Origin of the sequence: Mesorhizobium sp. B2-3-12 (assembly GCF_006442205.1) — a bacterium.
Lineage (GTDB): Bacteria > Pseudomonadota > Alphaproteobacteria > Rhizobiales > Rhizobiaceae > Mesorhizobium.
In genome coordinates this window covers 1,012,787-1,066,578 of the sequence record NZ_VFVR01000001.1, presented here as the reverse complement: position 1 = coordinate 1,066,578, position 53,792 = coordinate 1,012,787, and the positions used below count along the sequence as shown (strand labels likewise).

Here is a 53,792-nt window from a genome sequence, read left to right as displayed (position 1 = left end):
CCATCATCAGCAAGGATCTGAACAGCGTCATAAAGACGTGGAACCTGGCGGCTGAACGCATGTTCGGCTACAGCGCCGAGGAAGCGGTCGGTCAGTCCATCCTCATGCTCATTCCCGATCATCTCAAGAGCGAGGAGACCGAGATCATCGCCAAGGTCCGCAGCGGCGACCGCGTGGCGAGCTACGAGACGGTGCGAAGGCGCAAGGACGGCGCGCTGATTTCCGTCTCGCTGACGGTCTCGCCGATCAGGAACGCCCATGGCGAGATCATCGGCGCCTCCAAGATCGCCCGCGACATCTCCGCCGCCAAGGAGAGCGAGCGCCGGATCAGGCTGCTGATGCGCGAGGTCAACCATCGCGTCAAGAACCAGTTCGCCGTCATCCTGTCGATGGTCAGGGAGACCAGCAAGCGTTCGAACGATCCCAAGGAATTCGAGGAACTCATCCGCGCCCGCATCATGGCGCTGTCGCGCTCGCATGATCTGCTGGTCACCACGGAATGGGCGGGGGCGAGCCTGTTCGACCTGATCCAGGAACATCTCAAGCCCTTTGGCCGCGAGGAGCAGATCCTGCTCTCCGGGCCGGTGCTGACGCTGCAGTCGAACGCGGTGCAGAATCTCGGCATGGCCTTCCATGAACTTGGCACGAATTCCTCCAAATATGGCGCGCTCGGCAGCGATAGCGGGCGGGTGGAGATCACCTGGACCATCGGCTCGGCGCGCGAGTTTCAGTTGATCTGGAAAGAGACATCGACGCCGCATCCCGGCGACAGGCGCGACGAGACCACGCGCAAGGGGTTCGGCACCGTCGTGCTGCAGCGCGTGACGCCGCAGTCGCTGGGCGGCTCGGCCACGCTGGAGCGGTCGCCCGGCCATCTGGAATGGCGGCTGAACGCGCCCTTGGCATCCATCATCGTGCCGCAGACCGGCAGCGAGGCCGACGACGTTTCGCCGGGTTTCGGCATACAGAAAACGACTGGGGCGTAAGCCTCCTGGGGCGACCGAAACAGCGCCTAGAGGATGTTGGTCGTCACCTCGACGATGATCGCGGCACCTTCCAGTCCACCGTTGGGGACATGCACGACACGCGAGACCCGCAGGTCCTGGGGGCTTCCGTCGACCGACAGAGAAACACTTTCGCCAATGCGCGGCACCGCCTGGAAGGTGACGTTGGTGGCGTCCGGCCGGTTGTCGATGGATATGCGGCAGTTGACGGTCATGGAATGTCTCCTGTGTCTGGCGGTGCCCCGGTCGTCAACGCGGGGTCGCCGAAATGGTTTCAGGAGGGCGGGTCACGCCGGGGAGCCAGCCGGCTCGCCAAGCGGCGGAGCGTCTAGTCCCTGGCTCTCTGAACGAAATAGCTGGTGGTGGCCGCATCGCTGCCGACGCCACGCGTGACTTGGACCACGGCATATCCTTCAGGCGGGATCGATCCGGTCGCCGTCCGGTCGACCTGCTTGCATCGGCCGACCATTTCGCCGTTCGGCCACGGTGCCAATCTGGCCTGGAGGGCCGCCTGGCATTCCTCGATCGAGGCATAGACGACCGGGCGCGAATCCATGGGCCGACACTGGGATGCGTTGCATGAAAGCATGACCATTACCGCCGCGGTTGCCGGATCCATGAAACTCTCCTGTTGGCCGATAGTGAACGTGCAAGGGGCCGCAAGGTTTCATGCCGGGACCGAACGCGATGGTATCCATGACTGGTTGGTTCCCGCTCATGGGCTCGAACCACGATTCACGCCTTCAAAGGGCGCTGTCCTACCATTAGACGAAGCGGGAAAGCCGGCACCTTATGGCGCCCAGGCAGCTTGCGGTCAATTCGGGAAATTGTTGACCGGCTCTTCGCAGCGATAGACCGGGCAGTCGCCGTCGCGGGACGGAATGTAGGCCGACATCGGCACTTCGGGCCAGTCGCACTCATTGCCGAACTGCCTGACATAGCGGTCATAGGTGTTGGGGCCGGTGGTCAGCACCACGGCGCGACGGCCCTGAATCATGGCGTGGATCTCGGCGCAGCCCATGGCGCGGCTGTCGGGCCGGGCGTCGGCCAGGCCGGTCGCCGCCAGCACGGTGCCCACGGTCATCAGCACGGTCAGGGGACGAGCGGACATGACGGTTCTCTTCGATTGCGCACCAAGCCGGTCCGGATTCTTCCTGAACGGCCGCTTGCATTGTGGCACACAACCCTTTTGAAGTCCGTTGGTTCCGCGACGCTGGCGGAGCGCAACCAAATCGGGCGTCGCGCATTGCTGGGCATGGATGGTAGGAAGCCTTACGAAACACCACAATGGTGGCCCGGCAGCGAGGGCCGCGAGGCGATGTGCTGTTCGTTCTGCGGCGGCCGCGACCATCGCTTCGAGGATTGTCCGCAAAGACCCGATCCTTTCCGGCCCGATCAACCCGACGGCGAGGCTACGCCGCGCACATCAGGCCGCTGAGCGGCGGTGCTAACCGGCACCAGCCTCGCCGAAGAAATCGATCAGCGCGCCAGCCGTTTGCCCCGGCGCTTCCTCGGGGAAGAAATGGCCGCCCGCCATAGCGCGGCCACGCACGTCGTCGGCCCAGCTTCGCCATAGCGCCAGCGGTCCGCCTTCATCGGCATACCATTCGGCGAGCGCGCCTTGCCCGCTCCACAGTGCCAGCACCGGGCAGGCGATGCGCCGGCCGGCGGTCTTGTCGGCTTGGTCGTGCTCGCGGTCGATCGTCGCGGCCGCCCGGTATTCCTCGCAGATCGCGTGGATATGGGCGGGGTCGCGCAAGGCATCGACATAGGCCTGGCGGATGCCGGCTGGGAAGACATCGGGCGCCGAACCCCAACCGCCCAGCGCATTGTCGACGATGGCTTCGGCGGCGCCCGCCAGGATCGTTTCCGGCAAGGGCTCGGGCTGCGCCAGCAGCGACCACGGCCAGTAGCCAAGGGCCAGCCGGTCGTCGGCCCGGTCCCAGGCGTCCGCCGTCGGCACGATGTCGAGCACGGCGAGTTTCGCGACGCGGCCGGGATGGTCGAGCGCCATGCGGTAGGCGACACGGCCGCCCCGGTCATGGCCGGCGACCATGAAGCTGGTGAGGCCGAGCCCGGCCATCATCGCCACCAGGTCGGAGGCCATGGCCCGCTTGGCATAGGGCGCATGATCGGCGCTCGATGGCGGACAGGTGCTGCGGCCGTAGCCGCGCAGGTCGGCGCAGATGACGGTGAAACGATCGGCGAGCGCCGGCGCGATGTCGCGCCACATGAGATGGGTTTGCGGAAAGCCGTGCAGCAGCAGCACCGGGGGTCCCTCACCGGCGCGGCGCACGAAGATGCCGGCCTCGCCGAGGTCGACGTCGATAGGCTGGATATGCTCGAACATGGCTGGCCTCCGGCACGGGCAACGGCTGGAGAACGGGGTTGGTTGCAGTTCTTTTGCGCAAGCGCCGGCCTTCGCGCCGGCCCACGGCGATCCTGGGGAACCACGGGTCCACCGCCTACGTTGGAAAGTCTCTCATCGTCAAAGGGACATCATGGAACAGCTCGTCGAGGAATTCGGCCATCCCACCTACACCTCGTTTCCGGTCGTCGCGGCGCGGCTGTTGCTGGCGACGCTTTACGGGGCGGCCATCGGCTTCGAGCGCGAATGGCGCAATCGGCCGGCCGGGCTGCGCACGCATATCCTGATCTGCGTCGCCGCCGCCACCTTCGGCATACTGACGATCGAGATCATCCATGCGCCGATGTTCGCGCAGGATTCCGTCAAGGTCGATCCGATCCGCGTCGTCGAGGCGGTGACGGCGGGCGTTGCCTTCCTCGCCGCCGGCTCGATCCTGTTTTCGCGCGGCGAGGTTCATGGGCTGACGACCGGCGCCGGGATGTGGCTGGCGGGCGCGATCGGCGTCGCCTGCGGCCTTGGCCTTTGGCAGGTGGCCGGGTTCGCCACGCTGATCGTGCTTGTCGTGGCGGGGCTTCTGCACCGGCTCGAACCCAGGGCCGGCCTTGCGGGGGAGGACGAGAAGAAAGCCGCTCCGGCCGCCGCGGCCCGGCCCCGCGAGTAAGCCTCTCGACAAACCCAGGCCAAACCCATCGCCAACCTTTTGGGCTCACGGGCGTTGTCCTCGTGAAGGGAAGGCCGCCGCGGGCGGCTTCAACGAAGGAGGCCGAGATGAACCCTCTCGCCATTGCATCATGCGCCGCGATGCTGGCCCTGGCTGTGCCGGCGGCGGCACAGACGGGTCAGCAGTCGCCGAACCAGCAGGCCGACAAGTGCCGGGCACAAACCGATCAGGGCGCCAAGCAGCCGTCCGGCGGCGGCGACCTCAGCGAAAAGCTCAGCGATTGCGGCGGCGTGCTGAAGCCGCCGGCCACCGGCGACCAGGGCATGGCCGCGCCGGCCCCCGACGAAGGCAAGACGCCGGTCATCAAGCCGGGCGAAGTGCCGGCTCAGCCGCCCAAGAAATAGAGACGGTCAGGCGACATTGTCGCTGCGTCAGCGGAACCTCGAAGATCAGGAAACGTTTCTGCCAACGAACTGGATCTGAAAGGATGGGGCCGTGAAAGATATTGCCAGTACCGCGACGTTGCTTGCCTCTATTGCCATCGTGATCGTCCTGATGCTGATGGCACCGAGGAATTTTGGCTTCGAGGCCTCGCATCCGATCGTGGACAGCGATCTGCCCACGCAATGATCGAAGCGGCGTCACGACGAAAAGCAGGCGAGTTTCGCCTGCTTTTCGTTTGGTATGGCTGACAGCTGTTAGCGCACCAGCAGGCCGGCGTGATCGCAGAGCGCGGTGAAGGCCTCCTGCGCCTGGGCCGCGCCTTCATTGTTTTGCAGCGCCGCCTCAACCTTTTCGCGCGCGGTCTGGTAGAAAGGGCCACGCTTGGCCTGCGGCCAGTCGATCAGGATTTCGCTGGCGTCCTGAAGCGTGGCCACCTCACGGATCGTGTCCGAGCCATGCGGCTTGACCCGCAGCGGTGTCGACAGCATCAGATCGCCCATGTCGTGTCCCGCTATTGGAGGATGCGCGCTTCGCGCGCGGCGTCGATCATCGCCCGCATCGCCTTTTCCGCCGGCGTCCAGCCATCCAGCGCATCGCGGCAGGAGCGCAGGGCCGCGCGGTATTGCCGGCCATGGCCGGCGGGCCAGTCGCCGAGGCATTCGAGACCCTCCCAGGCGCTGCGCACCACGCGCTCCCGCTCGGGGGCGAATTTCAGGCGGATCGGTCGGGGAAACATCTTGTCGTTCACGGTCGTCTCCAAGAATCATGCGTGTCGAGATGGTGACATGCACAGAGGAAGCGCCTGACAACGTGGCCCACAGGGCAGGGTTCCCAGCCGGCGAGATCAATTTTCAATCTTGTTTTCAGTCGTGCGCGACGGCGTCGGACAGCGGTCTTGGCGCGGCCGGATCGGTGCCTTCGGCCCGCGGCCGATCATGCTCGAACTGTTCGGCATCAGGCAAGGCATGGAGCCAGGTTTCGCGCCGCCCGATCCACAATTCGTAGCGCGGCGTCAGATCCGTCGGTGCGATGTCGAGGCTGCCGAGCATCACCTCGACCTCATCCTCGCCGACCCAGGCGACGCGGCTGCCGCAAGTCGGGCAAAAGCTGCGCGTGCCGTAGCTGGCGACCTCGCCCGTCGTCTCGAAGACACCGCGCGGCCAGATGGCAAAGGCCGAATAGACCGAACCGCCCGCCTTGCGGCAGTCCTTGCAATGGCAGAGGCCGACCCGCGTCGGCTGGCCGGTGACGACAAAATGCACGCCGCCGCACAGGCAGCTGCCGGTCCTGCGTGTTGTCTCGGACATGGTCGAGGCCCTCCGTTCGCCAGTTCGGCTCCGCCATTGCCATGGCGTCACCAGTTTGGCATGCCGCGGGCCGGGCGGGACAGGTGCTCGTCTGCCATTTCGTTGGCCAGGATGAGAAACCGGGAAAAAGACATCCTGTTCACCGTACCGCCGGGCCCGGTTGACGCGGCCCGCAGCATCACCCTTCAACGCCCATCCCAGCGAAATGGTTGCCGCGCGGCCCGTCTACCCGCGCGCGGCCATGTGGTTGTCGAGCTTCTTGCGCGACGGGCCGTAGCGCTTGATGATGGTCTGCGCCTCGCTTTGCGGAATGCCGTATTTGCGCGCGAAGGCGGCGACCTCGTAGGTCTCCTCGCTCGAGACCAGCTTGCGGTCCTGTTTGGTCTTGGATTTGTCGTCGGGCATATCGGGCCTCTCTTTCAGCCGCATGGTCGCGTGCCTGTCCGGCACGCGATGCCGCGATCAGACATAACAACGATCGACGCTGCTGGTTCCATGGCATGCCCCGACAGGCCCGACAAGGCCGGCCGCCGATCAGGCCGACGGCTGGACCGGCTCGGCGCTATCGGTGTCGCCGCATTCGGCGCAAGGCGCGCTGGCGCCGGGACAGCCACGGTGATGCGTGCCCGCAGGGCAGCAAAGCCCGTTGGAACTTGTCCAGCGCGGGCATTGGAAAACCTGCCCGGTGCCGCCGCAACCGCTGCATTCCAGTACCGGTGACCGGACGAGATAGGATCTCGTCCCCAACCTGACGCTTGCGCCCATTCCTGCCTACCCATCACCAGACACAGCTGTGCATTAGCCCCGGCTAACAATACCACGCCTGAGGTTACCGACAAGTTTCGCGATCATGAGGATTTCTAAAGGTGGTTGCCGGGAAAGCGCGATCTCCCGGACCAGCTCCAGTTGCGGCGCGCCGACGGTCAAGGCCTTGGCCATGTCTTGTCCCAGCTTCGAGCGGTGGGAAAGAATTTTCGCCCGACATGTCGGATCGGCGCTGGGCGGCGCGTCCTTGGGGCAGATGAAGCTGGAGAACAAGCATGACGTCGCAAATCGCACAATCGCCGTGGCAGACCGCGGCCCTTCTCATTGCCCGCCTGATCTTCGCCGGCGTGTTCCTGATGGCGGTAACCTTCAAGTTCATGGGCATGGAGGCCACGGCCGGCTATATCGCGGCCGCCGGCTTTCCTTTTCCGTTTTTCCTCGCCTGGTGCGCGGCGATCCTGGAAGTCGCGCTGGTGCTGTGTTTGCTGAGCGGCGCCTTCTTCTCGCAGGCCGCCCTGGTCGCGGCCGCCTATGTGCTGTTCCTGGCCCTTGCCTTCCACGGCCCCAGCCACTGGGCCGGCAACCAGGCCGAGTTCGGCTTCTTCATCGACCATTTTTCCTTCATTGCCGGATTGCTGTTCGCCGCCGTGCACGGGCCGGGAAAGATACTGGCGCTGAACCTGGGATGGCCGGGCAGGGCGTAAGGAGCCCGCCCGGGGCAGGGCTTGAGTAGCCCGCCCGGGGCAGGGCGTAAGCCGCCCGCCCGGGGGCAGGGCTTGAGTAGCCCGCCCGGGGCAGCGTCTCACATCTGGTCGTTGTAGGGCTCCTTCATCTGGCCGACCATGCGGGCCAGCTTCGAGAAGGACGGCATGTCGGCTTCCGGCTGGCACTGGTTGGCGAGTTCCAGCAGCCGGATCGGAAAATTGACGGCGTCGCGGTTCGACGCCGACATGCCATCCGATCGCTCCTCACCGGTTTCCGAGGCCTCGGCCTTGCGCAGCGCAATGTCGATCTCTTCCGATGTCAGCACGCCCTTTTTGACTAGGACGTGGTTGATCGAGGCGACGGCCATCAGCAGGCCTTCGAGTTGCAGGTTGGCGACGTTCATGGATTGCTCCCTCGGTTGATCGCAGTGGAAACGCGTCAGCGGCGTTTCCGATCCCAGGAGGCCATTCGGCCGACCGCGCCTATTCTTGCGTCAGGCGCTCGCCATATTCGCGCCATAGCGCCCTGACCTCCGGGCCGCCTAGGCGCGGGATCGACGGATCGCCGCAGTCTATGGCCGCGGCGCTGATGTCGTAATTGGGGTAGGCGCTGGCGACGAAGCGGATCGCCTCGCCAAGCGAGTGCACCCGGATGACGGGGTCCGCCTGGCCCTGGCCAGTGCTGCGCACACCGGAAATCGTGGCCGGAGCATGCCGCATCCTGAAGACGGATGCCATGGCTGGTCTGTCCATCGTCCTCTCCAAAAGGCCGTGCGACGGGAATCATTCCATGAGCTGCCGCCGATGATTTCACAGGAGCAGGCTCCTGAAAAGCCGGATGATTGTGGAGGGCGGGGATGGTGCTCCTTGGCGAAATGTGAATTTTTTCCTATAAGATCGTTGACTGGGTGAGGGCAACGATGCTATAAATCCATCCATGGTGCTGATTTGCGCCACCAACCCGCCGCCAGGCGGGTTTTTGTTTTTTGGCGCCATCCCTGTGGGGCGTCATTGGTTGTTGCCAATCTTGAATGCTGGCGGGACAGCGCCCCCCTGGCCTGCCGGCCATCTCCCCTTTTGGGGGAGATTTGCAGCTTTGGCGCTCCGCCACTCCAGCAGACGTTGGAAATTGGCGAAAGCCGGCGAGTGCTTAATCTCCCCCCAAGAGGGGGAGATGTCCGGCAGGACAGAGGGGGGGGGCCGTAGAGCGCTGCCGCCGCGAGATGCGAGAAATCCCATGCCCCGTTATGCCACCATCATCACCAGGGATGACGGCCGCGAGATCGTCAGCGCCGTCGGCGAATTCGAGGGCGCGGCGCCGGTCGCGCGCCTTGGGCGCGTCGAGCTGGTCGCGCCCGCCGTGCTGATCGGCATGGTGCGGGACGAGGCGGGCTGCTTCAGCTTTCCGCAGGCTGGTATCGGCGGACAGCTCATCGGCCTCGCCATGGCCCGGCTCAAGGCTGCCAGGCCTGTTGCTGTGGCAAAGCCCATACGGGCCGCGACGCCGAAGCGCGGCGGGAAGGCCAGGAAGAAATCCGCCCGCTCGAAAAAGCCGGCCAGGCGGGCCAGGCAGGCAGCGCCGAAGGCCGCCGCCGGTGATGTCAATGCCGGTGATACCAATGCCGGGGCACGGAGCCATGACTGACGAAACCGGGCCGGCGCGCCGCAAGGCAAGGCCGCCGAGGCGCAAAGCCGCCGCCAGCCCCGCGCCGCCGCGCAAACCCCGCGCGCGGACGAAGAAGACGCTGGGCGACGATTTCCTCGCCGCCGTCCGCGCCGACTTTCGCGCGCACGGCGCCGGCGTGCTGGCCGAGGTGCGGGCCGACAAGCCGGACCAGTATCTGAAGATCGTGCTTTCGGTGCTGCCCAAGGACATCGATGCCGCCATCAACCAACTGGACACGCTTTCGGACATTTTGTTCGAGGCGATCGTGCTGAAATTCAGGTCCGTCCCGGAGGACTGAAGCCGGGCCTTGCCCGGCCTCGAGAACCGGCACTTGACGGCTCGATCGAACCAAGGCCCGCCCTGGCTCACGCCGGGGCGGGCTTTTTTTCGTTTTCGGGCCGCTCATGGTTTTCACGCAAACGAGGCCCTGCTCCCCCATCAGGCCAGGATGTTGACGGCGCGGGCCGCGACCAGCGCGATCGTCAGCAGCGAGATCATCGCCTCCGCCATCGTCAAAAGCTTGGCGCGCCGGGAAAGCGGCAAGGTGTCGGTCGGTGAAAATGCCGTCGCGTTGGTGAAGGCGAGGAAGAAGTAGTCGACGAAGCCAGGCAGCCAGTCGCGGATCTCACGGTCGTTCAAGGTCATTTGCGGGAACAGGAAATCGGAATGAGCGCGGTTGACGAGGCCGCAGGTCGGCGGCCCGCCGCGGTCGGTGCTCCAGAACCACAGGGCAAAGACGATGACATTGATGACCCAGATGTTGAGCGCGTCGATCAGCAGCGTCTGGCCGCTGGAGCCGGCATGGCCCGCCAGCAATGCGCGCACGAGGAACACCAGCGAACCGCAATTCATGACGCTGACGACGCCGGTCATCACCAGGGCCGTCCTGCGGATCATGACGCGAAACCGGCCGACCAGGTACCAGTGCTCCTCCTCGACCGCTTTCTGAGTGGCGACCTGCGTCCAGGCGGTGGCCACGGACAGCGGCACGAGCAGGGCGGCCTCCAGCGCCGGCGCCAGCCAGCGGGGGCCGAACGAGAGATCGTTGATCACCAGAAGCTGCAGGCAGATGATGACGAGGACCGCCGCGCGCGCCAGCCAGAAGTCGAGCGCGCGGTGATGAATGATGGCATGCTGGTGACGCATCGAATGTCCGGGATGTTGAGGCTGGATCAGCAATGCGGGCTATTCTGCCCGGGAAGAGCGGCGAGGCGCCGAATTTCCCGCTCAATCTTGGTGTTGCAATGGCCGGCAAGTATACTTTTTTGTAAGCTTTGACGTTGGGGCTGTTCGGCAAACCGGGTGGTGTGGTTTAAGCGCCGCATGACGGGAATTGACGACTCCATGGATGGTTGGGCGCCGGCAGGATTGCCTGCCGTGGGTCTGGATTCGGCGTCGGTCTGGTCCGCCCTGCTACGTCGCCCCTGGCATGTGTTGGCGATTTTGTGCCTGGTGCAGACCCTGTGCTGGACCGTGGTGCCGGCACTCATCGATCCCGCGCCGCCCGGCGATGTCGTGGAAGGCTTCATGTGGGGCCGCGAATGGGTGCTTTTGACCTACAAGCACCCGCAGCTCCCCGGCTGGCTGCTCGAGGCCAGCCATCTCCTGACCGGATCGTTCCGCTGGCCTCAGTATCTGCTGGCGCAACTGACGATCTCGACCACTTTCGTCCTGGTCTATCTGCTGGCCCGCGACATGCTCGGGCAGCGCCGCGCGCTGGCCGCCGTGCTTTTGATGCCGTCGGTCTATTTCTTCGGCTGGCCGACGCCGCAATTCAATCACGATTATGCGCAGATGCCGTTCTGGGCGGCGATCTGCTGGCTGCTGTGGCGCGCCGGTCGCGGCGGCGGGCCGGGCTGGTGGTTGGCGCTCGGACTGGTGTCCGGCGCCGGGCTCTACGCCAAGTTCTCCACCGGCCTGCTGCTTGCCTTCGGCGCTCTCTGGCTGCTGTACGATCCACGTGCGCGCAGCCGGCTGGCGACACCCTGGCCGTGGCTCGGCCTGGCGGTTTTTCTCGCCGTCGCCGCGCCGCTGGCCGTTGCACTCTACCGTATGGATTTCCTGCCCTTCACCTATTTCGCCGGCCGCGACGCATGGGTGAGCGAACACCGTGCGCGGCTCTACTATGTTGGGGTCCAACTGGCCGGGCTTTCCGGCTTTCTCCTGGTCCTGGCGCTATCGGGGCTGTTGCGGCGCTCACCTGTCCCGCAAGCGCCCGTCGAGCGCCGCACGCTCGTCTATCTCTGCTGGATGGGGCTTGGGCCGGCGGCGCTGATCATGGTCGCCTCGTTGTTCACCGGCACCGGCGAGGCCTGGGGAGCGCCGATGTACAATCTCGTCGGCGTCGTCGCGCTCGCCTTTCTCGGTCACCGGCTCGGCGCCGTCGAGATGCAAAGGTTGGCGATCTGCGCCTTGATCTGCATCGGGACCATGTCGGGCGCTTATGCCGCCATCCGCTGGACGGACTGCAATGTGCGCGGGCGGATGGACGCCGTCTGCTGGCCAGCGCGGCCGATTTCGGACGAGGCCGAGGCAATCTGGCACGCGGCGGCGCCGGGCCGGCTCGACATCGTCGGTGGCGACACCAATCTTGCCATGCTGGCGGGCCTCAACGCCTATGACAAGCCGTCTATCTTCACCGATCTCGATATGCGATTCGCGCCCTGGGTCACGAGGCAGCGGCTGCGCGACCATGGCATGCTGATGGTTTGGCCGGGCCGTAACGTGCCGTCACTGCTGCGGCCATGGCTGGACAACATCCCGGTCAAGACCGTTCTCTTCAACTGGTCGCGCGAGGCGCCGCCGGTGGCAATCAGCTTTGCGGCCATTCCGCCCGGTATCCAATATCTGCCGGTTGCCGCCAGCAGTCGGACCAGGCATCCGCGCGTCTGAGCGGCGTCACGCAATCCCGTTGCCTCCGGGGCGCCTTTCACGGGTCCAACCCAATGGCCATTCTTCAGACTGGACGAAGCGGGCGACGATGCCCATTTATGGGCTATCCAAATTGTTGCCGCGCAATTCCCCAGGGGAAAGCTGCCATACTTTGTCCGGAATTGCCTTTTGAGGAGACGTTACATGGCGACTTCCAGTGAACGCGCAGTGCTTGCCGGCGGCTGCTTCTGGGGCATGCAGGATCTGGTCCGGCGCATGCCGGGCGTCCTCGCCACGCGTGTCGGCTACAGCGGCGGCGACGTGCCGAACGCCACCTATCGCAATCATGGCACGCATGCCGAAGCCATCGAGATCAGCTTCGATCCGGCGAAAATCAGCTTCCGCCAGCTTTTGGAATTCTTCTTCCAGATCCACGATCCGACGACGCGCAACCGCCAAGGCAATGATGTCGGGATGAGCTATCGCTCGGCGATCTACTACACAAGCGAGGAGCAGAAGCGCGTGGCGGAGGACACCATCGCCGATGTCGATGCTTCCGGCCTGTGGCCCGGCAAGGTTGTCACCGAGCTCGCACCGGTCGGAGCGTTCTGGGAGGCCGAGCCCGAGCATCAGGACTATCTGGAGAAATATCCCAACGGCTACACCTGCCATTTCGTCAGGCCGGGCTGGAAGCTGCCGGTTCGTGAAAAGGCTGTTTCGTAAGTTCACGTGTCGATTTTTGGCGGCGGGCTGATATAACGCCCGCCAATTGCCATAAGACCATGGGAATAGCGGCTGTTGACCACTGCCCGGTGGTTGACAGCCGGTCGTGTTGTTGACCAACTATGCGGGTTGATTTGAGTTTCAGGGGGTGAGCATGCGGAAGATCTACGAAAAGCCTGTTCTGGTGAAACGGGAAAGACTCTCCAGTGTCGCCGCGGCCGGGACGCTCTCTCCCAAGCCGGGCTGACCGACTGGCCTTTTGGTCCTGCCAGGACGGGTGCGTGAGGGCGCGTGGCGGCAAGCGATGTCTTGCTTCGCCAGGCCTGAGAGATGATGTCTTCCCAGCCTGAGGCCCGTGTCGGCCAACTCAATGCCGTTTTCATAATGGACGTTTCTGCCTACACTGGGCCGCTGCTGTCCGGCTGGATCGAGGCGGGCAACCGTATCGGCGCGATCATCGTGCCTGGTTTTCAGCGCAGAGGCTTCAGCATCGGCAATTTTCGGCGCAGGCTGAAGCGCTGGTCTCTCCTCAGGCGCTATCTTGGCAACACGCCGGTCAAGGTGATCGAATTCGGCCGGCCTTACGAGTGGAACGAGCTCGCCCGGCAATTGCCCGGCATCGCCGCGGATGTGCTGATCTGCTACGCTTTCCCGACCTTGATCCCACAGCAGGTGCTCGGCCTCTTTCCCAAGGGTGGGCTCAATTTTCATCCGGCGCTGCTACCCAATTACCGGGGTCCGCATCCTCTCCATCGCCTGGTCGCGGACGGCCAGCATGCCGTCCATGGCGGGGTGACATTGCACAAGATGACCGCTAATTTCGACGACGGCGACATCCTCGGGCAGGTGCCGTTCTCCGAAGTGGACTGGGCATCGCGGCGCGATATGGTCGACAGCGTGGCGACCGCGATGCGCGGGTTGGTGCGCGGGGTGGCGCCAGCCTATTGCAGGGGTCTGGTGTCTGGGCTGCCTCAGCCAGCCGGTGATTTCGTCTGGGCGCGACTTGAGCGGCACCACACGATGATCTCATCCGACATGTCGATCGAGCACGTTGCCCGGCTGTGGCATGTCCTGGGTGCCAATCCCGGTATCTATCTGGATGTCGCCGGCCGCAGTGTCAGGCTGGCCTTCGAGGTCAATCGACTTGGCCCGCCAACTGGAAAGGGTCCGGTAAGGCGATGGGGCAGGATCGAGTTCGATCTCGCCGATGGCCGGGTCCGGTACCTCATCCATGGTCGCCTGCTCAAGCGGCTGATGAAAATGCACGCGGTGTTCGCGCGCTCGCAAGGTGGAAAACCGCGCCCTGACATAAGGGTCTTTGGCGCGGTGGATAGCCAATCGCCGCGCGAGGTGTCGCCGGACGGCCCCTAGACCAAATGCACATGAAAACCGCGGACCTGCGTCCGCGGTTTCCATGCCGCGATCGAAAACTACTTGCCGCAGTTGTTGTCGTTCACGGTGGGGGCGGTGGCGTTGCCATTGGCATCCATCTGCGCGCCCTGGGGATTGGTCGGGCAATTCCGGTCCGCATTGGAATTCATGTCGCCCGGCGTGGTGGTCGTGCTGTTGGTTGCGCCCGAATCGATCGTATTGGGCGAGGCCGGCGTGCTTGGGTCCACCGTGACCGACTTGCCGCTGCCGCTGGACCCATCCGCGCCGGCCGCACTGTTGCTTTGCGCCATGGCGGATGTTGCCAGGGCAATGGTGAAGGCCGAAGCCGTGAGGATTTTCATGAACATGGTCTGTCTCCATTTCTGTAAACTGGTCGCCTGGATCGGTGCCCGGTTCCGCCGAAACGATGAACCGCCGATCTCTCTGGTTTGACGCAAATCCCGACGGAAAACCGCTTCACACTTTTCCTGGAATCGCGTCCGGCGACTGTTGGGACAACCTCTCGGCGCGGTGAAGGTTCCAGACAAATTCCGCGCCGCAATGCCCGACCGCCTTCGCGCTGGCGCAATGCTTTTGGCGCGACCTGCCGAAAAACCGCTTCCCCAACCGATCGAATGGTGCTTTAACGCGGCCATCCACAGGGGTGCTCCGTACGGTCGGGGCTGAGACGGGGGCGGCAAGCCCACAGACCCTAGAAGCTGATCTGGGTAATACCAGCGGAGCGAGGCGGGCGATGTTTTCAGGCGCACAGGTTTCCCTATATCCCATGGCCGACGATTTCGTCGGCGTCATCCTGGGCGCGCTCGGCGCGCTCGATCCATGGCGCGACAGGCTCAGGATCGAGACCGACGACATCTCGACCTTGCTTGTCGGCCCTCCCGAGGTGTTGTTCCCGGCGCTGCGCGACCTTTTCGTGGCCGCCTCCCGCGGCGGCAAGCATTGCGTGCTGTCGGCCACCATTTCGCGTGGCTGCCCGGGTGAGCCGGACGATCCGATCTGCCGTTCCGACGCGACAGGCGGACCTGCCGGGCCACTTGGTCCGCGCAAGCAAGCCGCCATCACCGCCGTGCGCGGCGCGCCCGCCACTGGCCAGCCGGCGGCGGCGCAGTTCTCTCTCTATGTGATGGGCACGGACGACCACATGGACGAGATCTATGGCTGTATCGATTTCCTGAAGCAGTCCGGCGTCTACCATCGCTCCAAGAATTTCTGCACCAAGCTGCGCGGCGATGCCGGCGCGATCTTCTCGGCACTCGATGAAGCCTTCTGCCGCTTCGGGCCAGGCGCAGGCCACGTAACCTTCGACGTCACGGTCTCGGCCAACAGTCCCACCGCTGTCTGATCCGCTCGCGCTGGTGCGCGACGGCCGTCAAGGGTCTCACCTCTCGTGGCTTCATCGTCATTCAACCGCCGGCGCCACTTTGCGGGTTTCTTCGCCAAGGCGGCACCGGCCGTGATGTCGGTGGGGTTGCTGCTCGTGGCGTGGGAACTGTACGCGAATTATTCCGGTATCAAGCCGACCATTCTTCCTGCACCTTCGCGCGTCTTCGAACAGGCGATCCTCAACCGCGAGGCGCTGGTCGACAACGCCATCCCCACCATCCGGGCGACGCTGATCGGCTTTGCCTTTTCTCTTGGCGCCGCCTTCGCGCTGTCGATGCTGGTCGACTTCTTCCAGCCTTTGCGGCGCGCGCTGTTTCCCGTCTTCATCGTCAGCCAGACCTTGCCGCTGGTGGCGATCGCGCCCTTGGTGGTGCTGTGGTTCGGTTTCGGGCTTACGCCCAAGATCGTGCTGGTGGCACTGGTCACCTTCTTCCCGATGCTGGTGGCCCTGGTGCAGGGCTACGAGGCGACCGAGGCCGAGATCGGACAGATGCTGCGCGCCATGGGCGCGGGGCGCTGGCGGGTCTTCATGCTGGCTCGGTTGCCTTCGGCACTGCCCTATTTCTTCGCTGGCCTCAGGATTTCCATCACCTATGCCGTCGTCGGCGCCATCTTCGCCGAATATGCGGGCGCGGCCAAAGGGCTGGGCATCTATATGCTCAACGCCAAGAACAATTTCCGTCCCGACCTGGTGCTGGCCGCCGTCGGTGTCAGCGCCGCACTTACTCTCGTCCTGTTCGGACTGACGGTGCTGCTGCAGCGTCTTGCCATGCCCTGGGAACGAGCCGCTGGCAGGCAAGCCGCGGGAAAAGGGCCGCAGGCATGAGCCGGCTCGGATTGCGGCGTGTGCGCAAGGCGTTTGGCGGGCTCGACGTGCTCGCCGACATTTCGCTCAGCGTGGATGCCGGCGAGTTCGTCTCGATCCTTGGGCCATCGGGCGCCGGCAAATCGACGCTGTTCCAGCTTTTGACCGGCGCCGAGCACGGCGAGGGGGAGATGATCTTCGACGGCGCGCCGCTGGACGATCATGGCCGGCATTTCGCCTTCATGCCGCAGCGCGACGCGCTGATGCCGTGGCGGCGCATCCTCGACAACACGACGCTCGGGCTCGAAGTGCAAGGCGTCGGCCGCAAGGCGGCACGGGCGCGGGTCGCGCCGCTGTTTGCCGAGTTCGGGCTTGCCGGCTTCGAGCGGCATTTTCCGGCGCAGCTTTCAGCCGGCATGCGCCAGCGCGCGGCGCTGCTGCGCACCGTGGTGCAGGAGCGCGACATGCTTTTGCTCGACGAGCCGTTCGGCGCGCTCGATGCGCTGACCCGCGCGGCCATGCAGCGCTGGCTCGAACAGATGTGGCGGCATCATCGCTGGACGGCATTGCTGATTACCCATGATGTGCGCGAAGCCGTGTTCCTGTCCGACCGCATCTATGTGTTTTCCGCGCGGCCGGCGCGTGTGGTGCGCGAGATCAAGGTGCCGCTGCCGCGCCCGCGCGATCGGACCGGCACCGCGACCAGGCAGGCCGGGGCCCTCGAGGCCGAGATCCTCGATATCCTGCTCAACCTCCAGCCCTCCAGAGGACATGACCATGACTGACTTGACGCGCAGGCAAGCTCTGCTGCTCACTCTTGCCGGTAGCATACCGCTGATCACAGGATCGAGCCGCTCCTTCGCGGCAACGCGGAAGGTCACCGTCGCCCTCGACTGGACGGTCAATACCAACCACATCGGGCTGTTCGTCGCCCGAGATAAGGGATTTTATCGCGAGGCCGGCCTCGAGGTCGACATCCTGCCTTACAGCGATACCGGCGCCGGTACGCTTGTCGCCAACCGCGTCGCCGATTTCGGCATCAACGGCACCATCAGCCTCTTCACCCAGAAGACCGCTGGCGCCGACTTGAAGGCCGTCTATGCCGTGGTGCGGTCAGAGACGGGCCGGCTGGTGTTCAATGCGGCGCGCGGCGAGATCAAAAGCCCTAGGGATCTGGATGGCCTGACCTATGGCGGGTTCGGCAGTGCCTGGGAGAACGCGCTGATTTCGACCATCATTCGCCACGATGGCGGCAAGGGCAATTTCGAGACGGTGACGCTTGGCACGTCCGCCTACGAGGCGCTGGCCAACGGTTCGGTCGACTTCACGCTCGAAGTGTCGACCTGGGAGGGCGTCGAAGCCGAACTCAAAGGCGTCAAGCAGCGCGGCTTCGTCTATGCCGACCACGGCGTGCCGGACGAGCACACGACGCTCATCTCTTCGAGCGAAGCCTATCTCCAGGCAAATCCCGAACTGGCATCGTCCTTCGTCCAGGCAACGCGGCTCGGCTACCAATTCGCGGTCGATCATCCAGATGACGCCGCCACGCTGCTGATCGCCGCCAACAAGGATGCCTTGACCAATCCGGCCTTGATTCACGCCTCGCTGAAAGCACTGATCGGAGGCCACTATCTGCGCGGACAAGATGGCGCCATCGGCACCATGGATCTGGCCAAGATGGAAGCCATCGGCTCCTACCTCTTCGCCGCCGGCATCCTGCATGACGCCGACGGCAAGATTGTCTCGCACCGTCCTGAATTCGCGGGCTATTTCAGCAATGGATATCTCAACTAGGCACCGATGCGGAACCGCGAACAGGATCGTCCGATGCCGGCGGCGGCTACGGCCCTTGGTTTCCGGCAATTTCGATCTGGTTTAGGACCGATGTGATCTTCTCGGTTAACGGCACGGCAATGGTTCCGTGCCAAGGTCACCTCGAGGGACCACCGGGATGCTTGCCTTGCTCATGTCAAAAAGTGAAGCGCTTTCGCGTGCGGCCGATAACAGGTTTTTGTCCGCTGCCCGCAAGCGCGAGATCCTGGTCGACCTTCGCGAAGGCTTCTTTCGTCTCTGCGCCCTGGCGTGCGCGGGGCTGTTCGTCTATCGCGGCGTTTCTCAACTCTTGGAGGATCCGACCCGGCTCAATGCCGCGCTGGTGGCGATTTCCGAGATACTCACCTTCACCTGGCTGCTTCTGTCGCGTCGTCCTGTGGAGCGTGACTGGAATCCGCTTACGGTTATTGTCTCGGTGACGGCCAGTTTTGGCGTTGCGTTGATCAGCCTCCAGCCAGGCATTGCACTTATCCCCCTCTACGTCGCCGCGCCGTTACAGATCATCGCACTGCTGTTCGTTATCTGGGGCAAGATCTCGCTGGGGCGCTCCTTCGCCATCCTGCCCGCCAATCGGGGCGTGATGACGGGCGGCGCCTACCGGCTGGTGCGGCACCCCATCTATGCCGGCTATCTCGCCGGCCATGTGCTCTACCTCCTGTCGGCCTTTTCCTTCCACAATCTCGCGGTCTATGCGGTGATCACCTATCTGCAGCTTTACCGCATCTTGCGCGAAGAGGCGCTTTTGGCGGCCGCGCCGGAGTATCGCGCCTACATGGAACGCGTGCGCTACAGACTGTTTTACCGGCTATTCTGAGCTCAACATCACCAAGGCGCCGCTGCTAATGCCACTTGCCCGTGATTGGTCGACAGCGCTTACCAGTCGGACGTCATGGCGTTTCCGACATCATTTGAGATACGGGTATCTTGCTGGAGCCGCCTGTCAGCAATGACGCGAATCCGGCAAGTTTCGCCATCGGGCAAAAAAACCGTTTTTCTCCTCTAAGTGACTAATATGTCGATAATGCAGGATGTTGTCGAAAAATATTTTTTACAAACATATTTTATATTTAAGACTGTTATCATTTCCTGGTTTCTACAATAAATACCATTACTTTCACTGTCACATCCCGGTTTGAAACTGAAACTCACTTGTTGCGTAGTTGAGTCTGCAATCGGCGCGTGCCGACTGCCTTAGCGCAACTACAACAGGAGAGTGTTATGGCTTTTTCAATCAAAACAGTCGCCAGTGTGTTGGCAGGTAGTGCAATGGTCTTGGTTCTTTCCGGACCGGCAAACACAGCGGGCCTTGGTGTCGGTGTCGGCGCCTCGGTTGGCGGTAGCGGCGGCGTCAATGCCGGTGTCGGCGCATCGGTCGGCGGCGGTGGCGGCATCAACGCCGGCGCCGGTGCGTCGGTGGGCGGCAGCGGCGGCGTCAATGCCGGAGCGGGCGCCCGTGTCGGTGGCTCGAGCGGCGTCAGCGCCGGGCTCGGCGCTTCGGTCGGCGGCAGCAACGGCGTCAATGCCGGTGCGGGCGCCAATGTCGGCGGTTCGGGCGGCATCAATGCCGGGCTTGGCGCCAATGTTGGGGGGGCAGGCGGCATCAACGCGGGGCTGGGCGCCAATGTCGGCGGCACAGGCGGTATTGGCGTCGGTGTCGGTGTGGGCATCGGTGGCGGAACCAATCCCAGCAACCCATCGAATCCGAGCAACCCCTCGAACCCCAGCCATCCGAACGTGCCGGGTGTGGTGGCCCAGATGTCGGGCAGCCAGCTGTCGAGGATGAAGAAGCGCTGCGTCGACGTGCTCGGCAGCGAAGGAAGCTATGATCGCGACCTGCGGCAGCTCTGCCTGCTGATCGCCCGCCGCTGAGGCTGAAGGAGGTTGCGGAACCAGCCGTGAGGCTTTGGCCGCACTCTCCTGGCCTCCGGCCGGTCGGAAAGCCCGCCGTCCAGGCGGGCTTTCTGCTTTGCCGGCTGGCTGTTCCGTAGGCGCAATGGCCGGCGGAACGCCAGCCTTCCTAAAACGTTCATACGTTGCAACATCCGAATGGCGCGATGTTGAAACAGCGCGAAAGCGCGCATTCAGGAGCAGGGAAAGCCATGGGTCTCGGCACGATACTTATCATTATTCTAATCCTCGCGTTGCTCGGCGGCTTCAGCGGTCTCGGCGGCGGCCCGTTCTACGGAACCGGTTATTATGGTGGTGGCGGTCTCGGCCTCGTGTTGATCATCGTCATCATCCTTGTCGTCCTGGGACGCATTTAGCGGCTCGATCACGGTGGCAATCGCAATCGCGTGACCGTGCTCATCCCGTCGAGCACCGGATTGTGATGCAGGCAAGCCGGCTTGTGATCCGACACATGAGCGGACTCAACGTATGGTGATTGCGGTCCACACCCCCCGTGGAAACAAGAGGAGAGGGTCCCACCCCTTCATCCTCCTCCAAGGCCCGCCCCGGTTTCCGGAGCGGGCTTTCTTTTTTCGTTAAAAGCGATGGCTTCGACGTAGCTCGCCGTCGGCGGGTACCGAGGGCTTGCCGTGACATCTCCCACACGGATCGTTGACAGAATTCGCATATCAGGATATTGAACAGGATTATACAGGTTCACTGAACAGGTACGCATATGAAGCGGCGCGCGGTTCAACTGTCTCCCGGCACGGGCAAGCCCGAGCAGATCGCGACCGTCCTCGAACATGAGATCCGCTCCGGCCTTCTCGGTTTCGGCGACAGGCTGCAAAGCGAAAATGAACTCGTCCAGCGTTTCTCCGTCAGCCGCAACACCGTCCGCAAGGGGCTCGAGGAACTCTCCAGTCGCGGGCTGATCACAACCAAGGTCGGCATCGGCTCCTTCGTCACTTTCGATGGCAAGCCGGTCGATGACGCCATCGGCTGGTCGCGGGCGCTCGCCAATGCCGGCGCCAATGCAGAGACGCGGACACTACGGCTGGAGGTCATCGAGGATCCCGGGCTGGCGACCTTGCTGGATGTCGAAAGCCCGTTCTTTATCGCCGTCGACCGGGTGCGCACCAATGCCAATGACGGTCATGCGATCTCCATCGAGCGCAGCCGCCTGCCGCTGTCGCCGGAGTTGGAGGATGTGCCATTGCGTGGTTTGCGCGAAGGGTCGCTGCATCAGACGCTGCGCGGCGCCGGCCTCATTCCGGACCATGGCGAGGAGTGGGTCGACATCGAGATGCTGAACGCCGATGACGCCGCCATTCTGGGCTGTCCGCAGGGCACGCCGTTCCTGCGCGGCCGCCGACTGACGCGTGCGGCCGATGAGCGGCCGATCGAATATGTCACCAGCCTGCTCAACCCCGCGCATTTCGCGCTGCATATGAGGTTCTGAGCGATGCCGGACATTGAGTTTGAGATGGACCGCGCGATGGGCGCACTCGTCGGCGGGGCGCTGGGCGATGCGCTCGGCATGCCGACGCAGCTTCTGTCGCCGGCCCGCATTGCCGAACTCCATGGCCATGTCGAGGATTTCGTCGCGCCTTTCGCCGGCCATCCGGTGTCGAAGGGGCTGCTGGCCGGCACAATCACCGACGATACCGAACAGGCATTGCTGCTTGGCCGCATCCTGATTGAATCCGGCGACAGCTTCGACCATGCGCGCTGGGTGAACGCGCTGCTCGACTGGGAGCGTGAGGTCAAGGCGCGCGGCAGCTACGATCTCCTGGGGCCATCGACCAAGCGTGCCATCGACGCCATCAACAATGGTGTGCCGGCACAAGAGGCGGGCCGTAGCGGCGACACCAATGGCGCCGCCATGCGCATCGCGCCGGTCGGCATCATGATGCCGCTACAGCCGCTGGACGCGTTCGTGGCCAAGGTGGCCGAAACCTGCCGGGCGACCCACAACACCTCGATCGCGATCGCCTCCGCCGCCGCGGTCGCGGCCGCCGTCAGCCGTGGCGTTGCCGGCGGCGATTGGCATGCGGCGTCCGATAGCGCGGTCGCGGCGGCGCGTCGAGGGGCGACACACGGAAACTGGGTGACCGGCGGCGACATCGCCGCGCGCATCGTCTGGGCGCGGGATCTGGTTCGCGGCAAGGTGAAGAGGGACGCGATCCGGTTGATTACCGATCTGGTCGGCACCGGTGTCGCCAGCCAGGAATCGGTGCCGGCTGCCTTTGCCGTGCTGGAAGTCGCGGACGGCGATCCATGGCAGGCGGCAATCATCAGTGCCAATCTCGGCGGCGACACCGACACGATCGGCGCCATCGCCGCCGGAATGGCCGGCGCTTCCTCAGGCTTTTCGCGTCTGCCGCAGGATCGTGTCGCCGGCCTCAGGGGTATCGACATGGCGCAGGTTCGGGGGCTGGCCACCGATCTTGTCGCGGCGCGGATGTCGAACGGTCGCGTCGGCAAGGCCGGGTCCGGCAAGGACGCGGCATGAGTGGGCGTCTCGTCCATGTCGGCAGCGCGGTGGTCGACTATGTCTACCGCATCGACGCCTTGCCGGCGTCCGGCACCGAGAAAACGGCGTCTGGGTATGCGCAGCTTGCCGGCGGCGGCTTCAACATGATGGTCGCCGCGGCCCGCACCGGTATGAAGGTGGTGTTTGGCGGCCAGCTCGGCAGCGGCCCGAATGGCGACTTCCTGCGTGCCGCCTTCGCCGCCGAGGGCATCGAGGTGTTGACGCCGCCGTCGCCCCTGATGGACAGCGGCAATTGCGTCGCCATGATCTCGAGCGACGCGGAACGCACTTTCGTGTCCTGGCCAGGCGCCGAGAGCGTTCTCAGCCCCGACATGATGGCGCCGGTGGTGATCGGCCCTGATGACTGGGTGTTCACGTCGGGCTACACGCTGAGCTATCCCGGGAGCCGCGATGCACTGACCGGATGGATCGAGGCGCTGCCGGCGGACATTCCCTTTGTCTTCGATCCGACGCCGGTCATAGCGGATATTCCACGTGCCATTCTCGATCGTGTGCTTGCCCGCACGACATGGCTGAGCTGCAACACGACGGAAGCGGCCGGGATTGCCGGCCCCGGCGAGGCAGAGGCGCTCGCCGCTCGGCTTCTGACGGATCATTGCCCGAGCGCCGATGGCGTCGTTATCCGGGCGGGCGCGGACGGATGCCTCGTCCGGCTGGCAGACGGCACGGCACAGACGGTTGCCGGCTTCAAGGTGACGGCCATCGATACCAATGGCGCGGGCGACACGCATATCGGCGCCTTCGTCAGCGCGTTGGCCCGTGGCGCGCCTCCCTTCGAGGCGGCGACCCATGCCAATGTGGCGGCCGCCATTTCGGTCACCCGCCACGGCGGTTCGTCGGCTCCGACCGACGAGGAAATCCAGACTTTCCTGGACCAGGCCGCTTCGACCGGCGCGCCAGGCCAGACACGGAAGGCCCATCAGACAGCCTGACAAGCCCGGGAAGCGGGCAAACACAGAGAGGAACGAACCATGCGCATGCCTGACTTGACTGCTCTCTTGACGGCGACCGCCGTCTTCACCTCCGCACTCGCCTTCACCGCCCAAGCCGGTGAGGTGCACGTGCTCAACTGGAAAGGCTATGGCGCCGACGAGCCGTGGGCCGTCGAAGCTTTCGAAAAGGCGACCGGCAACAAGGTCGTCAACGACTTCTTCAATTCCGAACAGGAAATGCTGACCAAGATCCGGACCAATCCCGGCCTCTACGACGTCGTCATGATCAACGCCGCCTTCAACGACCAGGCGATGGCGGAAAAGCTGATCCAGCCGATCGATACCTCCAAGCTGGCGAACTATGCCGACATCAGCAAGGACAAGGCCGGATCGCCGATGCTTGACCATGACGGCAAGGTCTACGGCGTGCCGTGGGTGTGGGGCCTGACCGCGCTCGCCATCAACGAAAAATCCTTCGACAAACCGCCGACATCGATCGCCGAGATGTGGGATCCCGCGCATAAGGGCCGCGTCGTCATCCGTGACGATGCCGTCGAGGCGGTTCAGTTCGGCGCCATCGCCACCGGCCAGAACATCAACGACATCAAGGATATGGACGCGGTGAAAACCAAGCTCACATCGTTGATGCCGCAGATCAAGACCTTCTGGAGTTCGGAGAACGACTGGAACCAGATGGTCGCCTCCAACCAGATCGACATCGGCACCTATTGGAGCGGCTCGGCCGACCGCGCCAAGACCCATTTCAAGCTGCCGGTCTCGCTGGTCATCCCGCAGGAGGGCGCCGTCGCTTGGCTCGATGCCTTCTCCATTCCCGTCGGCTCCAAGAACGTCGCTGGTGCGGAGGCCTTCATCAACTACATGATCGATCCGAAATTCTACGTCGAGTGGGTCACCAAGGTCGGCGCGCCGGTGTCAGCCAACACCAAGGCGGTCGAAGCGCTGCCCGAGGATGCCTTCAACCGCAAGGTCATGGGTGATCCCGAGGTGGCCAAGCGCATCCAGTTCCAGGCGCCGATCACCGACGCGCAGCGCGAGGCCTATCTGGCGCTCTGGCAGCAACTCAAGGTCGACGTGAAGTAAGTTCATGTCCCGGCCAGCCGGCGGTTCGCCGGCTGCCGACTGGTCTTCAATCCCGGGGAGGAGGGGTAGCATGGCGGCACAGGGTGCGGTCGCGGCGCGTAGCGGGTTGAGATCGGCTTTGCCGCTTTTGGCGCCGGCCTATCTCTGGCTGACGGTGGCGATCTTCCTGCCGCTCTCGGCCATGGTCTTTTTCTCCTTCATGACCGACCTGCCGCTGACGGGAAAGCCGTGGGCCTTCACGCTGGGCAATTACGCCGCCTTCTTTTCGCAGAGCCTCTATCTGACCCTGCTGCTGGCTTCGCTGCGCCTTGGCCTCGAAGTGACGCTGTGGTGCATCGTCATCGGCTACCCGGCAGCCTATGTGCTGGCCAAGGTGCTGAAGGGCCGCAGCCGCGAGGCGATCTTCCTGCTGGTCATCCTGCCGTTCTGGTCGAATGGGCTGGTGCGCATCTTCTCCTGGGCGATGGTTCTGCGCGAGGGCGGCATCCTCGACACGGCCCTCAACGCCGTGCTGCCGTTCAAGATCAACATCGATCTCATGTATTCCTATCCGGCGGTCATCATCGGGCTGGTGCATTCCTACGTGCCTTACATGGTGCTGACCTGCTATCTCACTTTGCAGGCCATCGACGACTCGCTGATCGAGGCCGGGCGTTCGCTCGGCGCTTCGCGGCTGCAGGTGCTGAAGCGGGTGATCATTCCGCTGTCGCTGCCGGGGCTGGTGGCGGGCGCCGCGCTGATCTTCGTGCCGGTCGTCGGCTCGTTCATGGAGCCACGCATTCTCGGCGGCCGCACCGGCACGTTCTATGGCACGGTGATCGAGGATCAGTTCGTCGCCGTGTTCAACTGGCCGCTCGGGGCAGCACTGTCCTTCATCCTGCTCGCCGTCGTGCTGGTCATCCTGGCGGTCGCTTCGCCGGTGCTGCGGAGGGCGGCGTGATGGCTACGACACGCTTCCTGGAATGGCTCGGCCGGATCTACATCGGGCTGCTGCTCGCCTTCCTCTATCTGCCCATCATCATCATGGCGCTGATGTCGTTCAACGTCTCGCCCTTCTACCAATTGCCTTTCGATTGGACCACCGAGTGGTACGCCTCGCTGTGGCAGAACGACCAGCTGATCGCGGCGACCTGGAACAGCATCGAGATCGCGGTCATCACCACGATCATTTCATCCGTGCTCGGCTCGGCGGCGTCGCTGGCGCTCTTTCGTTACGAGTTTCGTGGCAAGAAATTCCTGCAGGCGCTGCTGTTTCCGCCGATCGCGATCCCGTGGCTGATCACCGGCACGGCGATGCTGATCTTCTTCTTCGGCGTCGGCATCGGGCGCGGCCTGTTCGCCATCCTGCTCGGGCATGTCGCGCTGGCGCTGCCCTATGTCATCGTCGTCGTCTCGGCGCGGCTGCACACCTTTGCGCCCGAATTGGAAGAGGCGGCGCGCTCGCTCGGCGCCAACCAGTGGCAGGTGACAAGGCGGGTGACGCTGCCGTGGATCATGCCCGGCGTCATTGCCGGCGGGCTGTTTGCCTTTGCCGTGTCGTTCGACCAGTTCGTCGTCTCCTATTTCCTGGCAACGCCGGGACAGACGACGCTGCCGGTCGAAATCTACGCCGCGATCCGCAAAGGCTTCACGCCCGAGATCAACGCGGTCTCGACCATCATCATCGTGGTGTCGATGGCGCTGATGCTGCTCACGGCGCGGTTCTTCAAATTCGGCGGAGAGAAATAATGGCCGGTGTGCAGGTATCCAACGTCTCGCGCAGTTTTGGCGCCCACAAGGCGCTGGACGATGTCTCCATCGATTTCGCCGACGGTGGCTTTTATGCGCTGCTCGGGCCATCGGGCAGCGGCAAGACCACGCTGCTGCGCCAGATAGCCGGCTTCGACTTTCCCGACAGCGGCCGCATTGCCATCGGCGGCGAGAGCGTCGAGCGGGTGCCGGTCGAGAAGCGCCGGATCGGCATGGTGTTCCAGAATTATGCGCTGTTTCCAAATATGAGCGTCGCCGACAATGTCGCCTTCGGCCTGTCGGTACGTGGCGAGGCAAAGGCGGTGATTGCGACCGAAGTGCAGCGCGCGCTCGATCTCGTTCAACTCGGCAAGCTTGGCGGCCGTAGGCCGCACCAGCTCTCCGGGGGGCAGCGCCAGCGCGTGGCGCTGGCACGCGCCATCGTCACCAAGCCACGCGTGCTGTTGCTGGACGAGCCGCTCGGCGCGCTCGACAAGGCGCTGCGCGTCGATATGCAGATCGAGTTGAAGCGTATTCAGCGCGAGATCGGCATCACCACCATCTTCGTCACCCACGACCAGGAAGAAGCGCTGACGATGAGCGACCGCATCGGCATCTTGCGTGACGGCGGGCTGGTGCAGGAAGGGCCGCCGGAAGAGATTTACGACCGGCCGAGGAGCGAATTCGCCGCGACCTTCCTCGGCGACGCCAACATCTTTCGCGGTGACGCGACCGGCAACGGCATCCGCCTGGCGGACGGCACGGCGATTGCGGCTGGCTCCGGTCCAACGCTTGTAGCCGGCGCCAAGGCAAGCTGCGCGGTGCGGCCAGAACGGATTCAAATTGCCATGGATGCAGGGGCTACGGACGGCGATGCCAACATGCTGAAAGGCCAGGTCTCCAAGCGCATCTTCGCCGGCAACAACAGCACCTATTTCGTCGATCGCGCCGGCCAGACGCTGAAAGTGATTGTGCAGAATACCGGGGCCGACAGGCTGACCGAGGGGCAGGATGTGGTGCTGCGCTGGTCGCCGGCGAGTACGGTGTTGATCGCGGCAAGTTAACGGCAGCCAGAGCCAACTGGCAAGGCTGGCGCTCCGTCACACCCCCCTCTGCCCTGCCGGGCATCTCCCCCGCAAGGGGGGAAATCAGCAGCCTTGGCGCCGCTGCTCTTCCAGCGACGTTGAAAATTTGCGAAGGCAGAGATGACCGCAATCTCCCCCCTTGCGGGGGAGATGGCCCGGCAGGACAGAGGGGGGTGCTGTCCCGCCATCCCCTCAAGCATGAGACCGGAGCGCATCGATGACTTTGGAATTGAGTGCCCGCGACCAATCCATGCTCGACGGCGAGCAAGGCCCATCCTCCGCCGCCGCCATGAAAATCCTCGTCGCCTTTTCCAACGCCATCGGCGCAACCAGCCTGCTCGACATTTCGGCCGCCCATATCGACGGTTGCCTCTATCACGGCAAGGCAGGGCTCGATTTCGTCGAACGGCTGGTCGAGGGCGGTGGCCGTGTGCGTGTGCCGACGACGCTGAATGTCGGATCGTTCGACCTCATCCATCCCAGCATGGTGAAGATGCCGGCGGCGGAGGAAGCACCGGCGCGGCGGCTGATGAAGGCGCATCTGGAGCTTGGCTGCCAGGCGACCTTCACCTGCGCGCCCTACCAGACGCGGTTCCGGCCCGGCTTCGGCCAGCAGATCGCCTGGGGCGAGTCCAACGCCATCGTGTTCGCCAATTCGGTGATCGGCGCGCGCACCAATCGCTATGGCGATTTCATCGACCTGTGCTGCGCCATGACCGAGCGCGCGCCAGCCTGGGGCCTGCATCTCGCCGAGAACCGGCGCGGCCGCATCCTGTTCGAACTGGACGTTGCCGACGGGGTGCCGAGCGACAGCCTGTTCGTCGGCGTCGGGCTGATCATCGGGCAAGCCAGCGGCGATCGCATTCCGGTGATATCAGGCCTGCCGAAGCCGCGCGACGAGGATCAACTGAAAGCGCTGGGCGCCGCTGCGGCAACGACAGGCGCGGTGGCGCTGTTTCATGCGGTCGGCATCACACCGGAGGCGGGAACGCTCGACGAGGCGTTCCAAGGCCATGCGCCTGAGGAGACCATCCGCGTCACCCGGGCGGACATCGATCAAGCGCTGTCCAGATTGTCTGGCGTGCCGGATGGCGCGCCGCTCTCGGCGGTGTCACTCGGCACGCCGCATTTCTCGCATGACGAGTGGATGCGCCTGCTGCCGCTGCTGCGCGAGGCAGCACCTGGCCGGGGCATCCCGATCTACGTCAACACCGGGCGCGCGACGTTGGCGCGCTTGCAGGAGGAGGGGGCGCTCGACGGCATGGAGGCGTTCGGCCTGATCCCGGTCGCCGACACCTGCACCTATGTCACCGCGATCCTCGACCGCCTCGACGGCGTGGTGATGACCAATTCTGGCAAATGGGCGCATTACGCGCCGGGCAATATTGGTGTGACCGTCGCCTTCGCCGAGATGAGGGACTGCATCCGCTCCGCGGCGGTAGGACATGTCGTGCGGGGTGCGTCATGACGCAATCGGTGGCAGCGTTTGAAAGAGCCGGCAGCTTCCAACTGGCTGGTGCCGCAGAGGCCGAGGCGCTGGTGTTTTCGCAACCGCTCAGCTTCTGGGGCGGCATCGATGCGGAGACGGGCGAAATCATCGACCATTCGCATCCGGGCCGCGGCCAGAATATCGCCGGCAAAATCCTGGTCATGCCGAGCGGACGCGGGTCGTCCTCATCGTCCTCGGTTCTAGCCGAAACGATCCGCCGGAGCACGGCGCCAGCGGGTATTCTTCTGGAGCGCCCGGACCCGATCCTGGCGGTGGGCGCCATCGTCGCGGAGTTTCTCTACGACATCCACATGCCGCTCGTGGTGTGTGACATTGCGGGCATTGTCTCCGGCGAACGCATTGCAATTGGCATTCGCGAGGACGGTGGGGCGAGCGTGCGCAGAATCTGAGGCTTGCCCGTCAAATCTCCGGGATGTTCTCCTTGAAGATCACCTGCAGCCTCGGCTGGTGCAGTTCATAGGGCAGGCCCCGCACCGCATGGGTCAGGATGTTGAGCGCCTCGCGGGCCTCGACGCGCGGGTTCTGGTCGATGACCGCGTCGAGCGTGCCATCGAGCAAAAGATCCTTGGTGCCATCAGTCACTTCATGGCCGAGGAAGACCATCGATTGCGCGCGACCGCGCTCCTTGAGCGCGCGTGCAATGCCGGTGTTACCGGCGCCGACATTGTAGATCGCGGCAAGGTCGGGGTGCCGTTCCAGAAGCGCAGACGCCTCCGAATAGGCCTTTTCGCGGTCGTCGAGCATTTCGCGCATCTCGACGATCTCGAGATTGGGCGACTCCTCGGTCAATATGTGCCGGAAGCCCATCTCGCGTTCCTCGTGGCCGCGATAGGACAGCGAGCCGGCGAACAGCGCCACCTTTCCGGGGCGCTCCGGCCCCATGAAACGGTTGAGCAGATAGCCGGCCAACCGCCCGGCGGCGCGGTTGTCGATGCCGATATAGGCAACCCTTGGCACATGCAGGATGTCGGAGGCGATGGTCACCACCTTGACGTCGTTGGCCGACAGCGAGCGGATCGCCTCGCGCACCGTTGGATGGTCGAGCGCGATGACGCCGACGCCTTGCGTCTGGCCGCGCAGATCCTGCAACAGGCGGGCGAGCCGGTCGGGATTGAAGCCTTCTATGGTGGCGATGTGGACGTCGAGATCGGGGCGCGCCAAGGCCTGCGCCTCGATGTGGCGGTGCAGCATCTTGATGAAGGAATTGGTGCCCGCCGGCAGCGCGAAGTCAAGCCGGATGATCTCGCCGGGCAGGGGTCTGGGCGGCGCTGCGTTTGGGCTCTCGGCGATGTAGCCGAGGCGCTGCGCCATTTCGAGCACGACCTCGCGCGTGCGTGCCCGCACACCTGGCCGGTTGTTGAGCACGCGGTCGACGGTGGCGGCGGAGACGCCGGCTTCCCGGGCGATGTCGGTCAGGGTGGAACGCACCGTTTTTCAACTCCTCAACACATCGGGATCACGCAATGCCGGCTGCCGGCCTGATGGCGCCAATGCCTCGCTATCCGCGATTCTGATGGGAAATGATGTATCCGGCCTTGGCCGATGCGCAAGCCGCCGGGCTAAATCATCTCGCCTGGTGCGACCATGCCGGGACAGGAAAGGCCATTTCCCATCAAATCGAGGCAGCTGGAGTGTTCTATGAACCCTGATATGACGCATTTTCCCGCCCTGCTGCGATTTTATGAGGTGTTTTGATTATTTATGATGTTGACAGCCTTCCGATACTGCCGTCAATATCCCTCATGGGCCGGTGGAGGAAACGTTGGCCCTGAGGGAGGAATTCCAATGTCTGATCTGATCCGCATCTCGCGGCGCCGGCTGCTGGCGTCCGGAGGAAAGGCCGCGGTGTTCGTCGCCGCGACAGGTATCGCGCCACAATTCATTCGTCCCGGCCGCGCTTATGCCGCCGACGCACTGGCGCCCGGCATGATCGGCGGGCCGACCGGCTTCGACGGCGCCGAGCGTTATCAATACGGCCCCGACACGCCGGAAGGCCGCGCCGTCGAGGCCGCCAAGGCGCTGAAGGGCGCCGGCAAGGCGCCGTCCAAGATCGTGCTCGGCCTGTCGGACGGTTCGATCGGCCAGCTCACCCAGCCATTCCCGGCCGGCGCGCCCTCGATCAAGGAGCTGTGGGAAAAGGAGACAGGCATCCCGATCGAGATCGTCGGCCTGCCGAACGGTCAGGAATTCACCAAGACGATGCAGGATATCTCCACCAAGGGTGGAGCCTATGACATCTACTCGACCGAGTGGAACCGCCTCGGCGATCTGGCCGAGACCGGCGGCATCGCCAAGCTCGACGATTTCGTCGCTCAGTACAAACCCGAATGGGACGATCCCAAGACCGGCTATGTCGACGGCGCCAAGGGCGTGTCGCTGCTCAACAAATATCGCGGCTCGAACTATGGCGTGTCGCTGGACGGCGACTTCCAGACCTGGGTCTACCGCACAGACCTGTTCGGCGACGAGGCCGAGAAGAAGGCTTTCAAGGACAAATACGGCTACGATCTGGCGCCGCCGAAAACCTGGAAGCAGCACGGCGATGTCGCGGCCTTCTTCCAGCGTCCGGATAAGGGCCTGTTCGGCTCGACCGACCTGCGCAACCAGGGCTGGGGCTATACCAACTGGTATCAGCGCTATGTCTCGATGGCCTCGCCCAACCAGTTCCTGTTCGGCGATGACGGCAAGCCGCTGATCAATTCCGAGCACGGCATCGCCGCCACCAACGAATATGTCGAATCGCTCGCCCATCATTCGCCGGACGCGATCTCGTGGGGCTGGCCTGAGCAGTATGGCAATTTCGCCAAGGGGGGTGCTGCGATGACCTGCGCCTTCTCCAATCTGCCGAAATTCCTCGACAATGCCGGCAACAAGGACTCCAAGGTCACCGGCAAGATCGGCACGATGCTGCCGCCCGGCCGTGAGATCGACGGCAAGCTGATCAGCCGCTCGGTGCTCTGGTTCTCGCTGACCGGCATGGTCTCATCGCAGTCGAAAAACCAGGAGGTGGCCTATCTCCTGCTGCAATGGTTGGGCTCGGCGCGCATCTACGCCTGGATGAGCGCCAACCCGGGCGGCTATCTCGATCCGTTCCGGCTTTCGGATTTCTCCGATCCGCTGGTGCGCCAGACCTACCATGCCTACCACATGGACGTCGTGCGCGAGACGGTCGCCCGAACGGTGCCGACCATCAACTATCCCGGCGCCACCGCCTTCCACAACGCGCTGGATGAAAACCTCATGGCCTCGCTGACCAAGGCCAAGACATCGGAGCAGGCGATGGCCGACACCGAGGCCGAGTGGAAGAAGATCGCCCGGCGCATCGGCGAGGACAAATTGCTCGAAGCCATCCGAACCAACAAGGAAGCCTGGCCGACCGTTCTCGATCCGATCAGCTGATCCGTCTCCCTGGATCAGGGCCGGAGGGGAGGGGCGAAAGCTCTTCCCCTCCGCAATAGAGCATGATCCCGAAAAGTGGGACCCGGTTTTCGGGAAAGATCATGCTCCAACAAAGAGTTAGATCAGGATGACGATTCAACGAAATGTCATCTTGATCTAACGCCACCAGCAAAAGCAGCCAGATGAAGCGTTCCATCCCCTTCGAGATATTCCGCTACGCCGCGATCCTCGCGGCGATGGCGGTGACGCTGGTGCCGATCCTGTGGATGGTGTCGATGGCCTTCAAGCCGATCGCCGAATGGTCGGCGACGGGCGCGGACCTGACATGGTGGCCGAAGAACCCGACACTCAGCAATTTCCAGTTCGTGTTCGGCGAGTCGACCAACAATCTGATCGTCGCGCTCGACCGCACCGCGCTGAAGCCGATCCTGTCGTCGCTGCTGTCGGCGGTGTTCGGCACCGCGATCGCCATGTCGGCCGGCACGGCCGCCGCTTACGGCCTGTCGCGCTTCGGCTCGGGACAGAACCTGCCGCTGGCGCTGATCCAGCTCCGGCTGTTTCCGCCGATGGCCGTCATGATCCCCGTCATGATCATGTGGGCCTTCCTCAACTTCACCGACAGCTGGTGGGGGCTGGCTCTGATCTACGGCATCGTCACCTTGCCGTTCGCCTTCTGGCTGATGAAGACCTTCTTCGACGACATGCCACGCGAGATTGAGGAGGCTGCCCTCGTCGAGGGCTGTTCGCGGCTGCGCGTCTTCACCCGCATCACGCTGCCGATGATGCGCGCGCCGCTCGCAAGTGCTGCCCTCTTCGTCTTCATCCTCAACTGGTCGGACTATCTGATCGCGCTGCTTCTGACGACGCGCGAATGGGTCACCATTCCGGTCTACATGGCCTCGTTGTCGTCCTCGATGACCGGCCAGCTCTATGGCGCCAAGGCGGCGCTCGGGCTGATCGCCGCCGTGCCGCCGGTCATCATGGGCATCGCTATCCAGCGCCATCTGGTGCGCGGGCTGACTTTTGGGGCGCTCAAGCAATGAGCACGGTGACCGTGGCTGTTTCGGAGGACGAAATGGGCGTCGCGCGTGCGAAACCGGCCCCGCGCGACGAGGGGGCGCGGCTCGGCTTTCGGCTGACCTTGCCGGCGCAGATCCTGGTGCTGTTCATCTCCGCCTTTCCACTCCTGATGCAGCTCTACATCAGCGTCACCGACTGGTCGCCGCTTTCGGGCCTCGGTTGGTGGAACGCCTGGGAGATGTGGAACAGCTTTGCCAACTATACCGATCTCGCCGCCGACGGCCGCTTCTGGAGCGCGCTGAAGCGCACGTTCATCGTCATGATCGTCTGCGTGCCGGCGGAATTCCTGCTCGGCCTGGCCTTGGCGACCCTGTTCGCCGACGATTTCCCGGGCAAGCGCATTTTCTATTCGATCCTGCTGATGCCGATGATGGTGGTGCCGGCGGTGGCCGGCTACATGTTCTTCATGCTGTTCCAGTCGGGCGGCCCGGTGAACGACATCCTGTCCGCAATCACGGGCACGCAGGTCACCATCGCCTGGCTGTCGGACCCGACGCTGGCGCTGATCGCGGTGATGATCGCCGATATCTGGCAGTGGACACCGTTGATGTTCCTCATCCTGCTGGCCGGCCTGGTTGGCGTGCCGCAGGACCAGATCAAGGCGGCGACGCTACTCGGCGCCAATCCCTGGCAGCGCTTTACCACCATCGTGCTGCCGAAGATGAAGACCATCATCATCATCGCGCTGGCGATCCGGGTGATCGAGAACTTCAAGATCTTCGACACGCTCTACATCATGACTGGCGGCGGCCCCGGCGTCGCCACGGAAACGATCTCCGTCTACATCTACAAGGTCACCACGCAGGACCTGATCTGGGGCTATGTGGCGGCGATCGCGTTGGCCATCCTGGTGGTGCTCTCCATCGTCGCGGTGTTCGCCATGAAGCGCATGGCGGGGACCCGTGAGGTTGCGGCATGAGCGCGATCCAGCTCATCCACCTCACCAAGACATTCGGCGACTTCACGGCGCTGAAAACCATGGACCTCGACATATCGGACGGCGAGTTCATGGCGCTGCTCGGGCCATCGGGTTGCGGCAAGTCGACGACCATGAACATGATCGCCGGGATGGAGGAGCCGACCAGCGGCAAGATCCTGTTCGGCGAGCGCGACATGGCCGGCGTGCCGATGGGCCGGCGCGGCGTCGGCTTCGTGTTCCAGAACTATGCCATCTTCACCCATATGACGGTGCGCCAGAACCTTGCCTACGGGCCGAGGATGCGGGGCGCTGCCAAGGCCGAGATCGACCGACGCGTCGGTGCGATCGCAGAACTGCTGCAGCTTTCGACGCTGCTCGACCGCAAGGCCGACCGGCTGTCGGTCAATATCCTGCAGCGCGTGGCGATCGGCCGCTCGGCGATCATGGAGCCGGCGATCTTCCTGCTCGACGAGCCGCTGTCCAATGTCGACGCGGCCTTCCGGGCGGTCATGCGCACGGAGCTGAAACAGCTGCAGCGCCAGTTCAAGCAGACCATGGTCTACGTCACCCACGACCAGCTCGAGGCCATGACCATGGCCGACCGCATCGCGGTCATGGACCATGGCGTGCTGCAGCAGGTCGGCACGCCGCTCGAAGTCTACAACAACCCGGCCAATGTCTTCGTCGCCCGCTTCATCGGCGCGCCGGGCATGAACCTGCTCAAGGGCAAGCCGGCGGAGAGCGATCGCGGGCTGGTCGTCGATCTTGGCCCGCTGGGCGTCACGCCGCCATTGCCGGATGAGCTGGCGGCCAGCCTGCGCGGTGCGCGCGGCGAGGTGCTCTACGGCTTCCGGCCGGAACAGGTGGCCCTGGCGCAGGACGGGCGCGGGCTTGCCATGCCTGTCACCTTCGTCGAACGCATCGGCGCGCGCACCATCGTTCATCTCGGCCAGGGCGAGGGCGCCGTGAAAGCGGTGTTCGACAATGATGTCGGCTTGTCGATCGGGCAAACCGCAATCGTCGCGCCCGCGGCGTCATCGGTGCGCATTTTCGACGCCGCCAGCGGTCTTGCGATGAGGGCGGGTTGAGCCATGGCTGATATCGTCTTCCGCAATGTCACGAAGCGCTATGGCGGCACGCTTGCCGTCGACGACGCCTCGTTCACCGTCAACGACAACGAGTTCTTCTGCTTCTTCGGGCCGCCGCTGTCGGGCAAGTCGACGATCCTGCGGCTGGTGCTGGGGCTGGAGATGCCTGATTCCGGCGAAATCCTCATCGGCGGCAAGCCGGTCAATGCTGTTTCGCCGGCCGAACGCAACGTGGCGATGGTGTTCCAGAACCTGGCGCTGTTCCCGCATATGAGCGCGCTCGACAATGTCCGCTTCCCGCTGGTCGAGCGCCGGGTCGCCGAAGCCGATATGGAAAGGCGCGTCGCCGATGTCGCGGCCAAGCTGCATATCGGTCATATCCTGCACAAGCCGCCGGCGCAGCTTTCGGGCGGCGAGCGGCAGCGCGTGGCGATCGCACGCGCGCTGGTGCGCGACCCCAATGCCTATCTGATGGACGACCCGATCTCGGCGCTCGACGCGCGGCTGCGCGAGGAGACACGCGTCGAGCTGAAGCGCATCCAGCGCGAGCTCGGCAAGACGTTGATCTATGTCACCCACGATCAGGAAGAGGCGATGTCGATCGCCGACCGTATCGCCATACTGGAGAGTGGCAGGATCAGGCAGATCGGCGCGCCGGCCGAAATCTATGACCGTCCAACCAGCACCTACGTGGCGCGGCTGCTGGGTTCGCCTGTCATGAACATCCTCAAATCCGTTCGCGGCGAGGGCGGCGTCGAAGCCGCCGAAGGCGCGCTCAGCATCGCCGACCGCGCGGCTCCGGCCGACGCACTCGAGATCGGGCTGAGGCCGGAGGACATCAAGGTCAGACCCTGGAACGACAAAGGGACGGCGGATGGCGGCTCGGGCCGCCCGGCGCGAGTGTTCGAGGTCGAGCCGCTTGGCGGCTATACCGTGGTAACGCTCGCCGCCGGGCAGGCGCGGCTGAAGGCGCTGCTGCGCGGCCAGCCCGATATCAGGCCCGACGCGATGGTGGCGATATCCTGCGAGCCGGCACGCGTGCATTATTTCGGACAGGGCGGAGGCGCGTTGGCAAGATGAATGCGGCCGCGAGGACAGAATTTCGGGAGGAAGGCATGACAGGCAAGGGCTTCGAGCCGGACGTGAAGGTCCGCACGAAGGAATACAGGATCGGCTGCGTCGGCGCCGGCATGATCATGGCCGAGTGCCATCTGGCCGCCTATCACGAAGCAGGCTTACCGGTGGTGGCGATCGCTTCGCGCACAAAGGCGAATGCGCAAAAGGTCGCCGACCGTTGGAGCATTCCGACCGTCCACGACACGCCCGAACAGCTGATCGAGGACGCAAATGTCGAGATCATCGACCTTGCTTTTCCGCCTGACCAGCAGCCGGCGCTGATCCGGCATGCATTGAAGCAAAAGCACATCAAGGGGATCCTGGCCCAGAAGCCTTTGGCGTTGTCGGTCGACGAGGCGGTCAAGCTGCGCGACGAGGCGGCAAAGGCCGGCAAGATCCTCTCGGTCAACCAGAACATGCGCTACGACCAGTCGATGCGCGTGCTGAAGCAGATCATCGACAGCGGCGCGCTGGGCGACATCGTCTTCGCGCAGATCGACATGCACGCCATCCCGCACTGGCAGACGTTCCTCCAAGGCTACGACCGGCTGACGCTCGCCAATATGAGCGTGCATCACCTCGACGTGCTGCGCTTCCTGTTCGGCGATCCCGACGAGATCACGACGCTGACGCGCAAGGATCCGCGCACCACATTCGACCATTCCGACGGCATCACCGTGTCGACGTTGCGTTTCCCCTCGGGGGTGCTCGCCCTGTCGCTGGAGGACGTCTGGTCCGGACCGCGCCAGGAGGGCTATCGCGACGACCAGCACATCAACTGGCGTGTCGACGGCACCAAGGGCGTCGCCAAGGGCACGATCGGCTGGCCGACGGGTGCCGCTTCGACACTGACTTACGCCTCGGCGGAGACGACCGGTGGCGAGTGGATCAGCCCGAGCTGGGAGACGATGTGGTTCCCGCATGCCTTCATCGGGGTGATGGAGCAGTTGCAGCATGCGGTGAAGACCGGCACGCCGCCGGCGCTCACCGTCGCCGACAACGTCAAGACCATGGCGCTGGTGGAAGCGGGCTATCGCTCGATGGCATCGGGCCGCACCGTCAAGCTTTCCGAAATCGCTATCTGATCACCGCAACCGAAACACCAGACAACTGAATCGCTTACTGGGAGGAATTCACACCATGATGCAGGCAGGTATTTTCACGGGCTATTTCCCGTACGGCCTCGAAGAGACGGCGAAGAAGATCCGCGGGCTCGGTTTCAACACGGTGCAGCTCGACCTGCATTTCAGGGATGTCGACCTTTCGGCCGGCCAGATCACCAAGGACAAGGCCAAGACCGTGCGCGACGTCTTCCGTGACCACAACCTGCCGGTCTGCTGCGTGTCGGGCTATACCAACATCATCCATCCCGACAAAGCCGAGCGCGACAAGCGCGTCGGCTATCTCAAGGAGATCATCCGCAACGCCCGTCATTTCGGCTCGCCCTACGTGATCTCGGAAACCGGCACCTACAACACCGAATCGGACTGGGTGCATCACCCCAAGAACAAGACCGAGGAAGGGTTCGAGGAATGCCGCAAGGTGATCGCCGACCTCGCCCAGACGGCCTACGACCACGGCTCGGTCTTCCTGCTCGAAACCTATGTCAACAACGTCGTCGGCTCGGTCGAGGAGACGGTCAGGATGTTCGCGCAGGTCGACCATCCCGGCCTCGGCCTGCTGATGGATCCGACCAACTACTTCGAGACCCACAATATCGACCGGATGGACCAGATCCTGAACCAGGTGTTCGACACGCTGACCGACAAGATCAGAATAGCGCACGCCAAGGACGTCAAGCGCTCGGGCGACGACAAGTCGGAGAAGCATGCCGATATCGGCGACGCCGACGCGATGGAAAGCCACACCTTCCGCGGCGTTGGCGAGATCGAGCTGCCGGCGCCTGGCCTCGGTTCGCTGAACTACGACCTCTATCTGCAGCGTCTCGCCGAAAAGCATCCGAACATCCCGGTGATCATTGAGCATCTGTCGGAGGACGACGTGCCGCGCGCCAAGACATTCCTCGACGGGAAGTTCCGCGCCAACGGCCTGTGACCGCTGGCCGCGCCGCCCGGTGCATGGCGGCGCGGCTTCAAACAAGGGAGGAAAGAATGTTGAAATTCACTTGGAAACTGGCTGCCGCGGCGACAGTGCTCGCCGGCGTCGTCCTTGGCACGGCTGCGCAGGCGCAGGACGGCCAGAAGACCTTTTATCTCTTGTCGCATGGCGGCCCGTCGGATGCGTTCTGGATCGACTGGAATGCCGGCGCGACCAAGGCCTGCGACCAGCTCAAGGTGACCTGCAAGATCTCCTTCAGCGGCGGCGACATGGCGGCACAGAAGGAAGCCTTCAACTCGGGGCTTGCCGCCAAGCCCGACGGTATCGCCACCACCTCGGCACAGCCGGGCCTGTGGACGGAGGAGGTCAAGGCGGCCAAGGCGGCCGGCATCCCGATCGTGTTCTTCAACACCGACGATCCGGCGACAGGGCGCCAGGCCTATGTCGGGGCCGATCTCAAGGAAGCGGGCGCCATCTGGGCGAAATACCTCGTCGACCACAAGATGGTGAAGCAGGGCGACAAGGTGTTCCTGCCGGTCGAGGTGCCCGGCGCCAGCTACCAGCAGCTCGAGACCGAGGGCATTGCCAGCGTTTTCGATCCGCTTGACATCAAATATGACGTGGTCGATTGCGGCACCGATCCGGCCGGCATCATCGCCAAGATGACCGACTACATGGTCGCCAACAATCCGCCGGCGATCATCGCGCTCGGCGATTCCGTGGCGGCCAGCGTCAAGCGCGTCTTCGACGGCGCCGGCGTGCCGGCGGGCAAGATTCCCGTCGTCGGCTGGGGCAATTCCAAGGAGACCGCGCAAGCCGTCAAGGATGGCTTCGTCAACGCAGCCGCCTGGCAGTACCCGTCGGCGCAGGGCTTCATGCCGGTGGCACTGCTCGGGCTTGCCGCCTCCGGCGAACCGATCGGCTACGACATCCACACGTTCGGTCTCTACGACGCCTCCAGCGTCGACCCGATCCTGAAGCTCTACGACAAGAAGTGAGAAAACCGGCGCCCGCCGAAAGCGGCGGGCGTCTTTTCAAGCATGGTCCAAGCAGTCATGACAATTGCCGCAGAAGACGACGCGCTGGGGGCGAGAGGCAGGTCCCGCCTGTTGCGCTCGCCGCAATTCTCCTCCTTCGTCATCCTCATTGTATTGCTGGCGGTGTTTGCTGTCGCCGACGCCAATTTCCTGTCGCCGCTCAACATCTCCAACATGATGGCGTTCCTGCCCGAACTCGGCATCATCGCGCTCGGCATGACGCTGCTTCTGACGGCAGGCGAATTCGATCTTTCCGTTGGTGCGGTGTTTGGACTGGCGCCGGTGGTTGTGATGCTGCTGGTGCAGAATGGTGGCGTCGATATCGGGGTCGCGTTGCTGGCCGGGCTTATGCTGTGCATCGCGATCGGCGCGATCAACGGGCTGATCGTCACCAAGATCGGCATCTCGTCCTTCCTGGTGACACTGTCGATGCTGCTCGTCGTGCGCGGGGCAGCGCTTTATATCACGCAGGGGTTTCCGCTGAAATCCTGGGACCAGCCTGGGTTTTTCGTGACACTGCTGGCGGGCAGCTTCAACATCGGTTCGTTCCGCTTCTACACCTCGCTGTGGTGGTTCATCGGCCTTTCGCTGTTTGCCATCTACATCCTGCGCTACGCCAAGCTCGGCAACTGGATCAGCGCCATCGGTTCCAATCGCAACGCGGCGGTGGCGCGCGGCGTGCCGGCCGATAGCGTCAAGATCTGGCTGTTCATCGCGACCTCGGTGCTCGCCGGCCTAGCCGGCATGATCAGCGCCTTCCGCATCTCGGCTGCCTCGCCGGTGGCCGGCACAGGCTACGAGCTGGAGGTGATCGCCATGGTGGTGGTCGGCGGCACGGCGCTGACCGGCGGACGCGGCACCATCCTCGGCACCATCGTCGGCGCGCTGATGCTGCGCGCCATCCGCAACGGCATCGTGCTGATCGGCGTGCCGGGGCTCGCCTACAACATCTTCGTCGGCCTCATCATCCTCGCCATGCTCATCCTGCACGCTTTGCTGCAGAAGAACGCCGCAAGGGGCTGACGATGATGCAAGAAGTGCTTCGGCTGCAGAACCTGCAAAAATCCTTCGGCAGCGTGCGGGCGCTGAAGAACGCCTCACTGACACTGCGGGAAGGCGAGGTGGTGGCGCTGCTCGGCGACAATGGCGCCGGCAAATCGACGCTGATCAAGGCGATCTCGGGTGTCTTCCCCGTCGATCGCGGCGACATCTATGTGCGCGGCGAGAAGGTCTCGATCCGCTCGACCAGGGATGCGATGGACCTCGGCATCGAGACCATCCACCAGGACACCTCGCTGGCGCCCGACCTCAGCATCGCGCGCAATCTTTTCCTCGGCCGCGAGCCGGTCAATTTCGGCTGGCTCGGCGTATTCGCGCCGCTCGATCTTGCCAAGCTGCGCAAGGCCGCCTCGGCGCTGCTGAAGCGCGTCGGTATCTCGAAAAAGCTCGACGCCGACGCGCTGGTCAGTACACTTTCGGGCGGCGAGCGGCAGTCGATCGCCATCTCTCGCGCCATGCAGTTCGCCGCCAAGGTCATCATCCTCGATGAGCCGACCAACAATCTCGGCGTCGAGGAAACCCATGGCGTGCTGCGCTTCGTCAAGGAGGTGCGCGATGCCGGCCATTCGGTGCTGCTCATCACCCACAACATCCACCACGTGTTCCAGGTCGCCGACCGCATCATCGTCATGCGGCGCGGCGAAATCGTCGCCGAACAGACGGTGGCCGACACCGACCTGCTGACCGTGGAAAGCATCATTACCGGCGCCGACATGTCGGCCTTGCTCAAGGAGGCGAGGGCAAAGTGAGGGGCGTCGCATGGTAGAGCTCTACGGCAAGACGCTGTCGCGCCGGCAGGTGGCCGAGCGGTCGGGCCAGCTGTCGCAATTCGCCGGCGTGCGGCTGATGACGCTCGGCGACGGCGCGGAGCGCGGCATTCGCATGCTCGAATTCCGCACCGGCTCGGGCCTGCGCTTCACCGCGCTGGTCGACCGGGCGCTGGACATCGCCGATTGCGACTTCAAGGGCCAGGCGATCGGCTGGCATTCGCCGAGCGGCTTTCGTCATCCCGGCCTGCATGAGTATGAAGGAGAAGGGGGGCTGGCCTGGGCGCGCTCCTTCTCGGGACTGCTCGTCACCTGCGGCCTCGACCATATTCTGGGGCGGGAAGAAGTCCCGGCCGAGAACTATAACTATCCAGGCAAGAAGACGGCGCTCCACTCGCTGCATGGGCGGGTCGGCACCATCCCGGCGCGGCTGACGGGCTATGGCGAGCGCTGGGACGGCGACCGCTGCGTGCTGTGGGCCGAAGGCATCGTCCAGCAGTCGGCGGTATTCGCAGAGGATCTGCATCTCATCCGCCGCATCGAGGCGGACGTCGGCGGCAACGAGATCCGGCTTTCCGACCATGTCGTCAATCACGGCTTCAACCGCACGCCGCATATGTATTTCTACCATGTCAATGTCAGCCATCCCCTGCTGGACGAGGGCTCACGCTATCTGGCGCCGATCCGCGACGTCGTCTGGGCGGGCCATGCCGGCGCGCGCTACGCGGCGCAGAAGGTCGGCTACCGCACGGCGCCTGCGCCGCAAGCGGGCTTCAGCGAGCAGGTCTGGCAGCATGAGATGGCCGCCGATGCCAATGGCGAGGTGCCGGTGGCCGTCGTCAACGACCGCATCGGGCTCGGTCTCGAGCTGGTGACGCGCAAGGACCAGTTGCCCTGCGCCTATCAGTGGCAGAATTTCCAGGCCGGGCAGTACGCGCTGGGGATCGAGCCTTCGACCCACCATGTACTGGGCGATCTCGCCGCCCGCGAGCGCGGCGAGATGATCTGGCTGGAGCATGGCGAAAGCCGGGCCTATGACGCGGTGTTCAGCGTCCTCGACGGCGCCGGTGAGATCGCAGCGGCCGAAGCCAGGATCGCGGCTATCGCCCGGCAGCCCGAGCAGGATTATCCTCGGCCTTCCGGAAACTTTCCAAGACTGGCCGGCAGGACATGAGCGCGACATTTATCCAATGCAAGCCCTCCGGCCGGCGGACCGGATTGCCAGCGCTGCGCAGGGATTGGAGGTCAATGTGACGACGGCAAAAAAGCGCGACTACAGCCTTGTCGGCGAGAGCACCAGGGCGGCGATAGAGACCGGGCTTGCCTCGGCCGAGTGGTACCACACCGATGTGCCGCGCAAGGCGATGAAGGAACTGATGCAGCGTTCCGACGGGCCGGCGATCCGCGATACGGTGATCTGGATTGTCGCGATCCTGGCTTCGGCCGCCGGCAACGTCTGGTTCTGGGGCACTTGGTGGGTGGTGCCGTTCCTGCTGGTCTATGGCGTGCTCTACGGCTCGTCGAGCGACTCGCGCTGGCACGAATGCGGCCATGGTACGGCGTTCCGCACGCGCTGGATGAACGATGTCGTCTACCACATCGCCTCCTTCATGCTGATGCGCAATCCCGTGCAATGGCGCTGGAGCCATGCCCGCCACCACACCGACACCATCATCGTCGGCCGCGACGCCGAGATCGCCGTCATGCGGCCGCCGGACCTGCTGAAGGCGGGACTGGCCTTCACCGGCATTCTCGACTTCCGCTATTCGCTGCCGACGCTGGCGCGCCAGGCCTTTGGCACGCTGTCGGATGACGAGAAGAGCTATATCCCCGAGATGGAACTACACAAGGCGGTCGTCGCGGCCCGCTGGCACGTCGCCATCTATGTCGCGACGATCGCTCTCGCGATCGCGCTGCGGTCGTGGATACCGCTGGTGTTGATCGGCCTGCCGCGCCTCTACGGCACCTGGCACATGGTGACGACCGGCCTGCTGCAGCATATCGGCCTAGCCGACAATGTCATCGACCACCGGCTCAACACGCGCACCGTCTACATGAACCCGATCAGCCGGTTCATTTACTGGAACATGAACTACCATGTGGAGCACCACATGTTCCCGATGGTACCCTATCACGCGCTGCCCAGGCTGCACGAACTGATCAAGCACGATCTGCCGGAGCCGAATCCGTCGATGTGGCATGCCTATCGCGAGGTCTGGCCGGTGCTGCTGAGGCAGCTGAAATACGAGGATTATTACCTCAAGCGCGAACTGCCGCCGACGGCCAGGCCCTATCGCGGCGAATTCCACGAGGTCGATATGTCGGCGGCGGCCGAATAGCGATCGGTAATGTCCGCAGGAGATTGAGATGGCCGATTGGGTTGAAGCGTGCGCCGTGGGCGATGTCGAGGAAGAGGATGTCATCCGCTTCGACCATGATGGGCGGACCTTCGCGATCTATCGCTCGCCGGATGACGAGTTCTTCGCCACCGACGGTTTCTGCACGCATGAAAAGGCGCATCTGGCCGACGGGCTGGTCATGGACGACATCATCGAATGCCCCAAGCACAATGGCCGCTTCAACTACAAGACCGGGCAGGCCAAGGGCGCGCCGGTCTGCGTCAACCTCAAGACCTATCCAGTGAAAGTCGAGGCCGGTAGGGTGATGATCCAGATCTGAAACGCGGTGCTGATCCGGCACCGCTGCAAGCAGGCAACAGAGGGACGTTTGATGAGCCGAAAGAGACCGACAGTCGCCGATTTGCGCGCCATGAAAGGCAAGCGGCAGCTGACCATGCTGCGCGTGCTCAACCTGGACGAGGCGGAGGCCGCCGAGCGGGCAGGGGTCGACATCGTCTCGGTGCCGCCCGAACTGGTGCTCAATCCGCAATACCGCGACGCGGCACCCAGCCTGTTCACCATGCCGGGCGACAATTTCTTCGAGATCGGCACGGCTGACGATTTCCTGCGTTGGGCTTTCCGGCTCTACAAGGCCGGCGCCGACGCGGTCTATTGCAGCGCGGGCTATGCCACGATCAAGCGGATGGCGGACGACGCCATTCCCGTCATCGGCCATGTCGGCCTCATTCCGTCCCGTGCGACCTGGACCGGCGGCTTCAAGGCGGTCGGGAAGACCGCCGACACGGCGATGCAGGTGTTCGAGGCCGTGAAGCAGTTGGAGGCCGCGGGCGCCATTGGCGCCGAAATAGAAGTTGTGCCGGTCGAAGTGGCGAAGGCGATCTCGGAGCGGACGCCGCTGATCATGCTGTCGATGGGCGCGGGCACCGGTTGCGACGCGCAATATTTGTTCGCCGACGACATCCTTGGCCAGAATAGAGGCCACATGCCCCGCCACTCCAAGGTCTACCGCAATTTCGCCGCCGAGTATGACCGGCTGCAGGCGGAACGGGTGGCGGCGTTCTCCGAATATGTCGCAGACGTCAACAGCGGCGCCTATCCCGAGGACAGGCACATCGTGCATATGGATCCCGCCGAGCTACGCCTGTTTCTCGACAAGGTCGGCCGGAGCTAGGGCCGGCCGCCACGCATTACCGGCGAGCGCGGCGTGGAGTGCTTCCGCATTGACGCCGAGCGGCCGGTCCTCCTTCAGGGAAGGGACGAGCGCGCGTATCGCCGTGTGGACGGCTGACGTGCGTGGTGCCAGCGTCAACCCTTCACGCAGGTCGACGGCCTGGGCGGCCGCCATCAGTTCGAAAGCGATCAGCCGCCGCCACAGCGCAATCATGTCAGCGCATTTCGAAACTGCCAGCGGCGTCTGCGTGGCGTGATCCTCGACGCCTTCCGAGACGGGCAGGAAATCGAGCATCACCGGATTGGCCTTGTGGCGGATGGCGGCCAGGATCGACGTCACCGTCTTCTGCAGCGGCACGAAACCGGCCGAGGCGCCGCCGACCGGCGACAGATATTTCGGCAGGCCGTTGCGGCCCGAGCCGGTGAGCTGGATGAAGCGGGCCGCACTGGCGGCGGCGCACTGGGCGATGGCCAGGCTGAGCGTCTCGAAGGCAAGCGCCAGCGAAGCGGTGTGGAAGTTGCCGGTCGACAGCACCAACTCGTCGTCGCCCAGAACCAACGGGTTGTCGGCGGCGGCATTGAGTTCGATCTCGACGGCGCGTTTTGCCTGGCCGATCGCCTCGATCAGCGCGCCATGGATCGAGGGCATGCAGCGGATCGACAGCGGATCCTGTATGGTGGTGGGCGCCGGTGCTTCGTCGCGGGCGAGAAGATCGTGCAGCGCCTTGGCGGCTTCCTGCTGACCGGCAGCGGGCCGCGCCATGTGCAGGCGGGGATCAAGGATGGTGCGGTTGGCGCCAAACCCTTCCATGGTCAGCGCGCCGGCCTGCTGCTGCTGGTCAAGGGCCGACAGCGCGTCCGTAACCACAAGCGCGCCGCCGCCGGTGGAGACAGCGGAAGCGTTGATCAGCGACAGCCCGTCCTTGGGCGCCAGGCCGATCGGAGCGAGGCGGGCCATCATCAGCGCCTTGGCCGCCGGCATGCGCCTGCCCTGATAATCGGCTTCGCCTTCGCCGATCAGCAGGCGGGCGATCGCGGTCATCAGCACCAGGTCGCCGGCGCCGATCGACCCCAGCGACGGCATCACAGGATGAACACCGGCGTTGAGCACATCGACCAAAGCGACAAAAACGGCGGGCGACAGGCCGGAGCCACCCACCGACAGCATTGTCAGGCGTGCGAGCATGGTTGCCCGCACGGTCTCGACCGGCAGCGCTTCGCCGACCGCGCCGCTGCGGCCCTCGAGCAACTGGCGCTGGAAGGCGCTAGGGTCACCCTCGACCGATGTACCGAGATTGGCGCCGAGCCCGGTGTTCAGGCCGTAGATCTGCTGGCCGGAGGCCGCGGCCTGGTCGAGCACCTTTCGCGCCTTCTCCAGCCTGCCGATGATCTCGGCTCCGATTTCCACCTTGCGCGCCTCGCGGGCGACGGCGGCGACGTCGCCGACGCTGACGCCGGTCCCGGTGAGGACGAGCGCGCTCATGCGAAACGCAGCCTCTGGCCGATGCCTTGCGCTTGCGCCTTGGCCAGCATCGCCTTGCCGAGCGCGATGTCGGACAGCGACAGGCCTCGATGCCAGAACAGGATGGTCTCGTCGTTACTCTGCCGTCCCGGCCTCAGGCCGCCGGCGATCTGGCCGAGTTCGGCATGCAGCGTCGTCTCGCTCAGCCGCCCGGTCTCGACATGGGCGCGCAGCGAGCCGAACTTGCCGCCCTTGCACTGGCCCCAGTCGTCGACGACCATCTTCTGCATGATGTCGGTCAGCGACAACTCCACCGCGCTCATCGTGCCATAGGGCACCACCAAGGCGCCGGGCTTGATCCATTCGGTCTTGAGCAGGGGTTGCGGCTCGGGCAGGCGCGAGGCCTCGACGACAATGTCGGCGCCCTTGACGCAGCTCTCCCAGTCAGCGACCGCGTTGACAGGCTTGCCGAGATCGGCGGCGAGCTTCGCGGCAAAGCCGTCGCGGCTTTCCGGCCGGCGCGAATGGACGCGGATTTCGTCGAAATCGAAGAGATGGTCGAGCAGGCGAACATTCCAGTACGCGGTGCCGCGTGCGCCGATATGGGCGAGCACCTTGGAGTTCTTGCGCGCCAGGTGCTTGGCGCCGATGGCGGTGACGGCGCCGGTGCGCATGTCGGTGATGACGGTGGCGTCGAGGATGGCGCGCGGCGTGCCGGTGCGCGGATCGAACAGATTGAGGATGCCGAATTCCGAGGGCAGGCCGTGCAGATAGTTGTCGACATAGTCGCCGACGATTTTTACGCCCGCCGTGTCGAGCGGCGCGACGTAGCCACGCAGAACATTGAAATGGCCGTGGAAGGACGGGTCGGGTTCGAGGTGGACACGCGGCTCGATCACCGTCTGGCCCTTGCCTTGCGCGATGAGCCCGGCCTCGACGGCGCCGACGATCTCGGCATCGGTCATGGCAAGGGCTTCGATGTCGAGAGCATTGAGGTAGTCGATATAGATAGGCTTCATGCGTCTGCGTTCCTCGCCACCCCGCTCCTCCATAACAGGCCGCGACGCGACACGAAAGTTTGTTGGCTGTTATCTGGACGCCGTCGGCCAAATGCTGTTCAAGCGGTCCGTCATGACTGCCATTTCCGAGACCGAAGCTTCAGCCGAACCAGCCGGGAATTCGCGGCGTGTGGCGTTGATCGTCGCCATCGCCTTCTTCATGCAGCTGCTGGATTCGACGATCATCTCGACCTCGCTGCCGCAGATGGGCGCTTCCTTCGGCGTGCCGGCGGTGGCGATGAGCATCGGCATCACCGTCTACATGCTGACCATGGCGGTGTTCGTGCCGCTGTCGGGCTGGCTCGCCGACCGTTTTGGCGCGCGTAACATCTTCCTCGTCGCCATCGCGCTGTTCACGCTGGCGTCACTCGCCTGCGGCTTTTCGCAAGACCTGACCCAGTTCGTCGCGGCGCGTGCCGTGCAGGGCCTGGGCAGCGCGCTGATGACCCCGGTTGGCCGAATTCTCGTTCTGCGCAACGCCTCGAAATCCGAATTGCTCAACGCCACGGCGCTGATCACCTGGCCGGCGCTGTTCGCGCCTGTCGTCGGTCCGGTGCTTGGTGGCTTCATCACCACCTATCTGTCCTGGCACTGGAATTTCTTCATCAACATTCCGCTTGGGCTGATCGGGCTGGTGCTGGTCGCCCGCTTCATCCCCGGTGATCGTGAAGCCGAGCCCAAGCCGCTCGACTGGCCGGGGTTCTTCCTGACCTCGCTCGGGCTCGTCTGCCTGCTCTATGGCCTCGAACGCATCGCGCATCCCGAGGATGGCGCCTTGCCAACGGTGGGGCTGATCGCGGCGGGCATGCTCATCGGCTGGCTGGCGGTGCGCCATCTCAGGCGCGCGCCGCATCCGCTGCTCGATCTCTCCTCGTTCAAGGTGCAGACCTTCGCCATCTCGACGCTTGCCGCCGGCACCATCTTCCGGGTAGCGATCAACGCCACGCCGTTCCTCCTGCCGCTGCTGTTCCAGGTCGGTTTCGGCCTCTCGCCGGTCGATGCCGGCATGATGATCCTGGCCTATTTCCTCGGCAATCTCGGCATGAAGACGGTGACGACGCCGACGCTGCGCCGCTTCGGCTTTCGCTCGGTGATGGTCGTCAACGGCATCATCGCGTCGGCATCGATCATGGCCTGCGCGGCGATCTCGCCGCAGACGCCGCAGGCCTTGGTGGTGGCCCTGATGCTGATTGCCGGCCTGACGCGCTCGATGCAGTTCACCGCGCTCAACACGCTGGCCTTCGCCGATATTGCCGCCGGGCAGCGCAGCTCGGCGGCGACGCTGTCCTCGATGCTGCAGCAGGTGGCGATGCTGTTCGGCGTCGCGGTGGCTGCGGCGATCTTGAACCTGTCGCAGATCGCCAGGGACCAGCCGGCGCTCGATCTCGTCGATTTTCGAGCAGCCTTCCTGGTGATCGGCGCCATCGGGCTGGTGGCGGCGTTCCGTTTCCTGGTGTTGCCGAGGACCGCCGGCGCCGAGGTCTCGGGCCATTTTGCCGGGAACTGAAGTCGAATTTTCCCGCCCATCGCGAGGTTAAATTCCATCTTCGCCTTTCGCCTTGGTGTGGCGTATTCGCGGGTACGGACAATGGCGCAAACAATTGCCAAAAGTGCTGGAGTTTCCGGGCATTGCGCCAGTTTTGCCAATCAATGCGTCCACTCCAAGAATCTCGCCGCCAGACCTTGTTTCGAGCGCGGATTCATTTGACGAAGCGGCGTTGAGCCGATTAGCTTTCTTTCCTGGGGTGGCAGCGCTGCCATCGGGGTGAAAGCAGACAATGAACATGGTCGGCTGGCTGAACTTCAGGGGCCTGAATCAGGAAGGCATTGTCTTTGCCATAGCGGTGGTGCTGTTCGTCGCCGCGGCCATCGGCCTGCCTGGCTTCATCGATCCCAACAATCTCGTCGCCATCGTTCGCTCGGTCTCGGTGCTGGGCATACTGGCGCTCGGCATGGCTGTCGTCATCATCGGCCGCGGCATCGACCTGTCGGCGGTGGCGATCATGGCGATGTCGGTCGCCTGGTATCTGCAACTGCTCAACACCGGCACTTCGGACGGGCTGGCCTTCGCCTATGTCCTGGCAGGCGTGCTCGCCATCGGCCTCCTCAACGGTTTTCTCGTCGCCTACGCCGATGTGCCAGCGATCTTCGTCACGCTGGCGACCGGCTCCTTCGTCTTCGGCTATGTCCGCTCGCAATTGATCACGCAGGATGCCGTGCCGGTGCCACAGGGCCATTGGGTGGAGCTGCTCGGCGGCCTGCGCTTCCTCGACATCCCGATCGAAGTGTTCGTGTTCGCGGGGCTCGCCTTCCTGTTCTTCCTGTTCCTGCGCTACACCAAATGGGGCCGCTACATCTATTTCGCCGGCGACAATCCGGTGGCCGCCCGCAACATCGGCATTCCGGTGCGGCCGATGCTGGTGCTGCGTTATGTGCTCTCCGCCTTCGTGGCGCTGATTGCCGGCCTTTTGACGGCGGCCAGCCTGCATTCGATCAACACGCGGGTCGTCAACTCGACGCTGCTCTACGACATCGTGCTGGTGGCGGTGATCGGCGGCATCGGCCTGTCGGGCGGGCGAGGCGGGGTGCGCAACGTGCTGGTGGGCGCGGCACTGATCGGCATCCTGCTCAACGCCATGACCATCATCGACATTCCGCTGCTCTACCAGAACCTGATCAAGGCGGCGATCCTGCTCGGCGCCATCATCGTCGACGGCATCATCAATCCGCGCGACGAGCAGACCGCGCAGCAGGGCGACATTTAGAGCAGATGGGCTAGCCCATCTTGCTCTGGGGTACCCGGTGCGATCGGGGCGATCGGCCGGCAATGAAAACCGAACCAGAGGATAACATCATGAAACTGATCAGAACACTCATGGCGGCGGCCACGGCCCTTGCCGTCACCGCCTTCGTGGCGCCGACCTTCGCCGCCGACGATCCGGGCCCGGCGGCTTACGCCCAGGCACTCAAGGGCAAGCGCGTCATGCTGGTGCCGCTGGCCATGGGCTTCGACCTGGCGCAGGGCTGGGCGCATTACCTGAAGAAGGAAGTCGAGGCCTGGGGCGGCACGTTCGAGACGCGCGATCCGAACTGGGTGGTCGACGCCGGCGCGCAGGCGATCACCGACGCGATCTCGTCCGACACCAGGCCAGACGTGCTGATCATCCATGCGCCGGACCTGAACTCCTATTCCAAGTTGATGAAGAAGGCACAGGCCGCCGGCACCTATGTGATCCTGGTCGACAATCCGGCCAACTTCCCGGCCGATGCCTTCGTCGGCAGCGACTGGGACCGGCTCGGCCAGCTCGAGGCGGAAGCCGCGATCAAGGGCTGCGGTGAGAACTCGTCCAAGAAGATCGGGCTGGTGCAGGGCGACCAGGCCAACTCTTCCAGCCTTTACCAATATGCCGGCATCATGAAGGTGCTGGACAAGCATCCCGACTTCAAGGTCGTGGCCAAGCCCGACTCCAACTGGGATGCGACGACCTCGCGCAATGTGACCACGACCATGCTGCAGCAGAATCCCGACATCTGCTCGATCATCGACTTCTGGGATGGTGACGCGACCGGCGCATCCGCCGCGATCCGCGACGCCAAGCTCGATGGCAAGGTGTTTTTGGTCACCACCGGTGGCGGCGAGAAGGCTGCCGATTGCGACAAGCTGAACGACGGCACCTACGGCGCCGTGGTGATGACCGATCTTGCTCGCCAGTCGGGCGACATGAACGCCATCATCAAATTCCTGCTGCAGAGCGGCCAGCCGGCCGGCACCTCGCACACCTACATCTACACGCTGGAGAAGGCGACAACCAAGGCCGACCTCAAGCCCGACAGCTGCTGGGACCTGAAGGCGCTGCAAGCCGAAGCGGCGGCGAAATAAGCGATCGTTTTCTAAAGACCTCAACGAGGTGGCCGGATCGTCCGGCCGCCTCTTTCTCTCGTTTCTCTTGCCGCAGTGACCTGATGACCTTTCGCGAACGCCTCCAGTCCTGGCGCTACAATCTCGTGCCCGACCATCTGGTCGGCGAGATCCTGACCAAGCGCTGGACCGACAACGCCATTCCTTTCCTGGCGCTGGTGGTGACATTGGCGACATTCGGCTCGATCATTCCGGGCTTCTTCAAGCTCTCCTCGCTGCAGGAATCGACCCGCCAACTCGGCGAGTTCTCGATGGTCGTCACCGGCATGACCGTGGTGATGCTGGGCGGCGGCATCGATCTCTCGGTCGGCTCGATCTTCGCGCTGTCCTGTTTTTCCTCTGTCTATGTCTTCTTCATCCTCGAACAGTCGATCTGGCTGGCGCTGGCCGCGTCGCTCGCCATGGGTCTCGTCTTCGGCGCCATCAACGGCTACCTCGTCGGCTATCTCAGGCTGCGCGCCTTCCTCACCACGCTGGTGACCTTCATCTTCGGGCGGGCGCTGTTCGACATCCTGGTCACCACCTATGCCGCCGACGTGCAGCTTTCGACCGCTACGTCCGACGTGCTCGATTTCATCGGCGACAGCACCTTCTGGGGGCTCTCGGTTTCGGTCTGGCTGGCGATCATCCTGGCCATCGTCACCCATATCGCTCTGACGCGCTCGCGGCCCGGCTGGCATGTGCTGGCGGTCGGCGGCTCCAGGCGCTCGGCACACAATGCCGGCATTCGCGTGCGCCGCACCGTGTTCATGACCTATGTCTTTTCCGGTTTCTGCGCCTCGATCGGCGGTTTTCTCATCGCCTGCCGGCTGAGCGGAGCAGGGCCGGGCACAGGCCTCAATCTCGAAATCATGGCGCTGACGGCGGCGGTGGTCGGCGGCGTCAGCCTCGGCGGCGGGCGCGGCTCGGTGGTCAAGGGCCTGATGGGCGCCATTATCGTCTTGACCATGACCAATGGGCTGATCCGGCTCGGCTACGGCACCGGCACCAACCAGATGGTGCTCGGCATCATGCTGGCGGTCGCGGTGACCATCGATATCCGCTGGCTGAAGAACCGCCACAAGGTGCTGAACGAGGTCTATGTCGCGCCGGTCTATCTCAAGATGGGCGAGACACAATCCGCGGTGCCGGGCTCCGGCACGCCTTACGCACTCGACAACCGGTTGTCCGCCGCCGACCATATCGGGCTTGGCGAACTGGAGGGGCCGGAAGACGTCATCCTCGATCGCGACGACAATCTCTATTGCGGCACGCGCCATGGCGAGATCGTCCGCTTCTTCGCGCCGGATTATGTCAGGTCGGAAGTCTTTGCCCACATTGGCGGCTTCCCGCTGGGCTTGGCCTTCGACAGAGCGGGCAATCTGATCAGTTGCGTCGGCGCCATGGGACTCTATTCGGTGTCGCCGGAACGGGAAGTAAAACGCCTGTCGGCCGAGACGTCGCGTTCCTGGACCTCGATCGTTGACGATGCGCGGCTGCGCGATCCCAATGATTGCGACATCGCGCCGGACGGGCGCATCTATTTCACGGATTCGACGAAGCGCTACGATGCCCATGATTGGGCGCTGGACTCGATCGAGAACCGCGCTACCGGCCGCCTGCTGGTCTACGATCCCCGGGATGGCTCGACAAAGACGCTGCTCGACGGCTACCGCTACACCAACGGCGTGTGCATGGCGCATGACGGCAAGTCGCTGTTCTTCGCCGAAAGCTGGGCCTGCCGCGTGCATCGTTACTGGCTGGAAGGACCGAAGGCGGGCACCGCCGAATGCGTCATCCGCGACATGCCGGGCTATCCCGACAACATCAACCGCGCCTCCGACGGCAATTACTGGATGGCGTGGCTGGGCATGCGCACGCCGAGCTTCGACCTCTCGCTGCGCCACCCCGACATGCGCAAGCGCATGACGCGCCGGCTGCCGCAGGACGAATGGCTGTTCCCCAACATCAACACCGGCGGCGTGGTGAAATTCAACGAGAAGGGCGGCATCGTCGAGGCGATGGGCGACCTGACAGGCGGCGCGCACCCGATGGTCACCTCGATGCGCGAGCACAAGGGTTTTCTGTTCGTCGGCGGCATCCTCAACAACCGCATTGGCCGCTACAGGATTGAGGGCGCCGACCCGAACTGGACCAGCCCGGCTTCCTATTGGGGTGCGAAACCATGATCCTCGATCCGATCCTGGATATGTTTCGCGGCAAGGCGGTGACCATCCCGCCGCTCGACGGCGCCTTTCGGCCAAACACGCGGCTCGATGATGCAGCTGCCTTCGCCGAATTGTCCGAGCCGGACAATCTGCTGGCCTCCAGTGACAGGCTGCTCGCCTCCAGCGGCAATGCCGTCTATTCGCTTGCCGTGGGAAGCGAGCCTAAGGTTGTCGAAACCTTTCCATCTCCGATCACGGCTCTGGCGCTGTCGCGGTCAGGCGAACTGACGGTGGCGCTGGAAAGCGGCAAGCTCTCGATATCAGGCAAGGAGATTTCGCTGCCGGCTGGTGTCAGCTGCATCACCGCGCTCGCCTATGCCGAGGACGGCACGCTATGGCTGGCCAACGGGTCGGCCGAGCACGCGCC

61 protein-coding genes, 1 tRNA gene and 1 riboswitch (2 of these 63 running past the window's edge) are annotated in these 53,792 nt (G+C 64.2%); of the genes, 45 read left to right on the top strand and 17 right to left on the bottom strand.

The genetic code is table 11. The annotated features are described in order from the left end of the window. Positions 1 to 986, top strand: partial view of a PAS domain S-box protein gene (locus FJ948_RS05190; protein WP_140702138.1) — the 3' portion only. It extends 103 nt beyond the left edge of the window; the window shows 986 of its 1,089 coding nt (coding positions 104-1,089); the start codon falls outside the window, past its left edge; it ends in the stop codon at positions 984 to 986. Between the two features lie 26 nt (positions 987 to 1,012). On the opposite strand, the gene FJ948_RS05185 is transcribed toward FJ948_RS05190, so the two are convergent. The 5 genes from FJ948_RS05185 to FJ948_RS05160 form a co-directional block, all read right to left on the bottom strand. After that, a complete protein-coding gene (locus FJ948_RS05185; RefSeq protein ID WP_140702136.1) occupies positions 1,013 to 1,219 on the bottom strand; it encodes a hypothetical protein in 207 nt (68 codons plus the stop codon). Positions 1,220 to 1,332: 113 nt separating this feature from the next. Continuing rightward, positions 1,333 to 1,560 (bottom strand): hypothetical protein, encoded by a 228-nt coding sequence (locus FJ948_RS05180; RefSeq protein ID WP_246677452.1) that lies wholly within the window; start codon positions 1,558 to 1,560, stop codon positions 1,333 to 1,335. Positions 1,561 to 1,709: 149 nt separating this feature from the next. Continuing rightward, positions 1,710 to 1,783 (bottom strand) — tRNA-Gln (locus tag FJ948_RS05175). A 35-nt stretch (positions 1,784 to 1,818) separates the two neighbouring features. Beyond that, the gene (locus tag FJ948_RS05170; RefSeq protein WP_181173559.1) at positions 1,819 to 2,115 is read right to left on the bottom strand and encodes a hypothetical protein; all 297 of its coding nucleotides are present in this window, start codon (positions 2,113 to 2,115) and stop codon (positions 1,819 to 1,821) included. Positions 2,116 to 2,451: 336 nt separating this feature from the next. After that, positions 2,452 to 3,354, bottom strand: a complete 903-nt coding sequence (locus FJ948_RS05160; RefSeq protein ID WP_140702130.1) for an alpha/beta hydrolase — start codon at positions 3,352 to 3,354, stop codon at positions 2,452 to 2,454. A 151-nt stretch (positions 3,355 to 3,505) separates the two neighbouring features. Between FJ948_RS05160 and FJ948_RS05155 the strand changes: the two genes are divergently transcribed. The 3 genes from FJ948_RS05155 (at position 3,506) to FJ948_RS30880 (ending at position 4,663) form a co-directional block, all read left to right on the top strand. Beyond that, positions 3,506 to 4,033, top strand: a complete 528-nt coding sequence (locus tag FJ948_RS05155) for an MgtC/SapB family protein (protein WP_140702128.1) — start codon at positions 3,506 to 3,508, stop codon at positions 4,031 to 4,033. A 107-nt stretch (positions 4,034 to 4,140) separates the two neighbouring features. Then, the gene (locus FJ948_RS05150; protein ID WP_140702126.1) at positions 4,141 to 4,437 is read left to right on the top strand and encodes a hypothetical protein; all 297 of its coding nucleotides are present in this window, start codon (positions 4,141 to 4,143) and stop codon (positions 4,435 to 4,437) included. Positions 4,438 to 4,528: 91 nt separating this feature from the next. Next, positions 4,529 to 4,663, top strand: coding sequence for a hypothetical protein (locus tag FJ948_RS30880; protein ID WP_281405353.1), 135 nt, complete (start codon positions 4,529 to 4,531; stop codon positions 4,661 to 4,663). A gap of 68 nt (positions 4,664 to 4,731) precedes the next feature. On the opposite strand, the gene FJ948_RS05145 is transcribed toward FJ948_RS30880, so the two are convergent. The 5 genes from FJ948_RS05145 to FJ948_RS05125 form a co-directional block, all read right to left on the bottom strand. Continuing rightward, positions 4,732 to 4,977, bottom strand: a complete 246-nt coding sequence (locus tag FJ948_RS05145) for a DUF982 domain-containing protein (protein WP_140702124.1) — start codon at positions 4,975 to 4,977, stop codon at positions 4,732 to 4,734. An 11-nt stretch (positions 4,978 to 4,988) separates the two neighbouring features. Continuing rightward, positions 4,989 to 5,225, bottom strand: coding sequence for a DUF982 domain-containing protein (locus tag FJ948_RS05140; RefSeq protein ID WP_140702122.1), 237 nt, complete (start codon positions 5,223 to 5,225; stop codon positions 4,989 to 4,991). Positions 5,226 to 5,340: 115 nt separating this feature from the next. Further along, positions 5,341 to 5,784, bottom strand: a complete 444-nt coding sequence (locus tag FJ948_RS05135) for a GFA family protein (RefSeq protein WP_140702120.1) — start codon at positions 5,782 to 5,784, stop codon at positions 5,341 to 5,343. A 225-nt stretch (positions 5,785 to 6,009) separates the two neighbouring features. After that, entirely contained in the window at positions 6,010 to 6,189 is a 180-nt protein-coding gene (locus FJ948_RS05130; protein ID WP_015317039.1) for a DUF3606 domain-containing protein, read from the bottom strand. Positions 6,190 to 6,582: 393 nt separating this feature from the next. Then, positions 6,583 to 6,822 carry a hypothetical protein gene (locus FJ948_RS05125; RefSeq protein WP_140702118.1) on the bottom strand — a complete coding sequence of 80 codons (240 nt, stop codon included), beginning with the start codon at positions 6,820 to 6,822 and terminating at the stop codon, positions 6,583 to 6,585. A 2-nt stretch (positions 6,823 to 6,824) separates the two neighbouring features. Here FJ948_RS05125 and FJ948_RS05120 point away from each other — a divergent pair, with 2 nt between their 5' ends. Then, entirely contained in the window at positions 6,825 to 7,253 is a 429-nt protein-coding gene (locus FJ948_RS05120; protein WP_140702116.1) for a DoxX family protein, read from the top strand. Between the two features lie 98 nt (positions 7,254 to 7,351). Here the strand turns inward: FJ948_RS05120 and FJ948_RS05115 are convergent, their stop codons facing one another. Both FJ948_RS05115 and FJ948_RS05110 read right to left on the bottom strand, forming a co-directional pair. Beyond that, a complete protein-coding gene (locus FJ948_RS05115) occupies positions 7,352 to 7,657 on the bottom strand; it encodes a hypothetical protein (protein ID WP_015317041.1) in 306 nt (101 codons plus the stop codon). Positions 7,658 to 7,736: 79 nt separating this feature from the next. Then, positions 7,737 to 8,006 (bottom strand): hypothetical protein, encoded by a 270-nt coding sequence (locus FJ948_RS05110; RefSeq protein WP_140702114.1) that lies wholly within the window; start codon positions 8,004 to 8,006, stop codon positions 7,737 to 7,739. A 484-nt stretch (positions 8,007 to 8,490) separates the two neighbouring features. Here FJ948_RS05110 and FJ948_RS05105 point away from each other — a divergent pair, with 484 nt between their 5' ends. Beyond that, positions 8,491 to 8,898: a hypothetical protein gene (locus tag FJ948_RS05105; protein WP_140702268.1), complete on the top strand. Its 408-nt coding sequence runs from the start codon at positions 8,491 to 8,493 to the stop codon at positions 8,896 to 8,898. Beyond that, the gene (locus FJ948_RS05100; RefSeq protein WP_140702112.1) at positions 8,891 to 9,217 is read left to right on the top strand and encodes a hypothetical protein; all 327 of its coding nucleotides are present in this window, start codon (positions 8,891 to 8,893) and stop codon (positions 9,215 to 9,217) included. Before FJ948_RS05105 ends, FJ948_RS05100 begins: the two co-directional genes overlap by 8 nt. Before the next feature lie 140 nt (positions 9,218 to 9,357). Here the strand turns inward: FJ948_RS05100 and FJ948_RS05095 are convergent, their stop codons facing one another. After that, positions 9,358 to 10,065 (bottom strand): hypothetical protein, encoded by a 708-nt coding sequence (locus FJ948_RS05095; RefSeq protein ID WP_140702110.1) that lies wholly within the window; start codon positions 10,063 to 10,065, stop codon positions 9,358 to 9,360. Between the two features lie 231 nt (positions 10,066 to 10,296). On the opposite strand from FJ948_RS05095, the gene FJ948_RS05090 reads away from it, so the two are divergent. The 3 genes from FJ948_RS05090 (at position 10,297) to FJ948_RS05075 (ending at position 13,884) form a co-directional block, all read left to right on the top strand. Further along, positions 10,297 to 11,811: a glycosyltransferase family 39 protein gene (locus FJ948_RS05090; RefSeq protein WP_246677451.1), complete on the top strand. Its 1,515-nt coding sequence runs from the start codon at positions 10,297 to 10,299 to the stop codon at positions 11,809 to 11,811. Between the two features lie 183 nt (positions 11,812 to 11,994). After that, positions 11,995 to 12,513, top strand: coding sequence for a peptide-methionine (S)-S-oxide reductase MsrA (gene msrA, locus FJ948_RS05085; protein ID WP_140702108.1), 519 nt, complete (start codon positions 11,995 to 11,997; stop codon positions 12,511 to 12,513). A gap of 384 nt (positions 12,514 to 12,897) precedes the next feature. Beyond that, on the top strand, positions 12,898 to 13,884 hold the full coding sequence (locus FJ948_RS05075) for a formyltransferase family protein (protein ID WP_181173558.1): 987 nt from the start codon (positions 12,898 to 12,900) through the stop codon (positions 13,882 to 13,884). A 59-nt stretch (positions 13,885 to 13,943) separates the two neighbouring features. Here FJ948_RS05075 and FJ948_RS05070 read toward each other — a convergent pair whose 3' ends face one another. Beyond that, entirely contained in the window at positions 13,944 to 14,252 is a 309-nt protein-coding gene (locus tag FJ948_RS05070) for a hypothetical protein (RefSeq protein WP_140702102.1), read from the bottom strand. Positions 14,253 to 14,534: 282 nt separating this feature from the next. After that, positions 14,535 to 14,648, top strand: a riboswitch (TPP riboswitch). Between FJ948_RS05070 and FJ948_RS05065 the strand changes: the two genes are divergently transcribed. From FJ948_RS05065 to FJ948_RS04990, 16 genes are all read left to right on the top strand, one after another. Then, entirely contained in the window at positions 14,639 to 15,247 is a 609-nt protein-coding gene (locus FJ948_RS05065; RefSeq protein ID WP_140702100.1) for a YkoF family thiamine/hydroxymethylpyrimidine-binding protein, read from the top strand. (Overlaps the previous riboswitch by 10 nt.) Before the next feature lie 45 nt (positions 15,248 to 15,292). Further along, the gene (locus FJ948_RS05060) at positions 15,293 to 16,114 is read left to right on the top strand and encodes an ABC transporter permease (protein WP_181173557.1); all 822 of its coding nucleotides are present in this window, start codon (positions 15,293 to 15,295) and stop codon (positions 16,112 to 16,114) included. Next, entirely contained in the window at positions 16,111 to 16,878 is a 768-nt protein-coding gene (locus tag FJ948_RS05055) for an ABC transporter ATP-binding protein (protein ID WP_140702099.1), read from the top strand. Before FJ948_RS05060 ends, FJ948_RS05055 begins: the two co-directional genes overlap by 4 nt. Continuing rightward, a complete protein-coding gene (locus FJ948_RS05050) occupies positions 16,871 to 17,887 on the top strand; it encodes an ABC transporter substrate-binding protein (protein ID WP_140702097.1) in 1,017 nt (338 codons plus the stop codon). The genes FJ948_RS05055 and FJ948_RS05050 overlap by 8 nt, the downstream gene beginning before the upstream one ends. Positions 17,888 to 18,059: 172 nt before the next feature. Further along, a complete protein-coding gene (locus FJ948_RS05045; protein WP_224542241.1) occupies positions 18,060 to 18,740 on the top strand; it encodes an isoprenylcysteine carboxylmethyltransferase family protein in 681 nt (226 codons plus the stop codon). Positions 18,741 to 19,144: 404 nt separating this feature from the next. Further along, positions 19,145 to 19,795 (top strand): hypothetical protein, encoded by a 651-nt coding sequence (locus FJ948_RS05040; RefSeq protein ID WP_140702093.1) that lies wholly within the window; start codon positions 19,145 to 19,147, stop codon positions 19,793 to 19,795. A gap of 230 nt (positions 19,796 to 20,025) precedes the next feature. Then, on the top strand, positions 20,026 to 20,190 hold the full coding sequence (locus tag FJ948_RS05035) for a DUF3309 family protein (protein ID WP_023769518.1): 165 nt from the start codon (positions 20,026 to 20,028) through the stop codon (positions 20,188 to 20,190). 359 nt (positions 20,191 to 20,549) lie between these two features. After that, positions 20,550 to 21,275, top strand: a complete 726-nt coding sequence (locus FJ948_RS05030) for a GntR family transcriptional regulator (RefSeq protein WP_140702091.1) — start codon at positions 20,550 to 20,552, stop codon at positions 21,273 to 21,275. Between the two features lie 3 nt (positions 21,276 to 21,278). Further along, complete coding sequence (locus FJ948_RS05025; protein ID WP_140702089.1) at positions 21,279 to 22,328, top strand: ADP-ribosylglycohydrolase family protein; 1,050 nt, start codon at positions 21,279 to 21,281, stop codon at positions 22,326 to 22,328. Then, positions 22,325 to 23,302: a PfkB family carbohydrate kinase gene (locus FJ948_RS05020; RefSeq protein ID WP_140702087.1), complete on the top strand. Its 978-nt coding sequence runs from the start codon at positions 22,325 to 22,327 to the stop codon at positions 23,300 to 23,302. Before FJ948_RS05025 ends, FJ948_RS05020 begins: the two co-directional genes overlap by 4 nt. Before the next feature lie 39 nt (positions 23,303 to 23,341). After that, the gene (locus tag FJ948_RS05015; RefSeq protein ID WP_140702085.1) at positions 23,342 to 24,403 is read left to right on the top strand and encodes an ABC transporter substrate-binding protein; all 1,062 of its coding nucleotides are present in this window, start codon (positions 23,342 to 23,344) and stop codon (positions 24,401 to 24,403) included. Positions 24,404 to 24,473: 70 nt separating this feature from the next. Further along, positions 24,474 to 25,343 (top strand): ABC transporter permease, encoded by an 870-nt coding sequence (locus FJ948_RS05010; protein WP_140702083.1) that lies wholly within the window; start codon positions 24,474 to 24,476, stop codon positions 25,341 to 25,343. Further along, entirely contained in the window at positions 25,343 to 26,131 is a 789-nt protein-coding gene (locus FJ948_RS05005) for an ABC transporter permease (RefSeq protein ID WP_140702081.1), read from the top strand. Before FJ948_RS05010 ends, FJ948_RS05005 begins: the two co-directional genes overlap by 1 nt. Continuing rightward, complete coding sequence (locus FJ948_RS05000; RefSeq protein WP_140702079.1) at positions 26,131 to 27,195, top strand: ABC transporter ATP-binding protein; 1,065 nt, start codon at positions 26,131 to 26,133, stop codon at positions 27,193 to 27,195. The genes FJ948_RS05005 and FJ948_RS05000 overlap by 1 nt, the downstream gene beginning before the upstream one ends. A gap of 238 nt (positions 27,196 to 27,433) precedes the next feature. After that, a complete protein-coding gene (locus tag FJ948_RS04995; RefSeq protein ID WP_140702078.1) occupies positions 27,434 to 28,684 on the top strand; it encodes an aconitase X in 1,251 nt (416 codons plus the stop codon). Beyond that, on the top strand, positions 28,681 to 29,115 hold the full coding sequence (locus FJ948_RS04990; protein ID WP_140702076.1) for a DUF126 domain-containing protein: 435 nt from the start codon (positions 28,681 to 28,683) through the stop codon (positions 29,113 to 29,115). The genes FJ948_RS04995 and FJ948_RS04990 overlap by 4 nt, the downstream gene beginning before the upstream one ends. Positions 29,116 to 29,125: 10 nt before the next feature. On the opposite strand, the gene FJ948_RS04985 is transcribed toward FJ948_RS04990, so the two are convergent. After that, entirely contained in the window at positions 29,126 to 30,154 is a 1,029-nt protein-coding gene (locus FJ948_RS04985) for a LacI family DNA-binding transcriptional regulator (RefSeq protein ID WP_140702074.1), read from the bottom strand. 357 nt (positions 30,155 to 30,511) lie between these two features. Here FJ948_RS04985 and FJ948_RS04980 point away from each other — a divergent pair, with 357 nt between their 5' ends. The 14 genes from FJ948_RS04980 (at position 30,512) to FJ948_RS04915 (ending at position 44,780) form a co-directional block, all read left to right on the top strand. Further along, positions 30,512 to 32,125 (top strand): extracellular solute-binding protein, encoded by a 1,614-nt coding sequence (locus FJ948_RS04980; protein WP_140702072.1) that lies wholly within the window; start codon positions 30,512 to 30,514, stop codon positions 32,123 to 32,125. A 182-nt stretch (positions 32,126 to 32,307) separates the two neighbouring features. Then, entirely contained in the window at positions 32,308 to 33,168 is an 861-nt protein-coding gene (locus FJ948_RS04975) for a carbohydrate ABC transporter permease (RefSeq protein WP_140702071.1), read from the top strand. Continuing rightward, positions 33,165 to 34,124 (top strand): sugar ABC transporter permease, encoded by a 960-nt coding sequence (locus tag FJ948_RS04970; RefSeq protein WP_140702069.1) that lies wholly within the window; start codon positions 33,165 to 33,167, stop codon positions 34,122 to 34,124. The genes FJ948_RS04975 and FJ948_RS04970 overlap by 4 nt, the downstream gene beginning before the upstream one ends. Further along, positions 34,121 to 35,212, top strand: a complete 1,092-nt coding sequence (locus tag FJ948_RS04965) for an ABC transporter ATP-binding protein (protein ID WP_140702067.1) — start codon at positions 34,121 to 34,123, stop codon at positions 35,210 to 35,212. The genes FJ948_RS04970 and FJ948_RS04965 overlap by 4 nt, the downstream gene beginning before the upstream one ends. A 3-nt stretch (positions 35,213 to 35,215) precedes the next feature. Then, entirely contained in the window at positions 35,216 to 36,292 is a 1,077-nt protein-coding gene (locus tag FJ948_RS04960; RefSeq protein WP_140702065.1) for an ABC transporter ATP-binding protein, read from the top strand. A gap of 35 nt (positions 36,293 to 36,327) precedes the next feature. Next, positions 36,328 to 37,413, top strand: coding sequence for a Gfo/Idh/MocA family oxidoreductase (locus FJ948_RS04955; protein WP_140702063.1), 1,086 nt, complete (start codon positions 36,328 to 36,330; stop codon positions 37,411 to 37,413). A 55-nt stretch (positions 37,414 to 37,468) separates the two neighbouring features. Then, positions 37,469 to 38,383 carry a sugar phosphate isomerase/epimerase gene (locus FJ948_RS04950; RefSeq protein ID WP_140702061.1) on the top strand — a complete coding sequence of 305 codons (915 nt, stop codon included), beginning with the start codon at positions 37,469 to 37,471 and terminating at the stop codon, positions 38,381 to 38,383. A gap of 56 nt (positions 38,384 to 38,439) precedes the next feature. Further along, positions 38,440 to 39,384, top strand: a complete 945-nt coding sequence (locus tag FJ948_RS04945; RefSeq protein WP_140702059.1) for a substrate-binding domain-containing protein — start codon at positions 38,440 to 38,442, stop codon at positions 39,382 to 39,384. Between the two features lie 57 nt (positions 39,385 to 39,441). Continuing rightward, on the top strand, positions 39,442 to 40,446 hold the full coding sequence (locus FJ948_RS04940; protein WP_140702057.1) for an ABC transporter permease: 1,005 nt from the start codon (positions 39,442 to 39,444) through the stop codon (positions 40,444 to 40,446). Between the two features lie 2 nt (positions 40,447 to 40,448). Continuing rightward, complete coding sequence (locus FJ948_RS04935; RefSeq protein WP_140702055.1) at positions 40,449 to 41,231, top strand: ATP-binding cassette domain-containing protein; 783 nt, start codon at positions 40,449 to 40,451, stop codon at positions 41,229 to 41,231. Positions 41,232 to 41,241: 10 nt separating this feature from the next. Beyond that, positions 41,242 to 42,423 (top strand): aldose 1-epimerase family protein, encoded by a 1,182-nt coding sequence (locus tag FJ948_RS04930; protein WP_140702053.1) that lies wholly within the window; start codon positions 41,242 to 41,244, stop codon positions 42,421 to 42,423. Positions 42,424 to 42,499: 76 nt separating this feature from the next. Further along, entirely contained in the window at positions 42,500 to 43,588 is a 1,089-nt protein-coding gene (locus FJ948_RS04925) for a fatty acid desaturase family protein (protein WP_181173555.1), read from the top strand. 28 nt (positions 43,589 to 43,616) lie between these two features. After that, positions 43,617 to 43,928 (top strand): MocE family 2Fe-2S type ferredoxin, encoded by a 312-nt coding sequence (locus FJ948_RS04920; protein WP_140702051.1) that lies wholly within the window; start codon positions 43,617 to 43,619, stop codon positions 43,926 to 43,928. 51 nt (positions 43,929 to 43,979) lie between these two features. Continuing rightward, the gene (locus FJ948_RS04915; RefSeq protein WP_140702050.1) at positions 43,980 to 44,780 is read left to right on the top strand and encodes a 3-methyl-2-oxobutanoate hydroxymethyltransferase; all 801 of its coding nucleotides are present in this window, start codon (positions 43,980 to 43,982) and stop codon (positions 44,778 to 44,780) included. On the opposite strand, the gene hutH is transcribed toward FJ948_RS04915, so the two are convergent. After that, complete coding sequence (hutH, locus tag FJ948_RS04910) at positions 44,745 to 46,262, bottom strand: histidine ammonia-lyase (protein ID WP_140702048.1); 1,518 nt, start codon at positions 46,260 to 46,262, stop codon at positions 44,745 to 44,747. The two genes, FJ948_RS04915 and hutH, sit on opposite strands and share 36 nt — an antisense overlap. After that, positions 46,259 to 47,260, bottom strand: coding sequence for an ornithine cyclodeaminase family protein (locus tag FJ948_RS04905; RefSeq protein WP_140702046.1), 1,002 nt, complete (start codon positions 47,258 to 47,260; stop codon positions 46,259 to 46,261). The genes hutH and FJ948_RS04905 overlap by 4 nt, the downstream gene beginning before the upstream one ends. A gap of 112 nt (positions 47,261 to 47,372) precedes the next feature. Here FJ948_RS04905 and FJ948_RS04900 point away from each other — a divergent pair, with 112 nt between their 5' ends. From FJ948_RS04900 to FJ948_RS04880, 5 genes are all read left to right on the top strand, one after another. Beyond that, entirely contained in the window at positions 47,373 to 48,806 is a 1,434-nt protein-coding gene (locus FJ948_RS04900; protein WP_140702044.1) for a DHA2 family efflux MFS transporter permease subunit, read from the top strand. Positions 48,807 to 49,077: 271 nt separating this feature from the next. Then, the gene (locus FJ948_RS04895; protein ID WP_140702043.1) at positions 49,078 to 50,064 is read left to right on the top strand and encodes an ABC transporter permease; all 987 of its coding nucleotides are present in this window, start codon (positions 49,078 to 49,080) and stop codon (positions 50,062 to 50,064) included. An 89-nt stretch (positions 50,065 to 50,153) separates the two neighbouring features. Beyond that, positions 50,154 to 51,179 carry a sugar ABC transporter substrate-binding protein gene (locus FJ948_RS04890; protein ID WP_015317085.1) on the top strand — a complete coding sequence of 342 codons (1,026 nt, stop codon included), beginning with the start codon at positions 50,154 to 50,156 and terminating at the stop codon, positions 51,177 to 51,179. Between the two features lie 83 nt (positions 51,180 to 51,262). Beyond that, positions 51,263 to 53,386, top strand: a complete 2,124-nt coding sequence (locus tag FJ948_RS04885; RefSeq protein ID WP_140702041.1) for an SMP-30/gluconolactonase/LRE family protein — start codon at positions 51,263 to 51,265, stop codon at positions 53,384 to 53,386. Next, on the top strand, positions 53,383 to 53,792 hold the beginning of the coding sequence (locus tag FJ948_RS04880; RefSeq protein ID WP_140702040.1) for a hypothetical protein. 646 nt of this gene lie beyond the right edge of the window; the window shows 410 of its 1,056 coding nt (coding positions 1-410); it begins with the start codon at positions 53,383 to 53,385; its stop codon lies off the right edge, out of view. The genes FJ948_RS04885 and FJ948_RS04880 overlap by 4 nt, the downstream gene beginning before the upstream one ends.

What these genes read in the sequence shown, in the direction of transcription:
- FJ948_RS05185 (WP_140702136.1), bottom strand. Translation starts at nt 1,219, where the DNA reads ATGACCGTCAACTGCCGCATATCCATCGACAACCGGCCGGACGCCACC.
- FJ948_RS05180 (WP_246677452.1), bottom strand. Translation starts at nt 1,560, where the DNA reads ATGGATTCGCGCCCGGTCGTCTATGCCTCGATCGAGGAATGCCAGGCG.
- FJ948_RS05170 (WP_181173559.1), bottom strand. Translation starts at nt 2,115, where the DNA reads ATGTCCGCTCGTCCCCTGACCGTGCTGATGACCGTGGGCACCGTGCTG.
- FJ948_RS05160 (WP_140702130.1), bottom strand. Translation starts at nt 3,354, where the DNA reads ATGTTCGAGCATATCCAGCCTATCGACGTCGACCTCGGCGAGGCCGGC.
- FJ948_RS05155 (WP_140702128.1), top strand. Translation starts at nt 3,506, where the DNA reads ATGGAACAGCTCGTCGAGGAATTCGGCCATCCCACCTACACCTCGTTT.
- FJ948_RS05150 (WP_140702126.1), top strand. Translation starts at nt 4,141, where the DNA reads ATGAACCCTCTCGCCATTGCATCATGCGCCGCGATGCTGGCCCTGGCT.
- FJ948_RS05145 (WP_140702124.1), bottom strand. Translation starts at nt 4,977, where the DNA reads ATGGGCGATCTGATGCTGTCGACACCGCTGCGGGTCAAGCCGCATGGC.
- FJ948_RS05135 (WP_140702120.1), bottom strand. Translation starts at nt 5,784, where the DNA reads ATGTCCGAGACAACACGCAGGACCGGCAGCTGCCTGTGCGGCGGCGTG.
- FJ948_RS05130 (WP_015317039.1), bottom strand. Translation starts at nt 6,189, where the DNA reads ATGCCCGACGACAAATCCAAGACCAAACAGGACCGCAAGCTGGTCTCG.
- FJ948_RS05120 (WP_140702116.1), top strand. Translation starts at nt 6,825, where the DNA reads ATGACGTCGCAAATCGCACAATCGCCGTGGCAGACCGCGGCCCTTCTC.
- FJ948_RS05115 (WP_015317041.1), bottom strand. Translation starts at nt 7,657, where the DNA reads ATGAACGTCGCCAACCTGCAACTCGAAGGCCTGCTGATGGCCGTCGCC.
- FJ948_RS05110 (WP_140702114.1), bottom strand. Translation starts at nt 8,006, where the DNA reads ATGGACAGACCAGCCATGGCATCCGTCTTCAGGATGCGGCATGCTCCG.
- FJ948_RS05105 (WP_140702268.1), top strand. Translation starts at nt 8,491, where the DNA reads ATGCCCCGTTATGCCACCATCATCACCAGGGATGACGGCCGCGAGATC.
- FJ948_RS05100 (WP_140702112.1), top strand. Translation starts at nt 8,891, where the DNA reads ATGACTGACGAAACCGGGCCGGCGCGCCGCAAGGCAAGGCCGCCGAGG.
- FJ948_RS05095 (WP_140702110.1), bottom strand. Translation starts at nt 10,065, where the DNA reads ATGCGTCACCAGCATGCCATCATTCATCACCGCGCGCTCGACTTCTGG.
- msrA (WP_140702108.1), top strand. Translation starts at nt 11,995, where the DNA reads ATGGCGACTTCCAGTGAACGCGCAGTGCTTGCCGGCGGCTGCTTCTGG.
- FJ948_RS05075 (WP_181173558.1), top strand. Translation starts at nt 12,898, where the DNA reads ATGGACGTTTCTGCCTACACTGGGCCGCTGCTGTCCGGCTGGATCGAG.
- FJ948_RS05070 (WP_140702102.1), bottom strand. Translation starts at nt 14,252, where the DNA reads ATGTTCATGAAAATCCTCACGGCTTCGGCCTTCACCATTGCCCTGGCA.
- FJ948_RS05065 (WP_140702100.1), top strand. Translation starts at nt 14,639, where the DNA reads ATGTTTTCAGGCGCACAGGTTTCCCTATATCCCATGGCCGACGATTTC.
- FJ948_RS05055 (WP_140702099.1), top strand. Translation starts at nt 16,111, where the DNA reads ATGAGCCGGCTCGGATTGCGGCGTGTGCGCAAGGCGTTTGGCGGGCTC.
- FJ948_RS05050 (WP_140702097.1), top strand. Translation starts at nt 16,871, where the DNA reads ATGACTGACTTGACGCGCAGGCAAGCTCTGCTGCTCACTCTTGCCGGT.
- FJ948_RS05045 (WP_224542241.1), top strand. Translation starts at nt 18,060, where the DNA reads ATGTCAAAAAGTGAAGCGCTTTCGCGTGCGGCCGATAACAGGTTTTTG.
- FJ948_RS05040 (WP_140702093.1), top strand. Translation starts at nt 19,145, where the DNA reads ATGGCTTTTTCAATCAAAACAGTCGCCAGTGTGTTGGCAGGTAGTGCA.
- FJ948_RS05035 (WP_023769518.1), top strand. Translation starts at nt 20,026, where the DNA reads ATGGGTCTCGGCACGATACTTATCATTATTCTAATCCTCGCGTTGCTC.
- FJ948_RS05030 (WP_140702091.1), top strand. Translation starts at nt 20,550, where the DNA reads ATGAAGCGGCGCGCGGTTCAACTGTCTCCCGGCACGGGCAAGCCCGAG.
- FJ948_RS05025 (WP_140702089.1), top strand. Translation starts at nt 21,279, where the DNA reads ATGCCGGACATTGAGTTTGAGATGGACCGCGCGATGGGCGCACTCGTC.
- FJ948_RS05020 (WP_140702087.1), top strand. Translation starts at nt 22,325, where the DNA reads ATGAGTGGGCGTCTCGTCCATGTCGGCAGCGCGGTGGTCGACTATGTC.
- FJ948_RS05015 (WP_140702085.1), top strand. Translation starts at nt 23,342, where the DNA reads ATGCGCATGCCTGACTTGACTGCTCTCTTGACGGCGACCGCCGTCTTC.
- FJ948_RS05010 (WP_140702083.1), top strand. Translation starts at nt 24,474, where the DNA reads ATGGCGGCACAGGGTGCGGTCGCGGCGCGTAGCGGGTTGAGATCGGCT.
- FJ948_RS05005 (WP_140702081.1), top strand. Translation starts at nt 25,343, where the DNA reads ATGGCTACGACACGCTTCCTGGAATGGCTCGGCCGGATCTACATCGGG.
- FJ948_RS05000 (WP_140702079.1), top strand. Translation starts at nt 26,131, where the DNA reads ATGGCCGGTGTGCAGGTATCCAACGTCTCGCGCAGTTTTGGCGCCCAC.
- FJ948_RS04995 (WP_140702078.1), top strand. Translation starts at nt 27,434, where the DNA reads ATGACTTTGGAATTGAGTGCCCGCGACCAATCCATGCTCGACGGCGAG.
- FJ948_RS04990 (WP_140702076.1), top strand. Translation starts at nt 28,681, where the DNA reads ATGACGCAATCGGTGGCAGCGTTTGAAAGAGCCGGCAGCTTCCAACTG.
- FJ948_RS04980 (WP_140702072.1), top strand. Translation starts at nt 30,512, where the DNA reads ATGTCTGATCTGATCCGCATCTCGCGGCGCCGGCTGCTGGCGTCCGGA.
- FJ948_RS04975 (WP_140702071.1), top strand. Translation starts at nt 32,308, where the DNA reads ATGAAGCGTTCCATCCCCTTCGAGATATTCCGCTACGCCGCGATCCTC.
- FJ948_RS04970 (WP_140702069.1), top strand. Translation starts at nt 33,165, where the DNA reads ATGAGCACGGTGACCGTGGCTGTTTCGGAGGACGAAATGGGCGTCGCG.
- FJ948_RS04965 (WP_140702067.1), top strand. Translation starts at nt 34,121, where the DNA reads ATGAGCGCGATCCAGCTCATCCACCTCACCAAGACATTCGGCGACTTC.
- FJ948_RS04960 (WP_140702065.1), top strand. Translation starts at nt 35,216, where the DNA reads ATGGCTGATATCGTCTTCCGCAATGTCACGAAGCGCTATGGCGGCACG.
- FJ948_RS04955 (WP_140702063.1), top strand. Translation starts at nt 36,328, where the DNA reads ATGACAGGCAAGGGCTTCGAGCCGGACGTGAAGGTCCGCACGAAGGAA.
- FJ948_RS04950 (WP_140702061.1), top strand. Translation starts at nt 37,469, where the DNA reads ATGATGCAGGCAGGTATTTTCACGGGCTATTTCCCGTACGGCCTCGAA.
- FJ948_RS04945 (WP_140702059.1), top strand. Translation starts at nt 38,440, where the DNA reads ATGTTGAAATTCACTTGGAAACTGGCTGCCGCGGCGACAGTGCTCGCC.
- FJ948_RS04940 (WP_140702057.1), top strand. Translation starts at nt 39,442, where the DNA reads ATGACAATTGCCGCAGAAGACGACGCGCTGGGGGCGAGAGGCAGGTCC.
- FJ948_RS04935 (WP_140702055.1), top strand. Translation starts at nt 40,449, where the DNA reads ATGATGCAAGAAGTGCTTCGGCTGCAGAACCTGCAAAAATCCTTCGGC.
- FJ948_RS04930 (WP_140702053.1), top strand. Translation starts at nt 41,242, where the DNA reads ATGGTAGAGCTCTACGGCAAGACGCTGTCGCGCCGGCAGGTGGCCGAG.
- FJ948_RS04920 (WP_140702051.1), top strand. Translation starts at nt 43,617, where the DNA reads ATGGCCGATTGGGTTGAAGCGTGCGCCGTGGGCGATGTCGAGGAAGAG.
- FJ948_RS04915 (WP_140702050.1), top strand. Translation starts at nt 43,980, where the DNA reads ATGAGCCGAAAGAGACCGACAGTCGCCGATTTGCGCGCCATGAAAGGC.
- hutH (WP_140702048.1), bottom strand. Translation starts at nt 46,262, where the DNA reads ATGAGCGCGCTCGTCCTCACCGGGACCGGCGTCAGCGTCGGCGACGTC.
- FJ948_RS04905 (WP_140702046.1), bottom strand. Translation starts at nt 47,260, where the DNA reads ATGAAGCCTATCTATATCGACTACCTCAATGCTCTCGACATCGAAGCC.
- FJ948_RS04900 (WP_140702044.1), top strand. Translation starts at nt 47,373, where the DNA reads ATGACTGCCATTTCCGAGACCGAAGCTTCAGCCGAACCAGCCGGGAAT.
- FJ948_RS04895 (WP_140702043.1), top strand. Translation starts at nt 49,078, where the DNA reads ATGAACATGGTCGGCTGGCTGAACTTCAGGGGCCTGAATCAGGAAGGC.
- FJ948_RS04890 (WP_015317085.1), top strand. Translation starts at nt 50,154, where the DNA reads ATGAAACTGATCAGAACACTCATGGCGGCGGCCACGGCCCTTGCCGTC.
- FJ948_RS04885 (WP_140702041.1), top strand. Translation starts at nt 51,263, where the DNA reads ATGACCTTTCGCGAACGCCTCCAGTCCTGGCGCTACAATCTCGTGCCC.